At 68.3% G+C, this 43,870-nt stretch carries 44 protein-coding genes and 1 pseudogene; 18 read left to right on the top strand and 27 right to left on the bottom strand.

The features are described 5' to 3' along the window. The 7 genes and pseudogenes from CYU89_RS00980 to CYU89_RS00950 all read left to right on the top strand — a co-directional run. A pseudogene (locus CYU89_RS00980) lies at positions 1 to 458 on the top strand (bifunctional histidinol-phosphatase/imidazoleglycerol-phosphate dehydratase); the annotation flags it as partial. Continuing rightward, positions 458 to 1,057 (top strand): imidazole glycerol phosphate synthase subunit HisH, encoded by a 600-nt coding sequence (hisH, locus tag CYU89_RS00975; protein WP_296278352.1) that lies wholly within the window; start codon positions 458 to 460, stop codon positions 1,055 to 1,057. The pseudogene CYU89_RS00980 and the gene hisH, both read left to right, overlap by 1 nt. Then, positions 1,054 to 1,791, top strand: coding sequence for a 1-(5-phosphoribosyl)-5-[(5-phosphoribosylamino)methylideneamino]imidazole-4-carboxamide isomerase (gene hisA / locus CYU89_RS00970; protein WP_296278351.1), 738 nt, complete (start codon positions 1,054 to 1,056; stop codon positions 1,789 to 1,791). Before hisH ends, hisA begins: the two co-directional genes overlap by 4 nt. Then, positions 1,785 to 2,561 carry an imidazole glycerol phosphate synthase subunit HisF gene (gene hisF, locus CYU89_RS00965; RefSeq protein ID WP_296278350.1) on the top strand — a complete coding sequence of 259 codons (777 nt, stop codon included), beginning with the start codon at positions 1,785 to 1,787 and terminating at the stop codon, positions 2,559 to 2,561. Before hisA ends, hisF begins: the two co-directional genes overlap by 7 nt. After that, complete coding sequence (gene hisIE / locus CYU89_RS00960) at positions 2,551 to 3,174, top strand: bifunctional phosphoribosyl-AMP cyclohydrolase/phosphoribosyl-ATP diphosphatase HisIE (protein ID WP_296278349.1); 624 nt, start codon at positions 2,551 to 2,553, stop codon at positions 3,172 to 3,174. Before hisF ends, hisIE begins: the two co-directional genes overlap by 11 nt. Positions 3,175 to 3,339: 165 nt before the next feature. After that, positions 3,340 to 4,899: a calcineurin-like phosphoesterase family protein gene (locus CYU89_RS00955; RefSeq protein WP_296278354.1), complete on the top strand. Its 1,560-nt coding sequence runs from the start codon at positions 3,340 to 3,342 to the stop codon at positions 4,897 to 4,899. A gap of 2 nt (positions 4,900 to 4,901) precedes the next feature. Then, entirely contained in the window at positions 4,902 to 5,486 is a 585-nt protein-coding gene (locus CYU89_RS00950; protein ID WP_296278348.1) for a YdeI/OmpD-associated family protein, read from the top strand. Between the two features lie 17 nt (positions 5,487 to 5,503). Here CYU89_RS00950 and CYU89_RS00945 read toward each other — a convergent pair whose 3' ends face one another. Next, the gene (locus CYU89_RS00945; RefSeq protein ID WP_296278347.1) at positions 5,504 to 5,902 is read right to left on the bottom strand and encodes a hypothetical protein; all 399 of its coding nucleotides are present in this window, start codon (positions 5,900 to 5,902) and stop codon (positions 5,504 to 5,506) included. 1 nt (position 5,903) lies between these two features. On the opposite strand from CYU89_RS00945, the gene CYU89_RS00940 reads away from it, so the two are divergent. After that, complete coding sequence (locus tag CYU89_RS00940; protein ID WP_296278346.1) at positions 5,904 to 6,467, top strand: cupin-like domain-containing protein; 564 nt, start codon at positions 5,904 to 5,906, stop codon at positions 6,465 to 6,467. A 24-nt stretch (positions 6,468 to 6,491) separates the two neighbouring features. On the opposite strand, the gene CYU89_RS00935 is transcribed toward CYU89_RS00940, so the two are convergent. The 4 genes from CYU89_RS00935 to CYU89_RS00920 form a co-directional block, all read right to left on the bottom strand. Then, complete coding sequence (locus CYU89_RS00935) at positions 6,492 to 7,370, bottom strand: EamA family transporter (RefSeq protein ID WP_296278345.1); 879 nt, start codon at positions 7,368 to 7,370, stop codon at positions 6,492 to 6,494. Then, on the bottom strand, positions 7,367 to 8,071 hold the full coding sequence (gene mtnC, locus CYU89_RS00930) for an acireductone synthase (protein ID WP_296278344.1): 705 nt from the start codon (positions 8,069 to 8,071) through the stop codon (positions 7,367 to 7,369). The genes CYU89_RS00935 and mtnC overlap by 4 nt, the downstream gene beginning before the upstream one ends. Positions 8,072 to 8,165: 94 nt before the next feature. Continuing rightward, on the bottom strand, positions 8,166 to 8,726 hold the full coding sequence (locus tag CYU89_RS00925; protein ID WP_296278343.1) for an acireductone dioxygenase: 561 nt from the start codon (positions 8,724 to 8,726) through the stop codon (positions 8,166 to 8,168). A gap of 95 nt (positions 8,727 to 8,821) precedes the next feature. Beyond that, positions 8,822 to 9,463 carry a methylthioribulose 1-phosphate dehydratase gene (locus tag CYU89_RS00920; RefSeq protein WP_296278342.1) on the bottom strand — a complete coding sequence of 214 codons (642 nt, stop codon included), beginning with the start codon at positions 9,461 to 9,463 and terminating at the stop codon, positions 8,822 to 8,824. 41 nt (positions 9,464 to 9,504) lie between these two features. Between CYU89_RS00920 and CYU89_RS00915 the strand changes: the two genes are divergently transcribed. After that, on the top strand, positions 9,505 to 9,906 hold the full coding sequence (locus CYU89_RS00915; protein ID WP_296278341.1) for a high-potential iron-sulfur protein: 402 nt from the start codon (positions 9,505 to 9,507) through the stop codon (positions 9,904 to 9,906). A gap of 75 nt (positions 9,907 to 9,981) precedes the next feature. Here CYU89_RS00915 and CYU89_RS00910 read toward each other — a convergent pair whose 3' ends face one another. Next, the gene (locus tag CYU89_RS00910) at positions 9,982 to 11,412 is read right to left on the bottom strand and encodes an amino acid permease (RefSeq protein WP_296278340.1); all 1,431 of its coding nucleotides are present in this window, start codon (positions 11,410 to 11,412) and stop codon (positions 9,982 to 9,984) included. Between the two features lie 75 nt (positions 11,413 to 11,487). After that, a complete protein-coding gene (locus tag CYU89_RS00905) occupies positions 11,488 to 12,957 on the bottom strand; it encodes an amino acid permease (protein WP_296278339.1) in 1,470 nt (489 codons plus the stop codon). A 216-nt stretch (positions 12,958 to 13,173) separates the two neighbouring features. Here CYU89_RS00905 and CYU89_RS00900 point away from each other — a divergent pair, with 216 nt between their 5' ends. Continuing rightward, on the top strand, positions 13,174 to 13,710 hold the full coding sequence (locus CYU89_RS00900) for an NUDIX hydrolase (RefSeq protein WP_296278353.1): 537 nt from the start codon (positions 13,174 to 13,176) through the stop codon (positions 13,708 to 13,710). Between the two features lie 125 nt (positions 13,711 to 13,835). Here the strand turns inward: CYU89_RS00900 and serA are convergent, their stop codons facing one another. Further along, complete coding sequence (gene serA, locus CYU89_RS00895) at positions 13,836 to 15,077, bottom strand: phosphoglycerate dehydrogenase (protein WP_296278338.1); 1,242 nt, start codon at positions 15,075 to 15,077, stop codon at positions 13,836 to 13,838. 191 nt (positions 15,078 to 15,268) lie between these two features. Here serA and CYU89_RS00890 point away from each other — a divergent pair, with 191 nt between their 5' ends. The 3 genes from CYU89_RS00890 (at position 15,269) to CYU89_RS00880 (ending at position 18,833) form a co-directional block, all read left to right on the top strand. Continuing rightward, positions 15,269 to 16,663, top strand: coding sequence for an FAD-binding oxidoreductase (locus tag CYU89_RS00890; protein ID WP_296278337.1), 1,395 nt, complete (start codon positions 15,269 to 15,271; stop codon positions 16,661 to 16,663). A gap of 80 nt (positions 16,664 to 16,743) precedes the next feature. After that, complete coding sequence (locus tag CYU89_RS00885) at positions 16,744 to 17,043, top strand: DUF2388 domain-containing protein (protein WP_296278336.1); 300 nt, start codon at positions 16,744 to 16,746, stop codon at positions 17,041 to 17,043. Between the two features lie 35 nt (positions 17,044 to 17,078). Further along, positions 17,079 to 18,833 (top strand): DUF4105 domain-containing protein, encoded by a 1,755-nt coding sequence (locus tag CYU89_RS00880; protein ID WP_296278335.1) that lies wholly within the window; start codon positions 17,079 to 17,081, stop codon positions 18,831 to 18,833. A gap of 7 nt (positions 18,834 to 18,840) precedes the next feature. On the opposite strand, the gene yeiP is transcribed toward CYU89_RS00880, so the two are convergent. The 8 genes from yeiP to CYU89_RS00840 form a co-directional block, all read right to left on the bottom strand. Continuing rightward, positions 18,841 to 19,407 carry an elongation factor P-like protein YeiP gene (gene yeiP / locus CYU89_RS00875; RefSeq protein ID WP_296278334.1) on the bottom strand — a complete coding sequence of 189 codons (567 nt, stop codon included), beginning with the start codon at positions 19,405 to 19,407 and terminating at the stop codon, positions 18,841 to 18,843. 42 nt (positions 19,408 to 19,449) lie between these two features. Continuing rightward, positions 19,450 to 20,220 carry an SDR family NAD(P)-dependent oxidoreductase gene (locus tag CYU89_RS00870; protein ID WP_296278333.1) on the bottom strand — a complete coding sequence of 257 codons (771 nt, stop codon included), beginning with the start codon at positions 20,218 to 20,220 and terminating at the stop codon, positions 19,450 to 19,452. 160 nt (positions 20,221 to 20,380) lie between these two features. Continuing rightward, positions 20,381 to 22,933 (bottom strand): EAL domain-containing protein, encoded by a 2,553-nt coding sequence (locus CYU89_RS00865; protein ID WP_296278332.1) that lies wholly within the window; start codon positions 22,931 to 22,933, stop codon positions 20,381 to 20,383. Continuing rightward, positions 22,930 to 23,841: a hydroxymethylglutaryl-CoA lyase gene (locus CYU89_RS00860; RefSeq protein WP_296278331.1), complete on the bottom strand. Its 912-nt coding sequence runs from the start codon at positions 23,839 to 23,841 to the stop codon at positions 22,930 to 22,932. The genes CYU89_RS00865 and CYU89_RS00860 overlap by 4 nt, the downstream gene beginning before the upstream one ends. Further along, positions 23,841 to 24,467, bottom strand: coding sequence for a hypothetical protein (locus CYU89_RS00855; protein ID WP_296278330.1), 627 nt, complete (start codon positions 24,465 to 24,467; stop codon positions 23,841 to 23,843). The genes CYU89_RS00860 and CYU89_RS00855 overlap by 1 nt, the downstream gene beginning before the upstream one ends. Then, complete coding sequence (locus tag CYU89_RS00850) at positions 24,464 to 26,455, bottom strand: acetyl/propionyl/methylcrotonyl-CoA carboxylase subunit alpha (protein ID WP_296278329.1); 1,992 nt, start codon at positions 26,453 to 26,455, stop codon at positions 24,464 to 24,466. Before CYU89_RS00850 ends, CYU89_RS00855 begins: the two co-directional genes overlap by 4 nt. Then, positions 26,455 to 26,856 (bottom strand): VOC family protein, encoded by a 402-nt coding sequence (locus CYU89_RS00845; RefSeq protein ID WP_296278328.1) that lies wholly within the window; start codon positions 26,854 to 26,856, stop codon positions 26,455 to 26,457. Before CYU89_RS00845 ends, CYU89_RS00850 begins: the two co-directional genes overlap by 1 nt. 4 nt (positions 26,857 to 26,860) lie before the next feature. Further along, positions 26,861 to 27,661: an enoyl-CoA hydratase-related protein gene (locus CYU89_RS00840; RefSeq protein WP_296278327.1), complete on the bottom strand. Its 801-nt coding sequence runs from the start codon at positions 27,659 to 27,661 to the stop codon at positions 26,861 to 26,863. Positions 27,662 to 27,769: 108 nt separating this feature from the next. Here CYU89_RS00840 and CYU89_RS00835 point away from each other — a divergent pair, with 108 nt between their 5' ends. Genes CYU89_RS00835 through CYU89_RS00825 form a run of 3 tightly spaced genes read left to right on the top strand, consistent with a single transcriptional unit; the run spans position 27,770 to position 30,128 of the window. Beyond that, on the top strand, positions 27,770 to 28,015 hold the full coding sequence (locus tag CYU89_RS00835) for a FeoA family protein (protein WP_296278326.1): 246 nt from the start codon (positions 27,770 to 27,772) through the stop codon (positions 28,013 to 28,015). Further along, on the top strand, positions 28,012 to 29,877 hold the full coding sequence (locus CYU89_RS00830) for a ferrous iron transporter B (protein WP_296278325.1): 1,866 nt from the start codon (positions 28,012 to 28,014) through the stop codon (positions 29,875 to 29,877). Before CYU89_RS00835 ends, CYU89_RS00830 begins: the two co-directional genes overlap by 4 nt. A 2-nt stretch (positions 29,878 to 29,879) precedes the next feature. Further along, positions 29,880 to 30,128, top strand: coding sequence for a DUF6587 family protein (locus CYU89_RS00825; protein ID WP_296278324.1), 249 nt, complete (start codon positions 29,880 to 29,882; stop codon positions 30,126 to 30,128). Positions 30,129 to 30,137: 9 nt separating this feature from the next. Here CYU89_RS00825 and CYU89_RS00820 read toward each other — a convergent pair whose 3' ends face one another. The 10 genes from CYU89_RS00820 to CYU89_RS00775 form a co-directional block, all read right to left on the bottom strand. Then, positions 30,138 to 31,502 (bottom strand): hypothetical protein, encoded by a 1,365-nt coding sequence (locus CYU89_RS00820; RefSeq protein ID WP_296278323.1) that lies wholly within the window; start codon positions 31,500 to 31,502, stop codon positions 30,138 to 30,140. Continuing rightward, positions 31,499 to 32,203 carry a J domain-containing protein gene (locus CYU89_RS00815; RefSeq protein WP_296278322.1) on the bottom strand — a complete coding sequence of 235 codons (705 nt, stop codon included), beginning with the start codon at positions 32,201 to 32,203 and terminating at the stop codon, positions 31,499 to 31,501. Before CYU89_RS00815 ends, CYU89_RS00820 begins: the two co-directional genes overlap by 4 nt. Beyond that, the gene (locus tag CYU89_RS00810) at positions 32,200 to 33,894 is read right to left on the bottom strand and encodes a molecular chaperone HscC (RefSeq protein WP_296278321.1); all 1,695 of its coding nucleotides are present in this window, start codon (positions 33,892 to 33,894) and stop codon (positions 32,200 to 32,202) included. The genes CYU89_RS00815 and CYU89_RS00810 overlap by 4 nt, the downstream gene beginning before the upstream one ends. Before the next feature lie 66 nt (positions 33,895 to 33,960). Then, positions 33,961 to 34,329 carry a hypothetical protein gene (locus CYU89_RS00805; protein WP_296278320.1) on the bottom strand — a complete coding sequence of 123 codons (369 nt, stop codon included), beginning with the start codon at positions 34,327 to 34,329 and terminating at the stop codon, positions 33,961 to 33,963. Next, positions 34,326 to 34,862, bottom strand: coding sequence for a polymer-forming cytoskeletal protein (locus tag CYU89_RS00800; protein ID WP_296278319.1), 537 nt, complete (start codon positions 34,860 to 34,862; stop codon positions 34,326 to 34,328). The genes CYU89_RS00805 and CYU89_RS00800 overlap by 4 nt, the downstream gene beginning before the upstream one ends. Positions 34,863 to 35,023: 161 nt before the next feature. Continuing rightward, positions 35,024 to 35,773 (bottom strand): SDR family oxidoreductase, encoded by a 750-nt coding sequence (locus tag CYU89_RS00795; RefSeq protein ID WP_296278318.1) that lies wholly within the window; start codon positions 35,771 to 35,773, stop codon positions 35,024 to 35,026. Positions 35,774 to 35,777: 4 nt separating this feature from the next. After that, positions 35,778 to 37,385, bottom strand: coding sequence for a carboxyl transferase domain-containing protein (locus CYU89_RS00790; protein WP_296278317.1), 1,608 nt, complete (start codon positions 37,383 to 37,385; stop codon positions 35,778 to 35,780). A gap of 120 nt (positions 37,386 to 37,505) precedes the next feature. Continuing rightward, positions 37,506 to 37,883 (bottom strand): hypothetical protein, encoded by a 378-nt coding sequence (locus CYU89_RS00785; RefSeq protein WP_296278316.1) that lies wholly within the window; start codon positions 37,881 to 37,883, stop codon positions 37,506 to 37,508. 166 nt (positions 37,884 to 38,049) lie between these two features. After that, positions 38,050 to 38,394 carry a hypothetical protein gene (locus tag CYU89_RS00780; RefSeq protein ID WP_296278315.1) on the bottom strand — a complete coding sequence of 115 codons (345 nt, stop codon included), beginning with the start codon at positions 38,392 to 38,394 and terminating at the stop codon, positions 38,050 to 38,052. A gap of 171 nt (positions 38,395 to 38,565) precedes the next feature. Continuing rightward, a complete protein-coding gene (locus CYU89_RS00775) occupies positions 38,566 to 39,741 on the bottom strand; it encodes a thiolase family protein (protein WP_296278314.1) in 1,176 nt (391 codons plus the stop codon). Between the two features lie 123 nt (positions 39,742 to 39,864). Between CYU89_RS00775 and CYU89_RS00770 the strand changes: the two genes are divergently transcribed. Together CYU89_RS00770 and CYU89_RS00765 are read left to right on the top strand one after the other, a co-directional pair. After that, the gene (locus tag CYU89_RS00770; RefSeq protein ID WP_296278313.1) at positions 39,865 to 40,638 is read left to right on the top strand and encodes a DUF2189 domain-containing protein; all 774 of its coding nucleotides are present in this window, start codon (positions 39,865 to 39,867) and stop codon (positions 40,636 to 40,638) included. A 130-nt stretch (positions 40,639 to 40,768) separates the two neighbouring features. Next, positions 40,769 to 43,084, top strand: a complete 2,316-nt coding sequence (locus tag CYU89_RS00765) for a bifunctional diguanylate cyclase/phosphodiesterase (RefSeq protein ID WP_296278312.1) — start codon at positions 40,769 to 40,771, stop codon at positions 43,082 to 43,084. 45 nt (positions 43,085 to 43,129) lie between these two features. Here the strand turns inward: CYU89_RS00765 and CYU89_RS00760 are convergent. Further along, positions 43,130 to 43,870: acyl-CoA dehydrogenase family protein (locus CYU89_RS00760; protein ID WP_296278311.1), on the bottom strand; the 741-nt coding region annotated here is incomplete at its 5' end.

The raw sequence follows: 43,870 nt of genomic DNA, 5'->3' as shown, positions 1-43,870 counted from the left end.
TGCTCGAACAGATCGGCAAGCACGGCGGCTTTGCGCTGGACGTGCGTGCCGACGGCGACCTCCACATCGACGAGCATCACACCGTCGAGGACACCGGCCTGGCGCTCGGCCAGGCGCTGAAGGAAGCGCTGGGCGACAAGCGCGGCATCGGCCGTTACGGCTTCACGCTGCCGATGGACGAAACGCTGGCCAGCGCCGCGCTCGATTTCAGCGGGCGGCCGTACTTCGTCTTCAGCGGCGAATTCAAGCGCGAGCGTGTCGGCGACCTGCCGACCGAACTGGTGCCCCATTTCTTCCGTTCGCTCTGCGACGCCTCCGGCCTGAACCTCAATCTGAAGGTCGAGGGCGACAACGACCACCACAAGGTGGAAGCCAGCTTCAAGGCGCTGGCGCGGGCCTTGCGCCAGGCGATCAAGCGCGAAGGCGCCGACCTGCCTTCCACCAAGGGCGCGCTGTGATGCGGGTGGCGCTGGTGGATGCGGGCGGCTCCAATATCGGATCGGTGCGCTATGCCCTGGAACGCCTCGGCGTGGACGCGGAACTGACCGGGGATGCGGCGGCGATCCGCGCCGCCGACCGGGTGATCCTGCCGGGTGTCGGCGCGGCGGCCGTCTGCATGAAACGGCTCGAGGACCTGGCGCTGGTGGATGTGCTGCGCACGCTCGAAAAACCCTTGCTGGGCGTGTGCGTGGGCGTCCAGCTGTTGTTCGCGCACTCGGAAGAAGACGACACCCCGTGCCTGGGCCTGTTGCCGGGACGCGTACGGAAACTGCAGGCCTCGCCCGGCATCCGTGTGCCGCACATGGGCTGGAATACGCTGCATCGGCGACGCGAGAGCTCGCTGGTGGAGGGAATAGAGGAAGGCGACCATGCCTACTTCGTCCACAGCTATGCCGCGCCGGTCGACGACGACTGTCTCTCCAGCAGCGAGCATGGCCAGCATTTCGCCGCGATCGTGCAACGCGGCAACGTGGCCGGCGCGCAGTTCCATCCCGAGCGATCGGGGGCCATCGGCGCCCGCTTGCTGAAGAATTTCATCGAGTACGGACTGCAATGACCGGTTTCATCGTATATCCCGCCATCGACGTGCGCGATGGCCGCGTGGTGCGCCTGGCGCAGGGCGACTACGCGCGCGAGACGCGCTACGAAGGCGCGCCGCTCGACGTCGCGTCGCGCTACGCCGAGCAGGGCGCGCAGTGGCTGCACCTGGTCGACCTGGATGCGGCACGTGCGGGCGGCTACACGCTTGCGCCGCTGCTGGGCGAGATCGCGCGGAACACGCCGCTGAAGGTGCAGACGGGCGGTGGCGTGCGCCAGCGCGACGACGTCGCCCGCATCCTCGATGCGGGCGCCGACCGCGTGGTGATCGGGTCGCTGGCGGTTCGCGAGCCGGACACCGTGCTGGCGTGGCTGGCCGAGTTCGGCAGCGAGCGCATTACCGTGGCGCTGGACTCGCGCCGCGACCGCGACGGCATCTGGCGGTTGCCCGTGCATGGCTGGACCGAGACCGCGTCGGAGACGCTGGACGAACTCGCCGTGCGCTACGCCGACGCCGGCCTGCGCCACCTGCTGTGCACCGACATCGCGCGCGACGGCATGCTGACCGGCTCCAACCTCGCGCTCTACGCCTACCTCCACGACACCGTCCCGTCGCTGGCGGTGCAGGCGTCGGGTGGCGTCAGCGCCGTTGCCGACGTCGAGGGCGCCCGCGAGGCGGGCTGCGCCGGCATCGTGCTGGGCCGCGCGCTGCTCGAAGGTCGCTTCACGCTGCCGGAGGCGCTGGCATGCTGAGCCGGCGGATCATCCCGTGCCTGGACGTGCGCGAGGGGCGCGTGGTCAAGGGCGTGAAATTCCGCGACCACGTGGACATGGGCGACATCGCCGACCTGGCGTTGCGCTACCGGGACGAAGGCGCGGACGAGCTTGTCTTCTACGACATCGGCGCCAGTCCGGAGGGCCGCTCGGTGGACTATGCCTGGATCGAGCGGGTGTCGCGCCTGCTCGACATCCCGTTCTGTGTGGCGGGCGGCATCCGCGACGTGGCGACAGCGCGGCGCGTGCTCTACAGCGGCGCCGACAAGGTATCGGTGAATACCCCGGCGCTGGAGCGTCCCGACCTGATCGGCGAACTGGCCCGCGCGTTCGGCGTGCAGTGCGTGGTGGTCGGCATCGATTCCATTCGCGAGCCGGATGGCGAATGGCGTGTGCGCCGCTACACCGGCGATCCGTCGAAGATGCAGGGCGCCGGCCTGCGGACGCTGGACTGGGTGGTGCAGGCGCAGCGCCTCGGTGCCGGCGAAATCGTGTTGAACTGCATGGACCAGGACGGCGTGCGCCGTGGCTACGATCTGGCGCAGTTGCAGGCCGTGCGTGCGCTCTGCGAGGTGCCGTTGATCGCCTCGGGCGGCGCCGGCGAGGTCGAGCACTTCATGTCGGTATTCGAACAGGCGGATGTGGACGGTGCGCTGGCGGCCAGCGTCTTCCACAGCGGGTACATCCGGATTCCCGCGTTGAAGCAGGCATTGGCAGGGCAGGGCATCGAGGTGCGACGTGGCGACTGACAACCAACCCAGCTCATTCGATCCGGCACGCCTCGACTGGGACAAGGGTGAAGGGCTGCTGCCCGTCGTCGTGCAGGACGCGGCCGACCTTCGCGTGCTGATGCTGGGCTACATGAACCGAGAAGCGCTGGAGGCGACGCTCACCGACAGGCGCGTGACGTTCTTCAGCCGCAGCAAGCAGCGCCTGTGGACCAAGGGTGAACGTTCCGGCCACGTGCTGGACGTCGTCTCGGTCGAGGCCGACTGCGACAACGACACCCTGCTGGTCCTCGCGTACCCGCGCGGGCCGACCTGCCACCTGCAGCGCGCGAGCTGCTTTCCCTCGGCGCCGGCCGCGTTCCTGTCCGAGCTCGATGCGCTGGTCGCGCAGCGCGAGCGCGAGCGTCCCGCCGACAGCTACACCACGCGGCTGTTCGAGGCCGGTGTACGCCGCATCGCGCAGAAGGTAGGCGAGGAGGGCGTGGAAACCGCGCTCGCGGCGGTGGCACAGGATGAAGCGGCTTTGCTGGGCGAGAGCGCCGACCTGCTTTACCACCTCATCGTGCTGCTGCGCTCGCGCGGCCTGTCGTTCGCCGATGCGGTCGGCGTGCTGCGCGAGCGCCACGGCGCGTAGGCATGCACACCGGCCGATCGTAGGAGCACCCTGGGGCGCGATGCTCTCCGCGGCGGACGACGAAAAAGCAGCGCACCCCAGGGCGCTCCTGCAAGACATCATCCCTGCGCCATAATCCGGCGATCGCCCCCCGCTGGAATTCCCGTGCGCGCTTCGCTCATCGTCCTGCTGCTGGCCTGCCTGGCCGTTCCGGCCCACGCCTTGCCGCCGCCGTGCGGCGGGGGGCAGGTGTTCGAGGACGGCAACGGCAATGGCGTCCGCGATGCGGGCGAGCCCGGGCTGCCGGGCGTCAAGGTGTCCAACGGCATCGCCATCGCCGTCACCGATGCGCGGGGCGACTACACGCTCGACTACGTCGACGGCCGCACGGTCTTCCTCATCAAGCCGGCGGGCTACGACGTGGCGGTACGACCGGACGGGCTGCCGGCGCGCTGGCGCAACCTGCAGTACCACGCCGGCCCCGAGCTGAAATACGGCGGCATTCCACAGCGCCAACCCGATTGCACGCACTTCGCGCTGCGGCCGCGACAGGCTGCGGTACCGGCGCGCCTGGACGTGTTGCTGTTCGCCGACAGCCAGACCTCCTCCGTGCGGGACGTGGATTACTACTGGCGCGACATCGTGCAGCCCCTGGTCGGCACGCACGGTGCTTCGCTCGGGCTGACGCTGGGCGACGTGACCAATGACGACCTGTCGCTGTATCCGGAGATCCTGCGCACGACGATGAGCCTGCAGGTCCCGTGGCTGTTCATCCCCGGCAACCACGACCTCGATCTCGATGCGGCCGGCGATGAGGCATCGCTGCGTACCTTCCGTCATCACCTGGGGCCGGACACGTTCGCCTGGGAAGAGGAGGCGGCGACCTTCATCGGACTGGACGACATCCTCTACCAGCCGGGGAAGTCGCCGGCCTATTCCGGCGGCCTGCGCGAGGACCAGTTCGCCTTCCTGCAGGCCTACCTGCCGACCGTGCGCAAGGACCGGTTGCTGGTGATCGGCGTGCATATCCCGTTCTTCGAAGACGGCGCACGCGGATTCCGCGCCGCCGACCGCGAGCGCCTGTTCGCGATGCTGAAGGACTTCCCCCACGTGCTGCTGTTGAGCGGGCACACCCACACGCAGCGGCACTGGTACCACGACGCCGCCACCGGCTGGCACGGGCCACGTCCCCTGCACGAGTACAACGTGGGCGCGGCCTGCGGCGCTTACTGGTCGGGCGTCAAGGATGCGCAGGGCATTCCCGACACGACCATGGCCGATGGCACGCCGAACGGGTACGCGCGCCTGAGCGTGGGACCGGGCGGTGACTACACGCTGTCGTGGCACCCGGCACGTGCGGTCGACGACAGCGGCATCGGCCTTCATGCGCCCAGGGTGCTGCGCAAGGGCGCGTATCCCGCATGGGGCGTTTACGCCAACGTCTACATGGGCGACGCCGACACGCGCGTGGAATACCGTGTCGACGGCGGCGCGTGGACACCGATGAAGCGTGTCGACCAGCCCGATCCGTCGCTGCTGGTGGAAAACATGCGCGACGACCTGGCCGATGCACTGCGCGGCTACGACCGCTCGCCCGAAGCCGAGCCGTCGCACCACCTGTGGCGCGGTGCGTTGCCCACCGGCCTGGCCGAAGGCGAGCATCGCGTGGACGTGCGCGCCCATGACCGCTGGCGCGGCGAGCTGACGGCGCACACCACGTACCGTCTGCAGACGGCGGAGCCCTGAGCATGGCCGCGCCCGACCTCCCGACCGAACATTTCGCAGACGCCGCGGCCTGGGAGCGCTGGCTGGAGGGCTATGCCGCGTCGTCCGCCGGCGTATGGCTGAAGATCGCCAAGAAGGGCACGGGCATTCCGTCGGTGACGTACGCGGAAGCGCTGGATGTCGCCCTGTGCCATGGCTGGATCGATGGTCAGAAGAAGGGTTTCGACGCGCAGTTCTTCCTGCAGCGCTTCACCCCGCGTCGCGCGCGCAGCACCTGGTCGAAGATCAACGTGGCGAAGATCGAGGCCTTGACCGCCGCAGGACGCATGCGACCGGCGGGACAGCGCGAGGTCGACGCCGCCAGGGCCGACGGGCGCTGGGACGCGGCCTATGACGGTGCGAAATCCATGGAGGTGCCGCCGGAACTGGCCAAGGCGCTGGCGCTGGCCCGGCACCGCAAGGCCAAGGCCTTCTTCGATACGCTCGACCGGGCCAACCGCTATGCCGTGTGCTGGCGCGTGCAGACGGCGGTGAAGGCGGAAACGAAGCAGGCGCGCGTGGAGAAGCTGGTCGCCATGCTCGCGCGCGGCGAGAAGATCCACGGCTGACGCGGCGTCGCCTCGTGTCAGGCGGAGCCAGGGAAGAGCCGCCGCAACCGGGCGCCCGCTCTCCAGGCCATGGACTTGAACGGTACGCCGCCGCCATCCAGCGCCACGCGCCGGGGTTGCAGGCCCATGCGCCGCATCAGCGGCCGGGTCAGGTGGTTGAAGGCGAGCGCACGGATCAGCGCCCGGGTCTGCGGGGTGTTGAAGATGATCGACAGCGAGATCGAGATGTCGTCGTCGCCGTTGCGGACGTGATGACCCGACACGAACGGGATGTGCAGCGCCTCGCCGGGCGAGAAGTCGAACGTGGTGCCGAGCGCCTGCGCCTCGGCACGCCAGGGCGGTCGCTGGCCGGTGTTGGCGAAGAAGTGTTCGGTGTCCTCGTCCGACACCACGCGCGCGTCCCACGGCGGGAACACGGTGACACCGTTCCACTTCGACCGCTATTCCAACTTCCTGATGCAGATCCGCGGCAGCAAGCAGGTCGCCGTATTCCCGAACTTCCGCGACGACATAGTGCCCAACGATGTCTGCGAGGCCTACATGGCGCGGGAGCCGTCGGTCACGCTGTGGCGCGACGAACTGGACCGGCATGCGGAGAAGTTCGATTTCCAGCCTGGCGATGCGCTGCACATTCCCTACATCTCGGGCCATTACGTGAAGAATGGCGCCGAAGACGTCTCGATCTCGCTGTCGTTCTTCTTCCAGACCGACGAAACGCTGCGCTGGTCGAACGCCATGCAGCTGAACCATCGCCTGCGAAAGTGGGGCAGGCCGGTGGGCTTCTCGCCGCATCCCGTGGGCCTGTCTTCCGCGCGCGACGTCATGAAGGCGCGCATGTTGCCGGCCGTGACCGGGGCCGGGGCGGCATTCCATCGTGTCAGGAACTGGCTGCGCGGCACGCGTACGGCGTCGGGCGCCTCGGCAATGGTCGCGATGGCACCGTGGCTCGACAGTCCGGTGGCGTCGATGCTCGGCGTCTGAGGCGCGTACCGACGGCAGGCGCCGTCAGCGCCGCGCGCCGCCTGCCTTCACGCTGAGCCAGGCGCCGGTCAGCAGCAGGACGATCGCCACGGCGTGCACCGCGTGCGCCTGCACGCGGCCCGATGCCACCAGCAACAGCGTCGACAGCAGCGGAGCGAGGTAGGACAAGCTGCCCAGCAGGGCGATGTCGCCCCGCTTGGTGCCGTGGTCCCACAGCCAGAACGCGGCGCCCACCGGGCCGACCCCCATCACCGCCAGCACCGCCCATTGGCGGCCAGTGGGTACAAGCGTCCGTTCGCTGGCCAGGTGCGCGACGGCGCCCAGGATGGCAACACCGGCGCAGGCCACGGTGATCGCGGCGGTCGGCACTTCGGCATGGCGTCGATTCAGCACCGAGTACAGGGACCAGATCAGCGCTGCGCCGAGCGCCGCGAGATAGCCCGGTACATGTGCAGGCGCCACGTGCAGGCCCTGGCCACGGGTGACCAGCAGCACCGCCGCCGCCAGCCCCAGCGCCGTGCCCAGCCATTGGCCCGCACGTACCGACACGCCGCCGAACAGACCGGCGAACACGACGATCAGCAGCGGCCACAGGTAGTTCAGCAGGTTGGCTTCCACTGCCGGCGCGCGCTTCAGCGCGATGAAGTACAGCGCGTGGTAGCCGAACAACGCCAGCGTGGACAGCAGGAGGGCAGGCAGCGGTTGCCGGAGTTCGCGCCAGCCCGTGTGGCCGCGCAGGGCCGCGCGCGACAGGCCGAGGACTGCCGCGATGCCGAAGCTGATCGCCAGCACCTGGAAGGGCGGCAGGTCGCCGGTGGCCGTCGTCAGCAGCGCCAGCGACGCCCACAGCAGGATCGCCGCGAGCCCGGCCAGCGTGGCCCGGCGCACCGCGGCGTCGCTCACGCGGCGGGCAGCGCGATGTCGGCGAAGGAGACGACGCGCGGGTGGCCGTGCGCGTCCTCCCCGAGGCGCGGCTGCGGATAGTCCTCGCGCCGGTCCACCAGGCACGTCTGCAGGCCGGCCTCGCGCGCGGCGTCCAGTTCCTCGACCACGTCGGACAGGAACAGGATCTCCCCGGGCGCCACGCCCATGCGCCCGGCGATCGTCCGGTAGCTTCCCGCGTCGCGCTTGCCGCCGACTTCGGTGTCGTACCAGCCCGAGAACAGGGCGGTCAGGTCGCCGGCGTCGCTGTGGCCGAAGAACAGTTTCTGCGCCGGCACGGAGCCGGACGAGTACACGTACAACGGATAGCCCGACGCATGCCAGCCGTGCAGCGCGGGCGCGGCATCCGGATAGATGTGCGCGGTGAAATCGGCGTCCCGGTAGCCCGCTTCCCAGACCAGGCCCTGCAGCGCTTTCAGCGCGGTGTGCTTGCGGTCCTGGTCGATCCAGCCCTGCAGCGTTTCCACGATGACGTCGTCGCTGCAGATGCTGCCGTGCTCGGTCGCGACCACATCCAGCCAGCGCCGTACCTCGGGCTCGCCGCCGTGGTCGCGAACGAAGCCGGGCAGGGCGCGGCGCGCGTACGGGAACAGCACGTCCTTCACGAACGAAATGCTGCTGGTGGTGCCTTCGATGTCGGTCAGGATGGCGGAAACGGGCATGGTGTCCTTCGATGTCGTCGGTAGGGTGGAGCGTGCTCCGCCGCGCTTCTCCGGATGGCGATGCAGCCGGGCAGGCTCGGCCCTGCTCGCGCGGTCAGTGCCCGTCGGTGAGGCCGTCGTAGCGCGGGAACTGCTGCGCCAGCGTGGTGCCGGTGAAATGACCCACCCAGCCATCCGGCTCGGTGAAGAAGCGGATGGCGACGAAGCTGGGTTCCGGACCCATGTCGAACCAGTGCAGCGTGCTGTCCGGCACGCCGATCAGGTCGTCCTGCACGCACTCGACCTCGTAGATCCTGTCGCCCACGTGCAGGGTGAACAACCCCGAGCCGGCGACGAAGAAGCGCACTTCGTCTTCCTTGTGGTAATGCTCGTCCAGGAACTTCGCGCGCATCGCCTCGCGCTGCGGGTTGTCCGGCGCGATGCTGACCACGTCCACCGTCTTGAAACCGCGCTCGGCGACCAGCCGGTCGATGTCGGCACGATACGCGTCGATCACCTCTTCCGGCGGCGCACCCGGGGCGATCGCCTTGTTCGCCTTCCAGCGCTCGAAGGTCACGCCGATCTTCTTCAGTTCGGTGGCGATGAAGTCGGGGTCGTAGCTGGCGAACTCCGGCGTGGCAGGATCGGATTCGCGGAAGATGCGCAGTCGGCTCATGGCAAGGGCGTGAGGCGGCGAGGGGGGACGCTAGGGTAGCAAACCCGGTCCCACGCCCTGTTGCGGAAATGGAACGCCGCGATAACCGCGGGCTATCAGCGCCGGCAGCCGAGCTTGCGCAGCTCCAGTTCGGCCGCGAACAGGAATTCGAAGGCTTCCAGGTGCCGCCGCGCCTCGGCCATGGTGCGGCCCCATGCGTACAGGCCGTGGCCGTCGATCAGGTAGCCCCATAGCGGCTGCCGATCCAGCAGCGCGTCGACCTGCGCGGCCAGGGTCGGCATGTCCTGGGTGTTGGCGAACACCGGCACGTCGATGGCCATCTCGTGGGTGTGGTTGCCGTGGAAGGCCTTCAGCAGTTCGAAGCCCTCCAGCCGGACATGGCCGGCGCCGGCGAACAGGCGCGAGGCCACCGTCTGCACCAGTGAATGCGTGTGCAGCACGCAGCCGATCTCGGGGTAGCGGCGGTACAGCTGCGTATGCAGCAGTGTCTCGGCCGACGGGCGATGGTCGCTGCCGACGGCCTTGCCCTCGAAGTCCACCACCATGATGTCGGCTTCCACCAGCCGGCCCTTGTCGCGGCCTGACACGGTGATGGCGGCATGGCGTTCGTCCAGCCGCTCGGAGAAGTTGCTGCTCGTCGCGGGGGTCCAGCCCAGCTGCGACAGCTCGCGGACGTTGGAAATGATGGACTTTGCTCGGTCGCGCAGTCGGTCGGCGTCGTAGGGCAGGGCGTTCATGGGGCGCATTCTAGCGGAAGCACCGCGAAGACCCTGTGGGATTGATCCTGCTCAATGCGGAGGATCGGGCGGTGGGGAGACACTTCCGTTCCCTTCCGCAGGTGCCCAGCCAGATGAGCCACGATGCCTCCCGCCGACGTTTCCTGACCACTATCCTGACGGCCGCTGCGGTGGCCCCGCTGGCCTGGCACGCGGTACGCGCCGAGGCCGCGGCCCCCGCCGCCCTTCCGCCCCTGGACGGCAACAACCCCACCGCCAAGGCACTCGCCTACAGCGACAACGCCGCCACGGTGAAGCACCCGAAGCACAAGAGCGGCGATCACTGCGCCAACTGCAACTTCTTCAAAGCACCGGCAGGCCAGACTCATGGCCCGTGCACGCTGTTCCCGAAGAACTCAGTCGCCGCGAAGGGCTGGTGCAGCGCCTGGGCCAAGAAGCCCTGATACGTCCGGTTCACGGAAAACAAAAAAAAGGCGCGGTACACCGCGCCTTTTCCTTTGCCCCGATGCCGGCCCCGCTCAGCGCGGCGTGCGCAACCGGCTGTGGCGGTAGCCGTACAAGAAATAGATCAGGAAGCCGACCGCGGTCCAGACGCCCATCAGCATCCAGTTGTGCGCCGTCATCGCCGACAGCAGCGCCATGCAGCTCAGCACGCCCAGCGAGCAGACCAGCCAGGCCGCGGGGATGCGGAACGGACGCGGCAGGTCCGGTTGCGTGCGGCGCAGCACCAGCACGCCCACGCAGACCGAGGCGAACGCGATCAGGGTGCCCATCGAGGTAAGTTCACCCAGGATGTCGAGCGGGAACAGCGCCGCCAGCAGGGCGATGCCGATGCCGGTGATGACCGTGTTGATGTGCGGCGTGCGGTACTCCGGATGGATCTTGGTGAACACCGGCGGCAGCAGGCCGTCGCGCCCCATGATCATGAAGATGCGGGGCTGGCCGATGATCATCACCAGCACCACCGACGACAGGCCGATCAGCGCGCCGATCTCCACGGTGATGCGCAGCCAGTCGAGCTCCGGGTGCGCCGCCACCGCGGTGACCACCGGTTCGGCGGTGCCCAGCGCGGTATAGGGCACGAGGCCGGTCATCACCGCGGCCATGGCGATGTAGAGGATGGTGCAGATGGCCAACGAGGCCAGCATGCCGACGGGCAGGTCTTTCTGCGGGCGATGCGATTCCTGGGCCGCCACCGAGACCGCCTCGAACCCAATGTAAGCGAAGAACACCATCGCCGCGCCCCGCAGCACGCCATCCCAGCCGAACTTGCCCGGGCCTTCATTGGCCGGGATGAAGGGCTGCCAGTTGCCCGGGTCGACGTACTGCCAGCCAGCGATGATGACCAAGATGATCAGGCCGGTCTTCAGCACCACCATCGCCATGTTCATGGCCGACGACTTGCGGATGCCCACGTAGCACAGCCAGGTCAGCAGCAACACCAGAAGGGCAGCCGGCACGTTGGCGATCGCGCCGGTGGGGCGCAATTGCGCATCCAGCGGCGCGCTGACGAAGGCTTCGGGCAGATATATGTTCGCGTGTTCGAGCAAACTCAGCAGATAGCCGGTCCAGCTGACCGCCACCGCCGAGGCCGATACGCCGTATTCGAGGACCAGCATCCAGCCGATGAACCAGGCGGTCAGTTCGCCCAGCGTCGCGTAGGTGTAGGTGTAGGCGCTGCCGGACACCGGCACCATCGCGGCGAATTCGGCATAGGCCAGCGCGCAGAACGTGCAGCAGATGGCGGCCAGCACGAACGACAGCATGATCGCCGGGCCGGCGTGGTTGGCCGCGGCCTGGCCCGTGATCACGAAGATGCCGCCACCGATCACCGCGCCGATGCCCAGCGCGGTCAGGCCCCAGGGGCCGAGCGTGCGGCGCAGGCTGAGGCCGTCGGCTTCCTGGTGGGCGGCGTGGGGGTGCTTGGTGGCCAGCAGTTGTCGGAGCATCGTGCGTGATCCCGGGACGTTATCGAGGAGTACAACCAAAAAGGCCGGCGATGCGTTCGCCGGCCTTGGGAACCATCAAGCCTGTTGCCTGAGCCTGCTGTTCCAGAAGCCGTAGCTGAAGTAGATCACCAGGCCGAGCAGGGTCCAGCCGACGAACAGCTTCCAGTGCTCCATGAAGGGCTGGACGAACAGGTAAAGGCATGCCAGCACGCCGAGCGGGCAGACCACGATCGCCAGCGGCACCCGGAACGGGCGAGGGATCTCCGGCCGCGTGTAGCGCAGGATCAGCACGCCCGCGCACACGGTGGCGAACGCGAGCAGGGTGCCCATCGACACCATCTCGCCCAGCAGGCCGATCGGCAGGAAGCCGGCCAGCGCCGAGGCGATCACGCCCACGATGATCGTGCCCACGTAGGGCGTCTGGAACTTCGGGTGCACCTTGCCGAAAATCTTCGGCATCAGACCATCCTTGGCCATGCTGTAGAAGATGCGCGGCTGCGCCATCAGCATCACCAGGATCACCGACGTCAGGCCGGCGATCGCGCCGATCTCGATCAGCGTCTTCAGCCACAGCAGGCTGGGATAGGCCTCGAGCGCGGTGGCGACCGGCTTGGCGGTGCCCAGTTGCGTATACGGCATCATGCCCGTCAGCACCGCGCACACCACGATGTAGATGACCGTGCAGATCGCCAGCGAACCCAGGATGCCGATCGGCATGTCGCGCTGGGGATTCTTAGCCTCGCCGGCGGCGGTGGAAACCGCGTCGAAGCCGATGTAGGCGAAGAACACGATGGCGGCCGCGCGCGTGACGCCTTCGAAGCCGAACTTGCCCGGCCCTTCGTTGGCGGGGATGAAGGGCTGCCAGTTGGCCGGATCCACGTACTGCAGGCCGAAGGCCACGAACAGCAGGATCACGGTGACCTTGATGGCGACCACGATGGCGTTGACGAACGCCGACTGGGTAATGCCCACGTAGCACAGTCCGCTGACCGCAGCGACGATGAAGACCGCCGGCAGGTTGAGGATGGCGCCTGAGCGGATGAATTCCCCGTTCGCCACCGTGAAGGTGGCATTGGCGAGCGCATCGGGGATGGGCACGCCCACCGTGGTGAGGAAACTGTTGAGGTAGCCCGACCAGCCCACCGCGACGGTCGAGGCCGCGAACAGGTACTCCAGCACCAGGCACCAGCCGATGAACCAGGCGATGAACTCGCCCAGCGTGGCATACGAGTACGAATAGGCGCTGCCGGAAACCGGCATCAGCGCCGCGAACTCCGCGTAGCACAGGCCGGCGAGGGCGCAGGCGATGCCGGCCAGCACGAAGCTCAGCATGATCGCCGGGCCGGCATGGTTGGCGGCGGCCTGGCCGGTCAGCACGAAGATGCCCGCGCCGATCACCGCACCCACGCCCAGCATCACCAGATGCTTGGCCGTCAGCGTCCGTTTGAACCCGCTTTCTCCATCCAGGCTACCTTCGACCGGTTCACCGGCATCGACATGGCCTGCCGGGGCGACCGGCTTGACCCTGAACAGAGCTTTGAGCATTCGCAGCGTCCCCTTGAAAGACTGGATGCCGACGAAGAGATCCGCCGGGCGGTGGCAACGGTCATGGAGGCTTGCCCCATGGAAGGCCGTACCTTGCCAAAGCGGGCGGGGGATCACAAGCGCGGGTGCAGCATGGCCGGCGATAATCGCAGTCCACTTCCTTGCCCTTGAGACCGCCACGCCGTGCCCACCCCCCATGACGTCCTCCGCGAACATCTGGCTGCCTATGGGCGACGCTGGCCCGGCGAAAGCGAAGTGGTGGCCCACTTCCTCGCCGTGCTCGATGATCCGGCCGATCCCTTCCTCCGCGACCGGCTGGCGGGACACCTGACCGGGGGCGCGTGGCTGGTGAGTGCGGACGGGCACCGCACGCTGCTGACCCACCATCGAAAGCTGGGGCGCTGGCTGCAGCTGGGCGGCCATGCAGACGGTGACAGCGACATGGCACGCGTTGCGTTGAAGGAAGCGGAAGAAGAGTCCGGCCTGTCCGACCTGTCGGTGGAAGGCGACATCTTCGATCTCGACCGCCACTGGATCCCCGAGCGCAACGGGGTGCCGGGCCACTGGCACTACGACGTCCGCTACGTCGTTCGGGCCAATGGCAGCGAAGACTATGTGGTCAGCGAGGAGTCGCTGGACCTGGCCTGGCGGGATATCGCACCGATCGCCGCGGAGCCGGATGAGTCCCTCAGCCGCATGGCACGCAAATGGCTGGCGATGCAGACCTCCGTGGGCCAGGGGGATTCTCTGTAGGAGCACCCCATGGGCGCGATGCTTTCAGCGCAAGGTGTCGAGAGCATCGCTGGCATGGCCCGCTCCTGCAGTGCTTATGCGATCGAGCGCGGCAGCGCTGACCCTGGAGGCGCGACGGTTACCGCTCAATACAGCACGCGCACCCGCAGCGTGCCGTCGATCGCCGCCATCGCATCGCGCAGGCTGGCGGTCTGTTCCTCGTCGGCGGTGACGTCGATGACCACGTAACCGACCTTCGGGTCGGTTCGCAGGAACTGTCCGTCGATGTTGATGCCGCGGTCGCGGAAGATGTCGTTGATCTGCGACAGCACGCCCGGCACGTTGCGGTGGATGTGCAGGATGCGGCGGCTGCCGTCGTGGCCGGGCAGGGTGACCTCGGGGAAGTTCACCGACGACAGCGTGCTGCCGTTGTCGCTGTAGCGCACCAGCTTGGCCGCCACTTCGATGCCGATGTTGTCCTGCGCTTCCAGCGTGCTACCGCCGACGTGCGGCGTGAGGATAACGTTGTCCAGGCCCCGCAGCGGCGACTCGAACGACTCGGCATTGCCTTTCGGCTCCACCGGGAACACATCCACCGCGGCGCCGCCCACGGCGCCGGCCTTCAGGGCGGTGGCCAGTGCGTCGATGTCGACCACGGTGCCGCGCGAGGCGTTGATCAGGTGCGCGCCCGGCTTCATCGCCGCGATCTGCGCCTGGCCGAACATGCCCTGGGTTGCCGGCGTTTCAGGCACGTGCAGCGTCACCACGTCGCTCTGTGCCAGCAGGTCGTCCAGGCTCACGGCGGCGCGGGCATTGCCCAGCGAGAGCTTGGTTTCGATGTCGTGGAAGAGCACATGCATGCCCAGCGCTTCGGCAAGCACGCCGACCTGCGTGCCGATGTGGCCGTACCCGATGATGCCCAGCGTCTTGCCGCGGACTTCATGGCTGCCGGCGGCCGACTTGCTCCAGCCACCACGGTGGCACTCGGCATTCTTCTGCGGGATGCCGCGCATCAGCAGGATGGCCTGGGCGATCACCAGCTCGGCGACGCTGCGCGTGTTGGAGTAGGGCGCGTTGAACACGGGAATGCCGGCCAGCTCCGCCGCGTCCAGGTCGACCTGGTTGGTGCCGATGCAGAAACACCCGACCGCGATCAGGCGGCGCGCCTGCGCCAGGACGTCCTCGCTCAGGTGGGTGCGCGAGCGGATGCCGACGATGTGCGCGTCGGCGATGCGCCGCTTCAGCTCGTCTTCCGGCAGCGATTTTTCGTGGAACTCGATCTGCGTGTAGCCCGCCGAGCGGAACGTTTCGACCGCCGTCTGGCTCACCCCTTCCAGCAACAGCACGCGGATGTCCTGCTTCGGGTACGAGGTCTTCTTGATCGACATTGCCGGAAAGGTCGCAGCGGAGGGGAAAGGGCCGCCACTATGCCAGATGGGGGGCATCGATGGTGCGGCGCGCCATTGAACGTCCGGTTGCGGTTTTACGCGTGGTTGCGACTGAAACCAAGGTCCGTCTCGGCTGGACGCCACCGCGCATCGCTGGCACGCTGGGCGCCCCCGAAAGTCCTGCCCCCGCAATGAGCGATCCGCGCCTGGAAGCCCTGCAGCACGCCGTTCCGGCGCTGCGATTGAAGACCGATGCCGCCGATCTGGAGCACTACGGTCGCGACTGGACCCGCCGCTGGACGCCGTCGCCGCTGGCGATCGCATTGCCGGCGACGGTCGAGGAGGTCCAGGCTGTCGTGCGTTGGGCGAACCAGCACCGCATCGCCGTCGTCCCGTCGGGCGGACGCACGGGCCTGTCCGGAGGTGCCGTCGCCGCGGACGGCGAACTGGTGCTGAGCCTGGAGCGCATGAACCAGGCGCTGGACTTCAATGCGGTCGACCGCACGCTGACCGTGCAGGCCGGCATGCCGCTGGAAGCCGTGCACAACGCGGCGCGCGAGCACGGTCTTGTATATCCCGTGGATTTCGCCGCGCGTGGCTCCTGCGCCATCGGTGGCAACATCGCGACGAACGCGGGCGGCATCCGGGTGATCCGCTATGGCAATACGCGCGAATGGATCGCCGGCCTGAAGGTCGTCACCGGCACCGGCGATGTCCTGGAACTCAACAAGGCGCTGATCAAGAACTCCAGCGGCTACGACCTGCGCCATCTGTTCATCGGTTCGGAAGGCACCCTGGGCATCGTCGTCGAGGCCACCGTCCGGCTGACCGATCCGCCGCCGCCGACCAACGTCATGCTGCTGGCGCTGCCGTCGTTCGAGGTGCTCATGCAGGTCTTCGCCGCCTTCCGCGAGCGCCTGCAACTGGAAGCGTTCGAGTTCTTCACCGATCGCGCGCTGCACCATGTACTGGCGCACGGCGCGCAGAAGCCGTTCGACGAGAGCCATCCGTACTACGTGGTCACCGAATTCGCGATCGGCGACGAGGCGAGGGAGGCGGCGGCGATGGCGGCCTTCGAGGCCTGCATGGAGCAGGGCTGGGTCAGCGATGGCGTGATCAGCCAGTCCGACGCGCAGGCCGCGCAACTGTGGCGCTTGCGCGAGGGTATTACGGAGGCCTTGGCCCGCTACGTGCCGTACAAGAACGATGTGTCCGTTCGCATCTCCGCCATGCCGGCCTTCCTGGCCGAGACCCAGGCCTTGCTGGGCCAGGCCTATCCGCAGTTCGAGGTGGTCTGGTTCGGCCACATCGGCGACGGCAACCTGCACATCAACGTGTTGAAGCCGGACGGCATGGAGAACGCGGAATTCGTCACCCAGTGCGAGCAGGTCACCAAGGTGCTGGCGGCCTCGCTGAAGCGGCATGACGGCAGCATTTCGGCCGAGCACGGCATCGGCCTGGTCAAGAAGGGCTACTTGGAAAGCACGCGCAGCCCGGAAGAGATCGCCATGATGCGCGGCATCAAGCGGGTGCTGGATCCGAACGGACTGATGAATCCGGGCAAGCTGTTCGACGCGCAAGGGTGATGCGGGTTCATCCGGCACGCGTCGATTGCAGGTAGGCTTTGCGCACCGCGCCGGTGACGGCGTCCCCTCCGGAAACATCCATGTCCCGTTTGATCCTGGCCGGCGTGTTGCTGGCACTTTCCGTCCCGGCCCTGGCCGGCAGCTTCGCCGGCAGCTCTGCGGGCGCCTCGTCCGCCGGTTCGTCGGCATCGTCCGACAGCTCGTCCGGCGACGACAAGATCGTGCTACAGGCCCGCGAAGACGCAGCCAGCTTCGTCGCCAGCAATGGCCGCATCCGCGGTGCGCAGCTGGAAGCCGCGCTGCGCCACCTGCGCGAGACCGATGAAGCCGCGCGCCGCGCCAGCGACATGCAGCTGGCCCAGGCCATCCTGGCGCGTTGATGTTCCCGCGTCGGCCATGGAGCCGACGCATCGGCGTGGTCCTGGCTTTTGCACTGCTGGGCCACGCGCTTCCTGCCTTCGCCCTTCGCGTCGATCCTACGGGTCTCGACACGGCCCAGGTCGCATCCACGCAGGCGCTCGTCGACGATGTCCTCGCCCGCTTGCCGCGCACGTGGCGAGACGGATTGCCGCCAGACCTCTTCCTGGGGTGGCGCGCCAATCTTCCGCACGACGTGCAAGGCCGCCGTGTCGGCCACCGGCTGTGGCTCGACCGCGCATTGCTGGATGACGCACGCGTCCCGGCGGCGCGCAAGGCGCTCGTCCACGAACTCGCGCATGCCTACGATCGCACGCATCGCAACGTGTTGTCCGGGGATGCGCGCTTGCGCGAGCTGGCCGGTTGGCAGCGCAGCGTGTTCCGCGTCGCGGGCCGGCGCAGCCGCAACGACTTCATCGCCCGGAGCCCTGATGCCTACGAGCTGACGCGGCCGTCGGAGTTCGTTGCCGTCAATCTCGAACACTTCGTGCTGGACAGCAGTTACGCATGCCGGCGTCCGGCGCTGTACAGGCATTTCGCATCGCATTTCGGCGAGTCGTCCGCGTCGGCCGAATGCGCGGAGGGACTGCCTTTCCTCGAGGCGGATGCGGCACGCGGCAATGCATCGCTGCTGGCCCTGGATCCCGCACGCGTTTATGAAATCGACTACCTGCTGGCAGAAGGCAACAGCGAAGCGATGAGCCGCTGGGGCCACAGCATGTTGCGCCTGGTCGTCTGCGCGCCGGGGCGTGTGCCGGGGCCGGATTGCGGGCTGGACCTTGCCCATCATCGCGTGCTGTCGTTCCGCGCCTTCGTGGGCGACGTGCAGATTTCGAGCTGGCGGGGGCTGACAGGTTCGTATCCGTCGCGCGTGTTCCTGCTGCCGCTGGACCAAGTCATCGAGGAATACACGAAGGTTGAACTGCGCGGCCTGCAATCCATTCCGCTGCGGCTCCAGCGTGACGAGATCGCCTCGCTGCTTGAGCGTGCCGCGCAGATCCACTGGAGCTATGACGGGCGCTACTACTTCATCAGCAACAACTGCGCCGTCGAAACCTGGAAGCTGCTGCACGATGGCGTGCCACGGCTTGCCGGGGAGCCATTGGCGAGCATCACGCCGACAGGGCTGCTGAGGAAGCTGGAACGGGCGGGCATCGCGGACCGTCGCGTGCTGGAGGATGGCGAGCAGGCGCGCCGTCTTGGCTACTACTTCGAACCGATGAGCGCACGTTACGACACTCTATATTCCGTCGCCCGCCAGGCGCTTGCCCTGCCGCACGCCGATGCGCAGGCATGGTTGGCACTCTCGCCGACAGAGCGGGCGCCGTGGCTGTCCCAGGCCGACCTGAAGGCGAGCGCGGCTTTGCTCGTGCTCGAGAACGCCGCGCTGCGCCGCCAGCAGTTGCTGTTGCGCGATGAGCTGAAGCGGCGCTACCTCGGCCGCGACGTGCCTGCCGATGCCGCGCCCGCCGTGCAGGCGCTGAGAGCGTGGCTGGGCGATACCAGCTTCGTCAGCCAGCCCGCCGAACTCGCGCCGGCAGGGTACGGATTGCCGCAATCGGAGGAACGCGAGCGCATCGCCGTCGAAGCACGGGTGCGTGTCGACAGGCTCCGGGGCGAGGATGCGGTCCTGCGGAAGGACCTGGAGCGCTGGCTTCCCGAAGATCAGCGGGAAGCCCTGCGCGGGATCGAATCGAACGTGGACGCGATCGGTACGCGCCTGCGGGCGTTGGCCGCGGCAGGCGCGCCGTAACCGCGGGTCAGTCCGCGCGGCCGCCGAATTCGCCGGTGGTCGTGTTGACCAGGATGCGTTCGCCGTTGGTGATGTACTCCGGCACCATGATCTCGATGCCGGTATTGAGCTTGGCCGGCTTCGGGCGCTTGGTGGCGGTGCCGCCCTTCAGTTCCGGCGGCGTCTCCACCACTTCCAGCGTCACGTGCTGCGGCAGCTGCAGCGCGACCGGCAGTTCGTCGATCACCTGCACGTAGCAGCCGCTCAGGCCATCGGTGATGTAACCGGCATCGTCGCCGATCACGTTCGCGTCGAGGGTGTAAGGCGTGTAGTCCTCGTCGTCGAGGAACACGAACGCATCGCCGTCCTTGTAGGAGTAAGTCGCCTGGCGGCGCAGCAGCTCCACTTCGGACAGGTTGTCGTCGGCGTCGAAGCTGGCGTCCAGCTTGTTGCCGCCCGGCACGCTGTACATGATGAAGCGGAAGCGCACGTTGCCGCCGCGGCCCTGCGGCGAGCTGCGTTCGATGTCGCGGATCTGGTACACGCCGCCGTTGTGTTCGACGACGTTGCCCTTCTTGATGTCAAAAGCCTTCATGGATGAACCGTAGGTAGTAAAGGAAAAAGAGAGGCGGTGGACTTACTTCGGCGCCAGCCGCACGGCGCCGTCCAGGCGGATCGTCTCGCCGTTGAGATAGGGATTGCCGAGGATGTAGGCGACCAGGTCGGCGAACTCTTCCGGCTTGCCGAGGCGGGACGGGAAGGGGATCGACGCGCTGAGCGACTGCTGCACGGCTTCCGGCATGCCATCGACCATCGGGGTCCAGAAGATGCCGGGCGCCACGGTCATCACGCGGATGCCGAAGCGCGACAGTTCGCGCGCCATCGGCAGGGTCATGCCGACCACGCCGCCCTTCGAGGCCGAATATGCCGCCTGGCCGATCTGGCCTTCGTAGGCCGCCACGCTCGCCGTGTTGACGATGATGCCGCGCTCGCCGTCGGCGTTCGGGGTGTTGTGCTGCATCGCGTCCGCGGCCGCCTTGGCCACGTTGAAGCTGCCCACCAGGTTCACCATCACCGTCGCCTGGAAGGTGGACAGCGGCATCGGGGCCTCCTTGCCCAGCACGCGTCCGGCACCGAGGATGCCGGCGCAGTTGATCGCGGCATTCAGACCGCCCAGGAATTCCCTGGCCGCGGCGATGTTCGCCGTGACGCCGGCTTCGTCGGTCACGTCGGTGCGGAAGTAGCGGACGTTGAGGTCGCCCAGTTCGGCGACGGCCGCCGCACCCTTGTCGTCGTTGACGTCGAACAGCGCAGCCTTGCCGCCGTGCTGGACCAGGTGCCGGGCGACGGCCAGTCCCAGGCCGGAAACGCCGCCGGTGATGACGGCACGGGTATCAGAGAGCTGCATGCGACGGACCTGCTGCGGAAAGGCCGGCATTTTACGCGATGGCGGGTGGGGGGTGGCATGACTGGGGTAGCTCGTGTGGGAGCGACGTCAGTCGAGAAGCTTTTCCGGTAAGGCCCCATCGCGACTGACGTCGCTCCCACAAGACGCAGGCGAGCGCCGCTCAGGCGTGCAGCACCCGCTCCAGCGACGCATCGGCAAGGCGGCGGGCGAACTCGTCGGGCGACAGGCCGGGGGCGAACAGGAAGCCCTGGCCCACGGGCACGCCGAGATTCAGCAGGAACTGCCGCTGCGCCTCCGACTCCACGCCCTCGGCGACCAGGCCCAGGCCCAGGCTGCGCGCGATCGCCGAGACCGCCTGGCAGACCGCCACGTCGGACCGGTTGTTCGGCACGCCCTCGGTGAACAGCGGGCTCAGCTTCAGGCCGTGGATCGGCAGGCGGCGCAGGTAGTTCAAGGCGCTGTAGCCTTCGCCGAAATCGTCGATGGTCAGCAGCACGCCCAGCTGGCGAAGGTCGGCGAAGGTACGCAACGTGGCGGGCGCATCCTCGATCAGCACGCGCTCGGTGAACTCGAGTTCGAGCGCACTGCCGGGCAGGTCGAACTCTTCGAGGATGGTGCGCACGCGCTCTGCGAGGTCGTCGCCGGCGAACTGCCGGTACGACACGTTGACCGCCACCCGCACGATCCCCAGGCCCATGTCGCGCCACGTGGCGACCTGGCGGCAGGCTTCGCGCAGCACCCAGCTGCCGATGCGCACGATGTCGCCGGTGGTTTCGGCGTGGCTGATGAACACGTCCGGGCGCAGCTCTCCCAGTTGGTGGTTCTGCCAGCGGATCAGCGCTTCGCCGGCGATGATGCGGCCGTTGCGCAGGTCGACCTGCGGCTGGTACACGAGGCGGAATTCCTCGTTGTCCACGGCGCGGCGAAGTTGCGTCTCGATCTGCAGGCGGTCCTGCTGCCGCTGCGCCAGTTCCTGGGTGAAGCTCTGCCAGCCGTTGCGCGCGCGATGCTTGCTGTCGTACATCGCGATGTCGGCGTTCTGGATCAGCTGCTGCGGACGCAGGCCATCGCCCGGCGCGATCGCCAGGCCGATGCTGGCGGTGATGGCGAATTCGTCCTTGCCGAAGCGGAAGGCGTCGGCGAAGGCGCCGAGCACGGCATGCGCCATCGTTTCGGGCAGGTGCGGGTCGTCGCCGGCATCGCAGATCACCAGGAACTCGTCGCCGCCGAAGCGGGCGATCATGCCGTCGGTGCCGACCGCGCCGCGGATGCGGTCGGATGCCTGCACCAGCAGCTCGTCGCCGGCGTTGTGTCCCAGCACGTCGTTGACCATCTTGAAGCGGTCCAGGTCGATGTACAGCACCGCGACGCGCGCGCGCTCCGGATCGGCCAGCCGCGCGCCCAGCTCCGTCAGCACGGCGTCGCGGTTCATCAGCCCGGTCAGCGGGTCGGTGCGTGCCTGGATGCGCAGCATCTCCTCGGCCTGCTTGTCCTGCGAGATGTCCTGCATGGTGCCGGTGATGCGGGATGCGCCGGGATCGCCGGGTTCGGCGTCGCCGATCACGCGGATCCAGAACGGATGGCCGTCGGCCTGGGTGCCTTGCAGTTCCAGGTCGAACCCCTGGCCGCCGGCGGTGATCAGGTCCAGCGCGCTGCGCAGGCGGCGGCGGTCGGTCTCGCGCAGGCACGACAGCATGTCGGCGAGCGTGACCAGCGGGCGTGCCGCACCGAGGATGCGCTGGGCCTCGTCGGTCAAGTACATCCGGTCGCGTCCCAGGTCCCATTCCCAGCCGCCGATGTGCGCCAGCGACTGCGCGCGGTCGAACAGCGCGCTGTCGCGCTTGAGCTCGGTGACATCGCTGAACAGCGTGCTCACCTGCGACGGCACGCTGGCGCCCGGTGCGAACTGCGGCACCGACGTGGCGGTGAGCCACAGCAGCTGCTTCTTCTCGCGGTGGTAGAGCCCCAGCAGCACGCTCTCGATCATCTGGCCGGAGTCGAGCGCGCGTTGGGCCGGCAGTTCATGGCGCGCCATCTCGCGGCCGTGTTCGTCGACGATATGCCAGCGGCCGAGCGCCAGTTCCTGGTCCGCGCGCTGGTCTTCGCGGATGCCGAAGATGCGCATCGCTGCACCGTTGCAGTACTGCACTTCCATGTCGCGGTTGTGCACCACGATGCCCTTGTCGATCGTCTCCATCAGCTCGCGGTAGCGCATTTCCGCCAGCCGGCGGCTACTGATGTCGCGCGCGACGGCGACGATGCTCTTGCGCCCGTCGAAGTTGATGTTGGCCGAGTGCACTTCGACCGGGAACCGCGTCCCGTCGCCGCGCATGTTGGTGACCTCGATCACGTAGGTCTCGCCGCGGTTGAGCGTCTCCCAGACGGGGACCAGGTGGTCGCGCGGCAGGTCGGGATTGAGCACGTTGATGTTGCGGCCGACGATCTCTTCGCGTGGCCGCTTGTACGCCAGCATGCCGGCCTGGTTGAGGTCCAGGATGGTGCCGTCCTCGGCGATGATGCTGACCGGGTCGGGTACGGCGTCGAACAGGTTGCGATAGCGCGAGCGTTCCGTCTCCGCGTCGTGCTGCTTGGCCAGCAGTGCGTCGCGCGCCCGGCGCAACAGATCGGCGTGAGGGCCGTCGGCCGCGGCCGCGCGTTCGAGTGCGGCGGCCAGCGCCATCACGTCGACGTCGCTGGCGCGGCCCTGGTTCATGCCGCGGCCAATGCCTTGCCGACGCGGCTGCCGGTTTCGCGTCCCAGGCGGCTCGCCAGCCAGCGGCCCGTCTCCGCCAGCAGGTCCAGATCGACGCCGGTGCGCATGCCCAGGCCGTGCAGCAGATAGATCACGTCCTCGCTGGCGACGTTGCCGCTGGCGCCCTTGGCATACGGGCAACCGCCGGCGCCAGAGACGGCAGAATCGACCACGCGTATTCCCACCTCCAGGCAGGCCAGGATGTTCGCCAGCGCCTGGCCGTAGGTGTCGTGGAAATGCACGGCCAGCGCGGAGAGCGGGACTTCTGCAGCGACAGCCTTGAGCATGTCGGCGGCCTTGCGCGGCGTGCCGATGCCGATGGTGTCGCCCAGCGAGATTTCGTAGCAGCCCATCGCATGCAACTGACGCGCCACGCGCACCACGTCGGCCACAGGCACGTCGCCTTGGTACGGGCAGCCGAGCACGGTGGAGACGTAGCCGCGCACCTTGATGCCATCGGCGGCGGCACGTTCAAGCACCGGGCGGAACCGTTCGATGGACTCATCGATGGAGGCGTTGATGTTCTTCCGGTTGAAGGCCTCGGAGGCGGCCGTGAACACCGCGACTTCGTCCACGCCGACCGCGCGGGCGCGGTCGTAGCCGGTTTCGTTCGGCACCAGCACCGGGTACGCCGTGCCCGGGCGTCGCTGGATGGCGGTGAAGACCTCGGCGGCGTCGGCCAGCTGCGGTACCCATTTCGGGCTGACGAAACTGGTCGCCTCGATGCTGGGCAGGCCGGTGCGCGACAGCCGGTCGATCAACTCCACCTTGTCCGCGGTGGCCACGAGGGTCTTCTCGTTCTGCAGGCCATCGCGTGGACCGACTTCGACAATGCGAACGAAATCCGCGGGGGCGGGCAGGGTGTCCATCACCGCTTCCCGTCCTTCGCACGGCGCATGCGCAGCGTCTTGTCGCGCCCGTTGAAGGCGTCGAACAGGGCGGGCTCGGATTGCAGCAGCGCGCGCAGCTGTTCCGGACGGCCTTCGAACACATAGGTGCTCGCGTCGGCCTCGCGCGCCTTCAGCGAACCCTGCTGCACGCGTTGCATGATGTCCACCGTGTCGAGCATCGCGATCTGCAGCGTATCGTTGCGGATGCGGTATTTCAGCAGCGTGACGGCTCCGGGCGGCATGCCTTTCGGGATCGGTGGCGCGGCGGCCTTGCCGGTACCGAACAGGCCTTCCAGTTCGCGATAGCCGAGGGCGAGGTAACGCTGGCCGTCCAGTTCGAACCCGAGTGCGGTGAACTGCGGCGCATCGGTGCGCGCTTCGTCGTGCAGGCGCACGCGGCACGTGGCGTCGACGTCGGCGTAGTCGTCCTTGCCCAACGGCACCCGGTCCTGCGGGCTGTCCGGCAACGGGATCCAGCGACCGACCAGCGCGGGGTCGCAGGCGAGGGGCGCCGGCGGCTGTTCGAACATCACGCAGCCGCCCAGCGTGCAGGCCACCAGCAGCACGAAGGCGACACGCGACGATGACGGCCGGGCGAACCTCACTCGAGCGCCACCAGGACGGTATCGGCCTCGACGAAGTCGCCGGCGGCCACCCGCAGTTCCGCGACCACGCCGGCACGCGGCGCCTTGACGGCCAGCTCCATCTTCATCGCTTCCATCACCAGCAGTTCCTGTCCTGCGTCCACGTTGTCCCCCGCCTTCGCCTTGACGACCACCACGCGACCCGGCATCGGCGCAATGATGCGGCCGTCCCCGCCACTGTCGCCGCCGGACACGCGCCGGTACGCCGGCAGCGTCTCCAGCATGGCGCGGCGCTCCCCGTCGTGCAGGGTGACGCGGCTGCCGTGGCGGTGGACGCGGAAGCGCCGGGCCTCATCATGGATACGCAACTCGAGCAGCCCAGCGGTCAGGCGCGCCCCCTCCACCGGGTAGGTCGCTCCCTCGATATCCACGGCGTAGCGCCCCGCATGACCGTGGGCCAGCACGTCCCAGCGCTGGTCGCGGTGCAGGAAGGCCAGGGGTCGACGCCCGGCATGCCCCAGCCGCCAGCCGTCGGCGATGGCCCACGGCGAGCCGGGATCCGTAGAGATGGCGGCTGCACCGCGCGCCGACGCTTCCTGTTCCAGCAGCACGGCCACGGCCGCGCCCACCTGCAGGTCGTGCGCCAGCGTGGCGGCGGGCATGAACTCTTCCAAGTGACGGTCGAGGTAGCCGGTGTCGATGCGGCCCTCGACGACGGCCGGGTGGCGCGCCAGCCGTTCGAGGAAGCCGATGTTCGACTTCGGCCCCACCATGTCGCAGTCGGCCAGCGCATCGCGCAGGCGGGCAAGTGCGGTCGGCCGATCCTCGCCCCAGACGATCAGCTTGGCGATCATCGGATCGTAGAAGATGGTGACCAGGTCGCCTGCCACCACGCCGCCATCGATGCGCACGTGCGGCGACGGCGTCGGCAGCACCAGCGACTCCAGCCGTCCCGATCCCGGCAGGAAACCGGCTTCCGGATCCTCCGCATACAGGCGGACTTCGATGGCATGGCCCCGCTGCACGATGGCGTCCTGCGCCAACGGCAACGGCTCGCCGGCCGCCACGCGCAGCTGCCATTCCACCAGGTCCAGCCCGGTGACCAGCTCGGTGACCGGATGCTCCACCTGCAGGCGCGTGTTGATCTCCATGAAATAGAACCGGCCGTCGGGATCGACGATGAATTCCACCGTGCCGGCGTTGGCGTAGTCGATGGCCTGCGCTGCCTTCACGGCGGCGTCGCCCATGGCGGTGCGCAGGGCGGGCGTGAGAAACGGCGATGGCGATTCCTCCAGCACCTTCTGGTAGCGGCGCTGGGCGGAGCACTCGCGCTCGTTGAGGTGCAGCGTGTGGCCATGCGTGTCGGCGAACACCTGGATCTCGATGTGGCGCGGCGACTGCACGTAGCGCTCCAACAGCACGCGGTCGCGGCCGAAGGCATTGGCGGCTTCGCGCTGGCAGCTTTCCAGTTGCACGATGAAATCCTCCAGTCGGTGCACGACGCGCATGCCCTTGCCGCCGCCGCCGTGCGCCGCCTTGATCATCAGCGGAAAGCCGATGCGCGCGGCCTCGCGCGAGAGCGTGTTCGGCGACTGGTCCTCGCCGGTATAGCCGGGCACGACCGGCACGCCGGCCGCCGCCATCAGCTCCTTGGCGCCGGCCTTGCTGCCCATCTTGCGCATGGACGCACCGGACGGGCCGATGAACGCAATGCCGGCCGCCACGACCGCATCGGCGAAGTCGGCGTTCTCCGACAGGAATCCGTAGCCCGGATGGATGGCTTCGGCGCCGGTCCGCTTCGCAGCCTCGATGATGGCGTCGCCCCGAAGGTAGCTGTCGGCCGGACGCGGCCCGCCGAGCAGTACCGCCTCGTCCGCCTGGCGGACGTGCTGCGCGTCGGCATCGGCCTCGGAATAGACCGCCACGGTGCGGATGCCGAGCCGGCGGCAGGTGCGGATGACGCGGCAGGCGATTTCGCCACGGTTGGCGATCAGGATCTTGGAGAACATCAGGCTTCGGTATCCGCAGGCAAGTGGCACACCGCTTCGATGTTGTGCCCGTCCGGGTCGATGGCGAAGGCGCCGTAATAGGTGGGGTGGTAGTGGGCGCGCAGGCCCGGCGCGCCGTTGTCGCGTGCGCCGGCGGCCAGCGCCGCTTCGTGGAACGCATCGACCTGCGCGCGGCTGCCCGCGCTGAAGGCGATATGCGAGCCGCGACCGGGCGCACCGCTGCCCGTGCCGACCCAGAAATGCGGGCGACCCGGCGGGCCGAAACCGCAGCCCTGATAACGACCCGTCATTTCGCGCGTCACCTCCATGACGACGGCATAGCCCAGCGGCGCGAGGACGCGCTCGTAGAACGCACGGCTGCGCGCGTAGTCCGCGACTTCGATTCCCAGATGGTCGATCATCGATTCAGTCCTTCGCCCAGCGGGGCGCACGCTTGTCGAGGAAGGCGGACAGGCCTTCCTGGCCTTCCTCCGAAACCCGCAGCGCGGCGATGAGGTCGGCATTGTCGGCATCCAGACGGTCGCGGTCGACACCGCCCGCAACGCGCGCCACCAGGCGTTTCGCAGACGCGGCCGCATGCGGGCCGGCCTTCAGCAGCCACGAGACCTGCCGCTCCACCGCGGCATCCAGCGCATCGGCGGCCACCACCTCGTGCAGCAGCCCGATCCGCAGCGCGGTGGCGGCGTCGAAGATCTCAGCGGTGGCGAACCAGCGCCTGGCCTCGCGCGGCCCGATCGCCGCGATGACATACGGGGAAATCACCGCCGGCAGCAGGCCCAGCTTGCTTTCGGTGAGGCCGAACTTCGCCTCCGGCACACCGATGGCGATATCGCAGCAGGCCACCAGGCCGACGCCACCGCCGAACGCGGCGCCCTGCACGCGCGCCACGGTGGGTTTCGGCAGCTCGTCCAGCGTGCGCATCAGCCGGGCGAGGGCGAGGGCGTCGTCGCGGTTCTCCGCTTCGCTGGCCGAGGCCATGCCGCGCATCCAGTTCAGGTCGGCGCCGGCCGAAAAGGACGCGCCACTGCCTTCCAGTACCACCACCCTGACGGTGGCGTCGCGGGCGATCTGCTCCAGGGCCGCCGTCAGCGCGGCGATGAGGCCGGCATCGAACGCGTTGTGCAGGGTGGGGCGGTCCAGCCGCAGGCGCACCACGGCGCCGGTGCGGGTCACTGCCAGAGGGTGTATCTGCGGTGATGCCGCCATGCCTGCCATTCCGTGCTGGGTCGCCGAATGATAGCGGCACAGTCCGTTGCGGCCGTCGTGCAGTGCGGCGGTGCTACAATGAGAACAATTCGCATTTGAGGGCTTTGCGTGATCCTGACCGAACTCCCCTGGCGCACCCCCGCCATCGTCGACGCCGTCGAGGACCACGGTCCGCAGGACACCATTGCCCGCCGCCTGCGCGAACTGGGCTTCGTCAACGGCGAGGAAGTCGAAGTGGTCGCGAAAGGTCCGTTCGGCGCCGAGCCGCTGCTCGTGCAGGTCGGGTTTACCCGGTTCGCACTGCGCCGTTCCGAAGCCGCGCGCGTGCGCCTGCGCAAAGGAGCCGCGACGTGAGCGCGTCCGAAGCATCGACGTTGCGGCTGGCGCTGGTCGGCAACCCGAACTGCGGCAAGACGGCGCTGTTCAACCAGCTGACCGGCAGCCGGCAGAAGGTGGCGAACTACGCCGGCGTGACGGTGGAGCGCAAGGAAGGGCGGCTGCATTCCGCCGGCTCCGGCCGCAGCTACGCGGTGCTGGACTTGCCGGGCGCGTACAGCCTGCACGCCGCCAGCCTGGACGAGGCGGTCACGCGCGATGTCTGCCGCGGCTTCTATCCGGGCGAATCCGCCCCCGATGTGCTGGTCTGTGTCGTGGATGCCACCAACCTGCGCCTGCACCTGCGCTTCGCGCTGGAAGTGCGTGAACTCGGCAAGCCGATGATCCTCGCGGTCAACATGATGGACGCCGCCCAGCGACGCGGGATCACCATCGACCTGGCGGCCTTGGAGCGGGAGCTCGGCGTGCCCGTTGTCGAAACCATCGCGGTCAGGCACGGTGGCGCGCGTGCGCTGGTGGATCGCATCGATGCGGTGGCCGCACATCCGCATGAGCCCCGCCTGCGCCTTGGGGAAGGTGCAGACCTGCACGCGGAAACGCGCCGCCTGCTGTCGCTGGCGGTGAGCATGCCCACGCGCACGGGCAGGATCGACGACGCGCTGGACCGCTGGCTGCTGCATCCGGTATTCGGGCTGCTGGCGCTGGCGGTGGTGATGTTCCTGATCTTCCAGGCGGTATACGCCTGGGCCACGCCGCTCATGGACCTGATCGAGGCGGGCAGTGGCGCGCTGGGTGCGTGGGTCGGCGGCTTGTTGCCGGAAGGTCCGCTCAACAGTCTGCTGGTCGACGGCGTCATTGCCGGTCTGGGCGGCGTGATCGTGTTCCTGCCGCAGATCCTGATCCTGTTCGCCTTCATCCTGGCGCTGGAAGAAAGCGGCTACCTGCCGCGTGCCGCGTTCCTGCTGGACCGGATGATGGCCTCGGCCGGTCTGTCGGGACGTTCCTTCATCCCGCTGCTGTCGAGCTTCGCCTGCGCCATCCCGGGCATCATGGCGACGCGCAGCATCCAGGACCCGCGCGACCGCCTGGCCACGATCCTGGTCGCACCGCTGATGACCTGTTCGGCGCGCCTGCCGGTGTACGCGCTGCTGATCGGCGCGTTCATCCCGCAGAAGACCGTCTGGGGCGTCTTCAACCAGCAGGGTCTGGTGCTGTTCGGCCTGTACGCCGCCGGTATCGCCAGCGCATTGATCGTGTCGTGGGTGATGAAGAAGTGGCGCCGCGACAAGAGCGAGCATGCGCTGCTGCTGGAACTACCGTCCTACCGCATCCCGCACCCACGCGACCTGGTGATCGGCCTGTGGGAGCGCGCGATGATCTTCCTGAAGCGCGTGGGCGGCATCATCCTTGCGTTGACCATCCTGCTGTGGTTCCTCCTGAACTTCCCGGCGGCACCGGCCGACGCGGTGGGACCGGCCATCGACTACAGTTTTGCGGGACGCATCGGCCATGCCATGGCCGTGTTCTTCGCGCCGCTGGGCTTCAACTGGCAGATCTGCATCGCGCTGATCCCCGGCCTGGCCGCGCGCGAAGTCGCGGTGTCCTCGCTGGCCACGATCTACGCGCTCTCCGCCGCCGACGACGATGCCGCCATCCAGGCGCTTACGCCGGTGATCAGCGACGGCTGGTCGCTCGCGACCGCACTGTCGTTGCTGGTGTGGTTCATCTACGCCCCGATGTGCATTTCGACGTTGGCGACGATCAAGCGCGAGACCAACTCGTGGAAGCAGATGGGTTTCGCGACGTTCTATCTGTTCGCGCTGGCGTATCTGGCGTCGTTGGTGACGTACCAGCTCGCCCGCGCGCTGGGCGCCGGCTGAGCATGGACCTCTCGCTCTCCCTGCAGTACGCCATCATCGCCATGCTGGTGGTGGCCAGCGCGTGGGTGGTGCTGAAGAAGCAGTTCCCGGGGCCGTTGCGCAGGGCGCGGATCGCACTGGCGCTGCCCCTGTTGCGCGAAGGCAGCGCGAACTGGCGGCAGGCCCTGGGGAGATGGATCGCACCGGCGGGCAGCGTGGTCAACGGCCGGATCGCCGGCAAGGACTGCGGCGGCTGCGATGGGTGTGGTTGAGCGTGCCGTTCAGCCGTAACGGATCGCCAGCCCCGCGATCCCCAGTCCCGCTAACACCATGAATGAAACGACCGTGGTCAAGCGATTGCCGGCCGCTGCCGCGATGCTGATCCGGTGGCGCGCCGCATAGGCCCAGTCGCACAACGTCATGCCGATCGCCGCACTCGCCAACGCCAGCAACCACGGCGAAGGCAGGTCATGCATGGGCAGGGCGCGAACGAGCCAGCTGGTGCCGATGGCGAAACGCAATGCATCGAAGAACTGGCGGAAATGCACGAGTGCGGCCGGCAGCACGAGCGCGAACGCCAGTGCCGGCACGTGCGGCAGCCACCACGCCATCAGCAGGCCGGCGACGGACAGCCAGACGGGCATCAGGGCCAGCCAGGGCGACCGCGCGCTGGCGGGCCGTTCCCGCCAGGCCCACAGGGCACGCATCGCATGCCAGATGCACAGCATGGCGGCGACGGCGATGAAGGTCAGCGCCATCATGCGCTGCTGCCGCTCGGACGGGAGTCCGACCAGGGCACACAGGCCGGCGATGGCAAGCGTCGCCAGCGCGGCCGTCAGCAGCACAGTGGCCCAGCGCCAGGGGCCCGCGTAGAACGGGTCGGCAAGGCGTTCGTAGAAAGCCTGTTGCTCGCCCTCCAGGCCGGGCACGTCGTCTCCGTAATCCGCGGTCAATCGCTGCGACAGGCGCGCGGCGCGTAATGCGAAGCCCGGCACGCACGCCAGCAGCAATGCGAGCGGCCATCGGAACGGACGCTTCAATTGCCGGATGGTGAGCGGCCTGTCCTCGTCGAACGCGTCCGTATTCTCCGAGGCTACCGCCTCCAGCACCTGCTGGCGTCGCCCGATCCATTCCGGCGCGGTGAAACCGAAGAAGTCCGCAAGCACCGCCAGTATCGCCGGCCTCACCTGCACATCCTCCTGGAGGATGCTCCCGAAGATCGCCTGCCCGACGCGTTGCTTCGCGTCGAGACTGTACAAGCCGGGATGGTGTTCGAGGTGGTTGCGGAACGCCGAGGGCAGGTCCGTCCCGGCCCGCGCCATCAGCGCCTCGCGCACGCCGTCCTCGTCGAACCGTTCGGCTGGCGACAACGGGTCGAAGGCGCCTGCCCGCGAAAGGATCGCCGCGGCATCCTGTCCCCACGCATCCTGCGCTGTCGCTGGCTCGGGGTGCGGATCATCCACAATGAACTCGAGCACGCCATCGCGCTGCACGGACAGCGCTTCCTGGTAAGCCTCGTGCAGGCGCTGGAAGGCGGCGGGATCCTCGTCGGGACGTGTGGTCTTCAGCAGGCGCGCATAGGTACGCTTGATGGTGCGCTCGTTGGCGTCCGGCGGCAGTCCGAGGAGGGAAAACGCGTCGCTCACGCCGCGGCTCCGGAGCAGCGGGACACGGACAGCATCGCCAGCAACCCGATCCAGATGGCACCGCCGAACATCCACGCCAAGTGGCTGGACGACGAGGGTGGCGAGGCTTCCGTATAGGGTCTGCGTATTGCGTGGGCATCCTCGAGCGTCATGTGCGCGTGCCGCTCCAGTGCCGTGACGAACGGTTCAAGACGCGCGCGTGCGGGCCCCGGCATGTCCAGTTCCAGAAAGTGGAGGACGGCCGCCATGTGCCGCGGTGGCAGGGCCGGCGCTTGAAGCAACGCGTAGACGATCTGGTGGGCGAAGGCTTCGCGCGCGCCGACCGAATAGAACGCCGGGTGGGCTTGAAGCCATCCGAGGACATCGCGGCCGCTGGCCGTGCGCGAAACGTCGGATAGCGCGGTGATGAACATACCGATCTCGAACCGAGCAGCGTCGACAGGATCAGGCTCGGCGGGAATCGTGGCTCGCCCGCCGGCAGGGAGCGCGGGCGACGTGTCAAGGCCAACGTCGGATCGTGCTGAGGGCGCATTGCCGCCCAGCCGGTGCATGCACGCCTGGTAGGCCTCGTTGATGCGCTGGAAACCCTCGGGATCATCGTCGGGCCTGTGGCGTTTCAGCAGTCGGGCGTACGCGCGCCTGACCGTACGTTCGTCCGCGTCTGCGTCGATGCCGAGCGCCTCGAAAGGCCACACGCTCACGCCTGCGACTCGATGTGCTCGAGCATCCGGGCGAACTGGCTGCGGTGTTCGCGGATCTGCAGGGGGTCCTGGCCGTCCAGGATCGCGCGGAAGCGCACCAGCGCATCCTGCAGGTCGCGACGTGCCCACAGCAGCTCTTCGTACAGGCGTTCGGCACGCGCGATCACCAGGAGATTCTCCTGCTGGTCGCGTGGATGCACCTTCAGTTCCGACAGCGCGGCCAGGCGCTGGCGGATCTCGTCCGGCGTCAGTACGCCGGGGTTCTGCTGCAGGACGACCTCATGCGTCTGGCCGGTCGCCACGATCGTGGCTTCCACCTGAAGCAGACCGTTCACGTCGTAGGTGAATCGGATGTCCACCGGATTCTCGCGCGCTGCGCGTGCCGGGACCTTCACCGAGATGGTACCCAGCTTGACGTTGTTCTCTACCCGCGGGCTCTCGCCCTGGTAGATGTTGAACTCCACCTGCGTCTGCAGGTCGCGCATCGGCTGGTAGCGTTCGACGCGGCTGACCGGCACCGTCGCGTTGCGATGGATGATCGGGGAGAAGAGGCCAGTGGTGACCTGCCCATGTCCGTCGTCCTGCGCGGTATCCACGCCCAGCGAATGCGGACACACGTCGGTGAGGATGATCTCTTCCAGCGACTCGTCGCGCGCCTTCATTCCGGCCGCAACGGCCGCACCCAGCGCGATCGCCTCATCCGGGTTGATGTGCCGCAACGGCAGGCGACCGAACATGCGCGACACGAGGCGCGCGGTCAGCGGCATCCGCGATGCGCCGCCGACCAGGACGATGTCGTCCAACTGCCCGGGCGCCAGCCGCGCGTCGCGCATGGCCCGCTCCAACGGTGCGCGCATGCGCTGGACCAGCGGCTCGCACAGTCGCGAGAAGCCCGCCTCGTCGACCTGCCAGCGGCTCGACGCTCCGCCCACCACGAAATCCACATCGACCGGGCCGCCGGATGTGTTCGAAAGTTCGCGCTTGGCCGACTCCAGTCGGCGCCTCAGCTGGGCGTCCTCGCTGGCTGTCAGGTCTTTCGGTTCGATCCTGAGTTCGCGCAGGCAGGCGTCTCGCAGCGCGGAAAGGAAATCCTCGCCGCCGAGGAAGTTGTCGCCGGCGCTGGCGTGGACCTCCATCACCCCATCGAACATTTCCAGGATCGAGACATCGAAGGTGCCACCCCCCAGATCGAAGACGAGGAAGCGGCCGCCGCCGTCGCGCTGCTGCAGTCCGTAGGCCATGGCGGCGGCGGTCGGCTCGTTGATGAGCCGTTCGACCTTGATGCCCGCCAGTTCACCGGCGATGCGGGTGGCCTTGCGCTGGGCGTCGCCGAAGTACGCGGGAACGCTGATCACGGCCTCGGTGACCGGCGCGCCGAAGTGACTCTCCGCATCGGCGATCAACGCACGCAGCACGAGTGCCGACAGCTCTTCGGGGCGCAGCGCATGCTGGCCGAGGCGGGTGACGCGGTTGGTACCCATCCAGCGCTTGAAGCTGGCGACGGTGCGCTGCGGGTGGGTGATCAGGCGGTCCACGGCGGCGCGTCCGACGATGAGCGTTTCGTCCGCGTCCACGCTCACCACGGAGGGTGTCAGCAGTTCACCCAGCGCGTTCGGAATGAGCACGGGACCGTTGGGCCCGTGGTAGCCGATCAACGAATGCGTGGTCCCCAGATCGATGCCGACGATCATCCAGCCCCCTGCTGGCGTCCTTGTCGACACCGAGTGTAGCCGGGCCGCGTGGCGGCGGGGAGGGCGTCAGTGCCGCGTGCGCCGACCTGTCGCCTTCCCCGTCGCAGGGTTGAGTTCGACCGACAGCACGAAGCTGCGCTGCTCGTGCGGCTGCATGGCGCCGACGCCGACGACCTGCCGCGTCACTTCCTCACCCCGGTCGTTGCGGATGGAGAGCACCACGCTGTATTCCCAGGCCGCGCCTTCGGCAGGCGGTTGCAGCGTGCCCTCGATCCGCAGCGGAGTCAGCGCGGGCGCCGCGTTGGCGCCCGCGCCGGGTTCGAAGCGCAGGTGGTGGCGGCAGCCGGGGCAGACCGCCGCGCTCTCCAGGATGGTCGCCTTGCAGTGCGGGCAGGTACGGGTGGCGCCGGCAGTGCCGGGGCGGGGTTGGCTCATGCGGCGGCGCCGGGCTCCGTGCTGCCGGACTTGCCGGCCTTGGCCGCGGGCTCATCCCAGCCGAAGTCGGCCTGGCCGCGCATCCGCGATCCGGCGGCCACGGTGAGCGACCCCGCCTTGACGTCACCGACCAGCACGCCCGAGGCGAGCAGTTCGACGCGCGCCGCGGATTCGATGTTGCCCTCGAGTTCGCCAGCGATGGTGACCTTCTTCGCCCGCACGCCGCCATTGAGCTTGGCGCCGGTCTCGATGGTCAGGTCGCCCTGCACGTTCACGTCGCCCTTGAAACGGCCGGCGATGCGGATGTCGCCCGTACCCTCGATCTTGCCCTCGATGGTCAGGTCTGCCGCGATCAAAGACTCCTTCAGCGATTCCGCTGGTGCGACGCGCTCGACCGGCCGCGTGCCCGGCGGTGCGGTGACGGCGGGGGAAAAGTCGGCGGCGGACGTATCGCGCAGCGGGACCGGCGACGGCTCGGGCGGCAGGGGGGCGGCGTCCTTCTTCGCGGGGCCTTGGTCTTTCCAGATGGACATGCAGGGGATGCTCCGGTTGACGTGGACACCGGACTATCGCGGCTGGCGGAGTTCCACGTTGTGACCCGTGCGGACAATCAGGCCGATCGCCAAGTAGGGGAAAGTCCGGTTCATCGCGCAGTCGGGCATGTGTACGCGCCACTCACAACCCTGACAAGGCATCAGCGCCCGCCTGCGATTTCGACGAAGGCCCCTGTCGTGTAGCTGGCCCGGTCCGACAGCAGCCACAGGATCGCTTCCGCGACCTCATGCGGTTGTCCGCCCCGACGCATCGGCACGAAGGCCTTGACCCGGTCGATCCTGCCGGGCTCGCCGCCATCGGCGTGCATGTCGGTATGGATGAAGCCGGGCCGGACCGCGTTGACGCGGATGCCTTCCTGCGCCACCTCGTGCGCCAGGCCGACGGTCAGGCTGTCGACCGCGCCTTTCGACGCGGCATAGTCGACGTACTCCCCGGGCGACCCGGTCCTGGAGGCGACCGACGAGACGTTGACGATGGCGCCGCCGTGACCGCCGTGCCGGGTGGACATGCGTCGCACCGCCTCGCGGCAGCACAGCAGGGTGCCGATGACATTGGTGGCGAGGATGCGCTCGATGCGCGCGGACGCCAGCGCGTCCACGCGGGACTGTGTTTCCAGGATGCCGGCGTTGTTGACCAGCGCGCCGAGTGGACCCCATGCGTCGTCGAGCCGGCGGAACATCGCCACCACCTCGGCCTCGCGGGCCACATCGGCTTGCAGGGCGAGCGCCTGTCCACCGCGGTCGACGATCTTGCGGACGACAGCCTGCGCGGATTCTTCGTCGCGACGGAAGTTGACCCCGACGGCATAGCCCTGTTCCGCCGCCAGCAGCGCCGTGGCGGCGCCGATGCCGCGCCCGCCGCCGGTGACCAGCACGACCCGTGCCGTCACCGCGCTACATCCGGAAGACGCCGAACTTCGCCGGCGGGACCGGTGCATTCAGCGAGGCGGAAAGGCCCAGGCCCAGCACCCGGCGCGTGTCGGCGGGGTCGATGATGCCGTCGTCCCACAGACGGGCCGTGGCATACCACGGGCTGCCCTGGGATTCGTACTGGTCGCGTATCGGCGCCTTGAAGGCTTCTTCCTCGTCGGCGTTCCACGCGCCGCCGCGGGCCTCGATGCCATCGCGCTTCACCGTCGCCAGCACGCTCGCCGCCTGCTCGCCGCCCATCACGCTGATGCGCGCGTTCGGCCACATCCACAGGAAGCGCGCACCGTAGGCGCGCCCGCACATGGCGTAGTTGCCCGCGCCGAAGCTGCCGCCGACGACGACGGTGAACTTCGGCACGCTCGAGCATGCGACGGCGGTGACCATCTTCGCACCGTCCTTCGCGATGCCGGCATTCTCGTACTTGCGACCGACCATGAACCCGGTGATGTTCTGCAGGAAGACCAGCGGGATGCCGCGCTGGTTGCACAGTTCGATGAAGTGAGCGCCCTTCAGCGCGCTCTCGCCGAACAGGATGCCGTTGTTGGCGACGATGCCCACCGGATAACCGTGCAGGTGGGCGAAGCCGGTGACCAGCGTCTTGCCGTAGCGCGCCTTGAACTCGTCCAGCTCGCTGCCGTCGGTGATGCGCGCGATGACCTCGCGGATGTCGAACGGTCGGCGCGTGTCCTTCGGCACGATGCCGTAGAGCTCGTCGGTGGCGTAAAGCGGCTCGCGCGCCTCGCGCACGGCGACCGGCATGGCCTTGCGCCGGTTGAGGTGGCCGACGATGCCGCGCGCGATCTCCAGCGCGTGGCGGTCGTCTTCGGCGAAGTGGTCCGCCACGCCGGAAATGCTGGTGTGCACGTCCGCGCCTCCCAATGCCTCCGCATCGACCACTTCGCCGGTCGCCGCCTTCACCAGCGGCGGGCCGCCGAGGAAGATCGTGCCCTGTTCCTTCACGATCACGCTCTCGTCGCACATCGCGGGCACGTAAGCGCCGCCGGCGGTGCAGCTGCCCATCACCACCGCGATCTGCGGGATGTTCTCCGCGGAAAGGCGCGCCTGGTTGTAGAAGATGCGGCCGAAGTGCTCGCGATCCGGGAAGACTTCGTCCTGCAGCGGCAGGAAGGCGCCACCGGAATCGACCAGATAGATGCAGGGCAGGTGGTTTTCGCGCGCCACTTCCTGTGCCCGCAGGTGCTTCTTCACCGTCATCGGGAAGTAGGTGCCCCCCTTGACGGTGGCGTCATTGGCGACGACCACCACCTCGTTGCCCATGACCCGGCCGATCCCGCAGACCATGCCGGCCGCCGGCGCGGCACCGTCGTACATGTCCTCTGCGGCCAGCGGCGCGATTTCCAGGAACGGAGAGCCGGGATCTAGCAGGGCGGTGATGCGCTCGCGCGCCAGCAGCTTGCCGCGTTCGGTGTGCTTGGCGCGGGCCTTCTCGCCACCGCCATCCGCGGCACGCGCCAGCCGGCGGTCGAGTTCCTGCACGAGCACGCGGTGGTAAGCGGCGTTGGCGACGAACTCGGGCGAGCGCGGATCGAGGTGCGAGGCGATGGCAGGCATGCGACAGGACAGTGCAGGGAAGGCGGCATCAGACCACAAAGCCCTGCATGCGCCAAACCGCAGTGCAAAAAGAAAGGCCCGCTTGCGCGGGCCTCTCCGGTTCGCACGAAGGCGACGCGATTACTTCTTGGCTTCTTCAGCCTTGGCTTCGGCCTTGTCGGCCACTTCAGCGGCCTTGTCGGCGGTCGCCTGGGCAGCGTCGGCGGTGGCCGAAGCAGCGGCGGCGGTCGCGTCGTTGGCAGCAGCCTGGGTGGCAGCGGCGGCGTCGGATGCGGCGGCGGTCGCGGCAGCAGCGGCATCGGCGGTCGCGGCAGCGGCGGCGTCGCCAGCGGCGGAAGCGGCGTCGCCGGCAGCCGAAGCGGCATCACCCGCAGCAGCGGCGGCCTGGTCGGCAGCGGCGGCAGCGTCGGCAGCAGCGGCGTCGGTGTTTTCGCTCTTGGTGCAGGCGCTCAGGGCCAGGGCGGCGGCAACCAGCAGCACGGTGCTCTTGATCTTCATGTGGATCCCCAAATCGGTAGTGTGGAAGAAAGTGGCGCCGGGATGGCGACGTCCGTCCGTCTCAAACCGACGAGGCGAACCGGGAGCCAGACCCGGATACAGAAAAAGCCGCCAGCGAACTGGCGGCTTTCTCAGTTTAACGCTAAATCAGGCAACCGCCAGCAGATTACTGCTTGGTGGCTTCCTTGGCAGCGTCGGTCGCGGCTTCGGCGGTGTCGGCAGCCTGGGCAGCGGCGTCGGCAGCAGCGTCAGCAGCTTCCGTCGTGGTGGCGGCGGCAGCGTCGGTCGCGGCGGTGGCAGCGGCGTCGGCGGCGGTGGCAGCGGCGTCGGCCGACTGCTGGGCGGCGTCGGCGGTCACTTCGCCAGCGGAAGCGGCGGCGTCAGCGGCAGCCTGGGCTTCGGTGGCGGTCGCAGCGGCGTCGGCAGCGGCGTCGGCAGCCTGGTCCTGGTTCGAGCACGCAGCCAGGGCGAAACCCAGAGCCAGCGCGATCAGAGCCTTGTTCATGGTCATCGTTGCATTTCCTCGTCGTTAGTTAGGCAACGCGCAATTGCGCGCCTGCAACATGATGACAAGCCCATTACGGCTGTCAAGCGGTTGGCCGGTTATCTTTGTCAATCCGTTGTTAAACCTTATGGGGCGGGCGAAAGCCGGCCGCTTCGCCCCCCGCAACTGCGCAAAAACTCAGGCGATCTCCACGGCGATCGCCGTGGCTTCGCCGCCGCCGATGCAGAGCGTGGCGACGCCGCGCTTGGCGCCACGAACGCGCAGCGCGTTGACCAGGGTGACCACCAGACGGGCGCCCGAGGCACCGATCGGATGGCCCAGCGCGCAGGCGCCACCGTTGACATTGACCTTGGCGTGCGGGATGCCCAGTTCCTTGATCGGCGCCATGGCGACGACGGCGAAGGCTTCGTTGACCTCGAACAGGTCCACCTGGTCGATCGTCCAGCCGACCTGCTTGAGCAGCTTGTCGATGGCGGCGACGGGGGCGGTGGTGAACCACTCCGGCGCCTGCGAATACGTGGCATGACCCACGATCTTCGCCAGCGGCGTCAGGCCGCGCCGAGCGGCTTCGTCGGCGCTCAGCAGGACGGTGGCGGCGGCGCCGTCGGAAATGCTGGACGAACTGGCGGCGGTCACGCTGCCGTCCTTCTTGAAGGCGGGTTTCAGCGTGGGGATCTTGGCGATGTCGGACTTGCCCGGCTGTTCGTCGGTGGCCACCTCGACCTCGCCTTTCCGCGTGGCGACCTTGACCGGGACGATCTCGTCGTTGAACGCGCCGGACGCCTGCGCTGCCTGGGCACGGGTGACCGATTCGATGGCGAAGGCGTCCTGCTCCTCGCGGCTGAACCCGAACTTGTCCACGGTCGCCTCCGCGAACACGCCCATCGGCTGCCCGTCGTACGGGCTGGTAAGGCCGTCCCATGCCATGTGGTCGACCGCCTGGAAATTGCCGTAGCGGTTGCCCGTGCGCGAGTTGGGGAGCATGTGGGGCGCGTTGCTCATCGACTCCATGCCGCCGGCGACGACGATGCTGGCCGAGCCGGCCTTGATCAGGTCGTGGCCCAGCATGATGGCCTTCATGCCCGAGCCGCATACCTTGTTGATGGTGGTGGCGCCGGCGGCGTCCGGGATGCCCGCCGCACGCGCGGCCTGGCGTGCCGGTGCCTGGCCCAGGTTGGCGGGCAGCACGCACCCCATGATCACTTCGGACACGTCGGCGGCCGGGATGCCGGACTGCTCCAGCGCAGCGGCGATGGCGGCGGCGCCCAGCGTCGGGGTGGGCACACCGTTGAACTGGCCGAGGAACGAACCGATGGCGGTGCGCTTGGCGGCGGCGATGACGATGTCGGACATGGAGGACTTCCCGCGTGGAGTGAGATCCCGATTATCCCGCCCCGGGCCGACGGCCGGCAAATCGGCCGTTGGTACAGGAGGCCGCCGGCCGCCGGCGTATGCTGTGGCGCAAGGGGATTGGATATGTCACACGAGCCATCGACCGAACCGGCGCCGCGCGCGTTCGTCGTTCCGTGCAAGGTGCTGGACTCGGGTGCGCCGTGGCGCTGGCTGCGCGCAGGCTGGCGCGACGTCTGCCGTGCCCCGGCGCTGACCCTGTCGTTCGGCGGGGCGATCGTGCTGGTGAGCATCGGGGTGGGCTGGCTGGGGTATGCGCTGGGGCGCTTCGCCTTGCTGGCGACCCTGCTGTCGGGTTTCGTTTTCGTCGCTCCGCTGATCTGCGTGGGTCTCTACTGCGTCAGTCGCGCGCTGGAACAGGGGCGCGCGCCGAGATTGGCCGATTCCTTCGTGCTGGCGCGGCGCGTGCTGGGACAGGCAGGCGTCTACGCGCTGGGGCAGGGCGTGATCATCCTGCTGTGGTCGCGCGCCGGCATGATGGTCAGTGCCTTTTTCCCTTTCGACGGCAGCGATCCGGGTGTGTTCTGGGAGTTCCTTGCCCTGGGGTCGTGCGTCGGGGCCGTGTTCGCCACGCTGACCTTCGCGGTCACGGCGTTCTCGCTGCCGATGATCGCCGACCGCGACGTCGACATGGTGACGGCGGCCGTTTCCAGCGTCCATGCCGTGATGCGGAACAAACGGGTGATGCTGCTCTGGGGCCTGCTGCTGGCCACCGTGACGGCGATCGGCTTCGCCACGGCATTCCTGGGACTGGCGGTACTGATGCCCTGGCTTGCCTACGCCACGTGGCACGCGTATCGCGACACGCTGGATGCGTCCGGGTGGCCGTCGCTGCCCTGACGCATCGACGCACGAGGACCGGTATTACACCCCGTTAGAGTGACGTTAGTGACATTAGCGCCGTTCGGCTTGTCCTGCGTCGAGGGCGATGCCTCTAATGCATGCGCGATCAAGCCAGGGTGGGCGGCGCGTGACAAGAGCTTTGCAGGAAGAAGGCGCGGCGGACGCCAGCGTCGAGACGACCCGGGCTGATGCGCGTGCGCGTCGGTGTCGGGCTTATCTCGGCATCGGCGTGGCGATGGCCGTGGCGCATCCGTTGATCGTCTCGCCGCTGGCATCGGACATCGCGTATTTCCTGATCGCGTTCTACGGCCTGGCGGGGTGCGTGATCGGCGTGCGGTCGAATCGGCCCCGCGATGGCATCGCGTGGGTGTGGATGGTGGTCGCGCATGCATTGTTGACGGCCGGTGAAGTGGCGCAGGCGGCCACCGACAACGATGGTTCCTTCGGTCGCAACGTCAACCTGGCCGACGTGCTGTACATCGCGGCCTACGCGATGTTCGTCGCGGCGCTGCTGGGCCTGGCGCGCGATCCCGCCGGCAGCCGCCAGCGCGCCGGGATGCTCGATGGGTTGATCGTGTTCACCGGGCTGACGCTGGTGGCCTGGGAACTGCTGGTCCTGCCGACATATACAGCAGGCGCCGCCTATGCCGCTCCACAGCTGTTGCGCGTGTTCTATCCCATTGTCGACCTGTTGCTGCTCGGCCTTCTGGTATGGATCGCGACGGCGCGCGAGGCGCGTTCGCCGGCCTTCCTGCTGCTTGCCGCCGGATTCACGGCGTGGGCCTGCGCCGATGCGCTGTTCCACATGACGGTGAGCAGCGTGTCCGAGCCATCGGCGTTGCTGAAATCGATGTGGTTGTTGGCGCACGTGCTGTGGGGGGCAGCACTGATGCATCCTTCCCTGCATGCGCTGCACGCGCCGAGGGATCATGAAACCGGCGACTTCCCGCCCGGACGTCTCGCCACGCTGGCGCTGGCGACGCTCATCGCGCCGGGCGTGCTGCTGGTGCAGTACGCCTTCGGCATCCCCGTGGACGTTGCGGGGGTGGCGGTCACGAGCATCATCATCACCGCCCTGACCTGGACGCGGGTGCGCCACCTGCTCGCGCGGATGAGGCAACAGGCGCGGCGGCTCAGCCACTGGGCGCAGACCGACGCGCTGACCGCGCTTCCTAACCGCCGGCAACTGGAACACCGCTTGTCGCAGTCATTCGCGGACCGGGAGAACGTCGCGCTCCTCGCGCTGGACGTCGACCGCTTCAAGGGGGTGAACGACACCTTCGGCCACCCGGTGGGCGACCGCATGCTGTGCGCGCTCGCACAGCGCTGGGGTGACGAGCTGGAGGCAGGCGACCTGCTCGCGCGCCTGGGCGGAGACGAATTCGGCGTGCTCCTTCGCGGCCCGTCGGCCGGCAAGCGCGCCATCGAGTGCGCCTGGCGCCTGCAGGCCTCGCTCGCGGAACCGCTGGCGCTCGACGGCATCAGCCTGCACGCGGCCGCCAGCATCGGGGTGGCCACGTCGCCGGAAGACGGCACCGATGCCGAGCGCCTGATGCGGAGCGCGAGCGCCGCCATGCGCGCGGCGAAGCAGCGGCAGTCGCGCGTCGAAGCCTTCGTCGACGAGCTGGATACGCAGGACTCTCGCCGCCTGTTGCTGCTCAACGAATTCCACGAGGCCATCCGGCGCGGCGAACTGGTGGTCCACTACCAGCCGAAGCTGGCCCTGGCCAGCGGGCGCGTCTCGGGCGTGGAAGCACTGGTGCGATGGCAGCATCCGCGCGAAGGCCTGCTGCCGCCTTCCGCGTTCATCGGTGCGGTCGAGCAGACCGAAATGGCGCGCGACCTGGTGCAGGTGGTGCTGGATCTGGCGCTCGCGCAGTGCGCGGCATGGCGACGCGAGGGATTGTCGCTGGAGGTGGCCGTCAATCTGTCGCCGCGCAACCTGGCCGACCCGGATCTTGCCGACTGGGTAGCCGGGCGCCTGTCAGCGAACGGCCTGCCCGCGCATGCGCTGGAACTGGAGATCACCGAGTCCAGTGCCATGGGCGATCCCGTCCGCTCCCTGCATGCCCTCGGTGCGCTGCACGCGCTCGGCGTCATCCTGTCCATCGACGACTACGGCACCGGGCACAGCTCGCTCGCCTATCTGCAACAGATGCCCATCCGGGTGCTGAAGCTGGACCGGACCTTCGTCTCGCGGATGGGGCGCACGATGGCCGACGACGCGATCGTGCGGTCGACGCTGGAACTGGCGGCCGAACTCGGCCTGGACGTCGTGGCGGAGGGCGTGGAGGACGCGCATACGCTGTCGCTGCTTGCCGCGATGGGGTGCCACGCGGCCCAGGGGTATCACCTGGCGCCTCCGCAGCCACCCGCCGACATCCCGCAGGTCATCCGCGACATCGAACGCCGCATGCGCAGGCAAGTGACCGCGCACGAGTGACCGAGGCGCCCGGCCACGCGGCGCGGCAGTGCCGCGCAACCGGTTTCAGCCGCGCCCGTCGAACAGTTCGCGCCCGATCAGCATGCGGCGGATTTCATTCGTGCCGGCACCAATCGCGTAGAGCTTGGCGTCGCGCAGCAGGCGGCCGGCCGGATACTCGTTGATGTAGCCGTTGCCGCCCAGCGACTGGATCGCTTCCAGCGTCACCTGCACCGCGGCTTCCGACGCATGCAGCAGGCAGCCTGCCGCCGCCGCGCGAGAACCCTGTCCTTCGTCGAAACCGCGCGCCACCTGGTAGGCGAAGGCGCGGCTGGACTGCAGTGCGGTGTACATGTCGGCGAGCTTGCCCTGCATCAGCCCGAACGTGCCGATGGCGGCGTCGAACTGCTTGCGCTCGCGCACGTAGGGCAGGGTGATGTCGAGCGCCGCCTGCATCAGGCCGATGGGTCCGCCGCTCAGCACCAGCCGCTCGGTGTTCAGGCCGCTCATCAGCACGCGTACGCCCTGGTTGACCTCGCCCAGCACGTTCTCGGCGGGGATCTCGCAGTTCTCGAACACCAGTTCGCAGGTGTTGCTGCCACGCATGCCCAGCTTGTCGAGCTTCTGCGCGGTGGAGAAGCCCTTCATGCCACGCTCGACGATGAAGGCGGTCATGCACTTGCTGCCCGCGTCCTTGCCGGCGGTGCGCATGTAGACCAGCAGCACGTCGGCTTCGGGCCCGTTGGTGATCCACATCTTGTTGCCGTTGGCGACCCACATACCGTCCTTGAGCTCGGCGCGGCAGCT

Source organism: Pseudoxanthomonas sp., from assembly GCF_002863005.1.
GTDB lineage: Bacteria > Pseudomonadota > Gammaproteobacteria > Xanthomonadales > Xanthomonadaceae > Pseudoxanthomonas_A.
Note: the sequence above shows the minus strand (reverse complement) of the source record. Positions and strands in the feature narration are given on the sequence as shown.

Bases quoted from the DNA above. Each gene is read 5' to 3' on its own strand.
- CYU89_RS00885 (WP_296278336.1), top strand. From the start codon at position 16,744: ATGTCCCGTTTGATCCTGGCCGGCGTGTTGCTGGCACTTTCCGTCCCG.
- hisF (WP_296278350.1), top strand. From the start codon at position 1,785: ATGCTGAGCCGGCGGATCATCCCGTGCCTGGACGTGCGCGAGGGGCGC.
- CYU89_RS00790 (WP_296278317.1), bottom strand. From the start codon at position 37,385: ATGCCTGCCATCGCCTCGCACCTCGATCCGCGCTCGCCCGAGTTCGTC.
- CYU89_RS00890 (WP_296278337.1), top strand. From the start codon at position 15,269: ATGAGCGATCCGCGCCTGGAAGCCCTGCAGCACGCCGTTCCGGCGCTG.
- CYU89_RS00770 (WP_296278313.1), top strand. From the start codon at position 39,865: ATGTCACACGAGCCATCGACCGAACCGGCGCCGCGCGCGTTCGTCGTT.
- mtnC (WP_296278344.1), bottom strand. From the start codon at position 8,071: ATGCCCGTTTCCGCCATCCTGACCGACATCGAAGGCACCACCAGCAGC.
- CYU89_RS00825 (WP_296278324.1), top strand. From the start codon at position 29,880: ATGGACCTCTCGCTCTCCCTGCAGTACGCCATCATCGCCATGCTGGTG.
- CYU89_RS00865 (WP_296278332.1), bottom strand. From the start codon at position 22,933: ATGAACCAGGGCCGCGCCAGCGACGTCGACGTGATGGCGCTGGCCGCC.
- CYU89_RS00860 (WP_296278331.1), bottom strand. From the start codon at position 23,841: ATGGACACCCTGCCCGCCCCCGCGGATTTCGTTCGCATTGTCGAAGTC.
- CYU89_RS00950 (WP_296278348.1), top strand. From the start codon at position 4,902: ATGGCCGCGCCCGACCTCCCGACCGAACATTTCGCAGACGCCGCGGCC.
- CYU89_RS00845 (WP_296278328.1), bottom strand. From the start codon at position 26,856: ATGATCGACCATCTGGGAATCGAAGTCGCGGACTACGCGCGCAGCCGT.
- yeiP (WP_296278334.1), bottom strand. From the start codon at position 19,407: ATGAAGGCTTTTGACATCAAGAAGGGCAACGTCGTCGAACACAACGGC.
- hisH (WP_296278352.1), top strand. From the start codon at position 458: ATGCGGGTGGCGCTGGTGGATGCGGGCGGCTCCAATATCGGATCGGTG.
- CYU89_RS00910 (WP_296278340.1), bottom strand. From the start codon at position 11,412: ATGCTCCGACAACTGCTGGCCACCAAGCACCCCCACGCCGCCCACCAG.
- CYU89_RS00810 (WP_296278321.1), bottom strand. From the start codon at position 33,894: ATGATCGTCGGCATCGATCTGGGGACCACGCATTCGTTGATCGGCTAC.
- CYU89_RS00840 (WP_296278327.1), bottom strand. From the start codon at position 27,661: ATGGCGGCATCACCGCAGATACACCCTCTGGCAGTGACCCGCACCGGC.
- CYU89_RS00775 (WP_296278314.1), bottom strand. From the start codon at position 39,741: ATGTCCGACATCGTCATCGCCGCCGCCAAGCGCACCGCCATCGGTTCG.
- CYU89_RS00785 (WP_296278316.1), bottom strand. From the start codon at position 37,883: ATGAAGATCAAGAGCACCGTGCTGCTGGTTGCCGCCGCCCTGGCCCTG.
- CYU89_RS00805 (WP_296278320.1), bottom strand. From the start codon at position 34,329: ATGAGCCAACCCCGCCCCGGCACTGCCGGCGCCACCCGTACCTGCCCG.
- CYU89_RS00925 (WP_296278343.1), bottom strand. From the start codon at position 8,726: ATGAGCCGACTGCGCATCTTCCGCGAATCCGATCCTGCCACGCCGGAG.
- CYU89_RS00920 (WP_296278342.1), bottom strand. From the start codon at position 9,463: ATGAACGCCCTGCCCTACGACGCCGACCGACTGCGCGACCGAGCAAAG.
- CYU89_RS00780 (WP_296278315.1), bottom strand. From the start codon at position 38,394: ATGACCATGAACAAGGCTCTGATCGCGCTGGCTCTGGGTTTCGCCCTG.
- CYU89_RS00850 (WP_296278329.1), bottom strand. From the start codon at position 26,455: ATGTTCTCCAAGATCCTGATCGCCAACCGTGGCGAAATCGCCTGCCGC.
- CYU89_RS00800 (WP_296278319.1), bottom strand. From the start codon at position 34,862: ATGTCCATCTGGAAAGACCAAGGCCCCGCGAAGAAGGACGCCGCCCCC.
- hisA (WP_296278351.1), top strand. From the start codon at position 1,054: ATGACCGGTTTCATCGTATATCCCGCCATCGACGTGCGCGATGGCCGC.
- CYU89_RS00905 (WP_296278339.1), bottom strand. From the start codon at position 12,957: ATGCTCAAAGCTCTGTTCAGGGTCAAGCCGGTCGCCCCGGCAGGCCAT.
- serA (WP_296278338.1), bottom strand. From the start codon at position 15,077: ATGTCGATCAAGAAGACCTCGTACCCGAAGCAGGACATCCGCGTGCTG.
- CYU89_RS00870 (WP_296278333.1), bottom strand. From the start codon at position 20,220: ATGCAGCTCTCTGATACCCGTGCCGTCATCACCGGCGGCGTTTCCGGC.